The sequence below is a fragment of the Comamonadaceae bacterium M7527 genome, from assembly GCA_021044545.1.
Classification (GTDB): Bacteria; Pseudomonadota; Gammaproteobacteria; order Burkholderiales; family Burkholderiaceae_C; genus RS62.
Genome location: CP087990.1, coordinates 920528 through 978198 on the forward strand (window position 1 = coordinate 920528; position 57671 = coordinate 978198).

General features: G+C 56.3%; 57 protein-coding genes and 3 pseudogenes (2 of these 60 running past the window's edge). 28 read left to right on the top strand and 32 right to left on the bottom strand.

What is annotated here, in order from left to right; translation table 11 throughout:
• Positions 1–201, top strand: the 3' portion of a protein-coding gene (locus LN050_04365) for an Mth938-like domain-containing protein (protein UFS57059.1). The gene continues 177 nt to the left of window position 1, outside the view; the window shows 201 of its 378 coding nt (coding positions 178–378); its start codon lies beyond the left edge, outside the window; the stop codon is at positions 199–201.
• 32 nt (positions 202–233) lie between these two features.
• Entirely contained in the window at positions 234–695 is a 462-nt protein-coding gene (gene msrB / locus LN050_04370; protein UFS57060.1) for a peptide-methionine (R)-S-oxide reductase MsrB, read from the top strand.
• A gap of 16 nt (positions 696–711) precedes the next feature.
• Here msrB and LN050_04375 read toward each other — a convergent pair whose 3' ends face one another.
• Positions 712–1023, bottom strand: coding sequence for an N-acetyltransferase (locus LN050_04375; GenBank protein UFS57061.1), 312 nt, complete (start codon positions 1021–1023; stop codon positions 712–714).
• 221 nt (positions 1024–1244) lie between these two features.
• Between LN050_04375 and LN050_04380 the strand changes: the two genes are divergently transcribed.
• From LN050_04380 to LN050_04390, 3 genes are all read left to right on the top strand, one after another.
• Complete coding sequence (locus tag LN050_04380; GenBank protein UFS57062.1) at positions 1245–1730, top strand: peroxiredoxin; 486 nt, start codon at positions 1245–1247, stop codon at positions 1728–1730.
• A gap of 189 nt (positions 1731–1919) precedes the next feature.
• Complete coding sequence (locus LN050_04385) at positions 1920–3623, top strand: PhoH family protein (protein UFS57063.1); 1704 nt, start codon at positions 1920–1922, stop codon at positions 3621–3623.
• A 17-nt stretch (positions 3624–3640) separates the two neighbouring features.
• Complete coding sequence (locus LN050_04390; protein ID UFS57064.1) at positions 3641–3988, top strand: hypothetical protein; 348 nt, start codon at positions 3641–3643, stop codon at positions 3986–3988.
• A 15-nt stretch (positions 3989–4003) separates the two neighbouring features.
• Here the strand turns inward: LN050_04390 and dnaB are convergent, their stop codons facing one another.
• From dnaB to LN050_04425, 7 genes are all read right to left on the bottom strand, one after another.
• Positions 4004–5425, bottom strand: coding sequence for a replicative DNA helicase (gene dnaB / locus LN050_04395; protein ID UFS57065.1), 1422 nt, complete (start codon positions 5423–5425; stop codon positions 4004–4006).
• A gap of 289 nt (positions 5426–5714) precedes the next feature.
• Positions 5715–6167, bottom strand: coding sequence for a 50S ribosomal protein L9 (rplI, locus tag LN050_04400; GenBank protein UFS57066.1), 453 nt, complete (start codon positions 6165–6167; stop codon positions 5715–5717).
• Between the two features lie 12 nt (positions 6168–6179).
• Positions 6180–6458 (bottom strand): 30S ribosomal protein S18, encoded by a 279-nt coding sequence (gene rpsR, locus LN050_04405; protein ID UFS57067.1) that lies wholly within the window; start codon positions 6456–6458, stop codon positions 6180–6182.
• Positions 6459–6475: 17 nt separating this feature from the next.
• The gene (gene priB / locus LN050_04410; GenBank protein ID UFS57068.1) at positions 6476–6778 is read right to left on the bottom strand and encodes a primosomal replication protein N; all 303 of its coding nucleotides are present in this window, start codon (positions 6776–6778) and stop codon (positions 6476–6478) included.
• 23 nt (positions 6779–6801) lie between these two features.
• Complete coding sequence (gene rpsF, locus LN050_04415) at positions 6802–7167, bottom strand: 30S ribosomal protein S6 (GenBank protein ID UFS57069.1); 366 nt, start codon at positions 7165–7167, stop codon at positions 6802–6804.
• A 216-nt stretch (positions 7168–7383) separates the two neighbouring features.
• The gene (locus LN050_04420; protein UFS57317.1) at positions 7384–9438 is read right to left on the bottom strand and encodes a cation acetate symporter; all 2055 of its coding nucleotides are present in this window, start codon (positions 9436–9438) and stop codon (positions 7384–7386) included.
• A gap of 37 nt (positions 9439–9475) precedes the next feature.
• Positions 9476–9757: a DUF4212 domain-containing protein gene (locus LN050_04425; protein UFS57318.1), complete on the bottom strand. Its 282-nt coding sequence runs from the start codon at positions 9755–9757 to the stop codon at positions 9476–9478.
• Positions 9758–9944: 187 nt separating this feature from the next.
• On the opposite strand from LN050_04425, the gene LN050_04430 reads away from it, so the two are divergent.
• Complete coding sequence (locus LN050_04430) at positions 9945–11384, top strand: DUF294 nucleotidyltransferase-like domain-containing protein (GenBank protein UFS57070.1); 1440 nt, start codon at positions 9945–9947, stop codon at positions 11382–11384.
• A gap of 20 nt (positions 11385–11404) precedes the next feature.
• Here LN050_04430 and LN050_04435 read toward each other — a convergent pair whose 3' ends face one another.
• Entirely contained in the window at positions 11405–13615 is a 2211-nt protein-coding gene (locus tag LN050_04435; protein ID UFS57071.1) for a DNA polymerase III subunit epsilon, read from the bottom strand.
• Between the two features lie 30 nt (positions 13616–13645).
• A pseudogene (gene ppsA / locus LN050_04440) lies at positions 13646–16052 on the bottom strand (phosphoenolpyruvate synthase).
• Positions 16053–16213: 161 nt separating this feature from the next.
• Between ppsA and LN050_04445 the strand changes: the two are divergent.
• Positions 16214–17035, top strand: a complete 822-nt coding sequence (locus LN050_04445) for a kinase/pyrophosphorylase (protein UFS57072.1) — start codon at positions 16214–16216, stop codon at positions 17033–17035.
• Positions 17036–17055: 20 nt separating this feature from the next.
• Here the strand turns inward: LN050_04445 and LN050_04450 are convergent, their stop codons facing one another.
• The 4 genes from LN050_04450 to LN050_04465 all read right to left on the bottom strand — a co-directional run bounded on the left by LN050_04450 (position 17056) and on the right by LN050_04465 (position 20392).
• Complete coding sequence (locus LN050_04450) at positions 17056–17424, bottom strand: hypothetical protein (GenBank protein UFS57073.1); 369 nt, start codon at positions 17422–17424, stop codon at positions 17056–17058.
• Positions 17425–17638: 214 nt separating this feature from the next.
• Positions 17639–19441 carry a cation acetate symporter gene (locus tag LN050_04455; protein ID UFS57074.1) on the bottom strand — a complete coding sequence of 601 codons (1803 nt, stop codon included), beginning with the start codon at positions 19439–19441 and terminating at the stop codon, positions 17639–17641.
• Positions 19442–19452: 11 nt separating this feature from the next.
• Positions 19453–19704, bottom strand: coding sequence for a DUF4212 domain-containing protein (locus tag LN050_04460; protein UFS57075.1), 252 nt, complete (start codon positions 19702–19704; stop codon positions 19453–19455).
• A 280-nt stretch (positions 19705–19984) separates the two neighbouring features.
• Entirely contained in the window at positions 19985–20392 is a 408-nt protein-coding gene (locus tag LN050_04465; protein UFS57076.1) for a heme-binding protein, read from the bottom strand.
• 244 nt (positions 20393–20636) lie between these two features.
• Here LN050_04465 and LN050_04470 point away from each other — a divergent pair, with 244 nt between their 5' ends.
• Positions 20637–21326 carry a Bax inhibitor-1 family protein gene (locus tag LN050_04470; protein ID UFS57077.1) on the top strand — a complete coding sequence of 230 codons (690 nt, stop codon included), beginning with the start codon at positions 20637–20639 and terminating at the stop codon, positions 21324–21326.
• Between the two features lie 106 nt (positions 21327–21432).
• On the opposite strand, the gene LN050_04475 is transcribed toward LN050_04470, so the two are convergent.
• A complete protein-coding gene (locus tag LN050_04475) occupies positions 21433–22719 on the bottom strand; it encodes a YihY family inner membrane protein (GenBank protein ID UFS57078.1) in 1287 nt (428 codons plus the stop codon).
• A 62-nt stretch (positions 22720–22781) separates the two neighbouring features.
• Here LN050_04475 and LN050_04480 point away from each other — a divergent pair, with 62 nt between their 5' ends.
• The 6 genes from LN050_04480 (at position 22782) to xth (ending at position 27833) form a co-directional block, all read left to right on the top strand.
• Positions 22782–23198 (top strand): DUF2069 domain-containing protein, encoded by a 417-nt coding sequence (locus LN050_04480; protein UFS57079.1) that lies wholly within the window; start codon positions 22782–22784, stop codon positions 23196–23198.
• A 5-nt stretch (positions 23199–23203) separates the two neighbouring features.
• On the top strand, positions 23204–24631 hold the full coding sequence (locus tag LN050_04485; GenBank protein UFS57080.1) for an FAD-binding oxidoreductase: 1428 nt from the start codon (positions 23204–23206) through the stop codon (positions 24629–24631).
• A 135-nt stretch (positions 24632–24766) separates the two neighbouring features.
• Positions 24767–25603: a thymidylate synthase gene (locus tag LN050_04490; protein UFS57081.1), complete on the top strand. Its 837-nt coding sequence runs from the start codon at positions 24767–24769 to the stop codon at positions 25601–25603.
• Between the two features lie 9 nt (positions 25604–25612).
• Positions 25613–26530 carry a DMT family transporter gene (locus LN050_04495; protein UFS57082.1) on the top strand — a complete coding sequence of 306 codons (918 nt, stop codon included), beginning with the start codon at positions 25613–25615 and terminating at the stop codon, positions 26528–26530.
• 5 nt (positions 26531–26535) lie between these two features.
• Entirely contained in the window at positions 26536–27054 is a 519-nt protein-coding gene (locus LN050_04500) for a dihydrofolate reductase (GenBank protein ID UFS57083.1), read from the top strand.
• The gene (xth, locus tag LN050_04505; protein UFS57084.1) at positions 27051–27833 is read left to right on the top strand and encodes an exodeoxyribonuclease III; all 783 of its coding nucleotides are present in this window, start codon (positions 27051–27053) and stop codon (positions 27831–27833) included. The genes LN050_04500 and xth overlap by 4 nt, the downstream gene beginning before the upstream one ends.
• Before the next feature lie 25 nt (positions 27834–27858).
• On the opposite strand, the gene LN050_04510 is transcribed toward xth, so the two are convergent.
• Positions 27859–28713, bottom strand: coding sequence for a helix-turn-helix domain-containing protein (locus tag LN050_04510; protein UFS57085.1), 855 nt, complete (start codon positions 28711–28713; stop codon positions 27859–27861).
• Positions 28714–28848: 135 nt separating this feature from the next.
• On the opposite strand from LN050_04510, the gene LN050_04515 reads away from it, so the two are divergent.
• Positions 28849–29052, top strand: coding sequence for a DUF2061 domain-containing protein (locus tag LN050_04515; GenBank protein UFS57086.1), 204 nt, complete (start codon positions 28849–28851; stop codon positions 29050–29052).
• A 46-nt stretch (positions 29053–29098) separates the two neighbouring features.
• Positions 29099–29932, top strand: coding sequence for a M48 family metallopeptidase (locus LN050_04520; protein ID UFS57087.1), 834 nt, complete (start codon positions 29099–29101; stop codon positions 29930–29932).
• 12 nt (positions 29933–29944) lie between these two features.
• On the opposite strand, the gene ntrC is transcribed toward LN050_04520, so the two are convergent.
• The 7 genes and pseudogenes from ntrC to orn form a co-directional block, all read right to left on the bottom strand.
• Complete coding sequence (gene ntrC / locus LN050_04525) at positions 29945–31438, bottom strand: nitrogen regulation protein NR(I) (GenBank protein ID UFS57088.1); 1494 nt, start codon at positions 31436–31438, stop codon at positions 29945–29947.
• Positions 31439–31466: 28 nt separating this feature from the next.
• Positions 31467–32569 (bottom strand): annotated as a pseudogene (locus LN050_04530) (ATP-binding protein).
• 99 nt (positions 32570–32668) lie between these two features.
• The gene (gene glnA / locus LN050_04535; GenBank protein UFS57089.1) at positions 32669–34084 is read right to left on the bottom strand and encodes a type I glutamate--ammonia ligase; all 1416 of its coding nucleotides are present in this window, start codon (positions 34082–34084) and stop codon (positions 32669–32671) included.
• Between the two features lie 262 nt (positions 34085–34346).
• Positions 34347–35180 carry a competence/damage-inducible protein A gene (locus LN050_04540; protein ID UFS57090.1) on the bottom strand — a complete coding sequence of 278 codons (834 nt, stop codon included), beginning with the start codon at positions 35178–35180 and terminating at the stop codon, positions 34347–34349.
• 12 nt (positions 35181–35192) lie between these two features.
• Positions 35193–36110 carry an EI24 domain-containing protein gene (locus LN050_04545; GenBank protein ID UFS57091.1) on the bottom strand — a complete coding sequence of 306 codons (918 nt, stop codon included), beginning with the start codon at positions 36108–36110 and terminating at the stop codon, positions 35193–35195.
• A 110-nt stretch (positions 36111–36220) separates the two neighbouring features.
• Complete coding sequence (locus tag LN050_04550) at positions 36221–38230, bottom strand: DEAD/DEAH box helicase (protein ID UFS57092.1); 2010 nt, start codon at positions 38228–38230, stop codon at positions 36221–36223.
• Positions 38231–38637: 407 nt separating this feature from the next.
• The gene (orn, locus tag LN050_04555; protein ID UFS57093.1) at positions 38638–39279 is read right to left on the bottom strand and encodes an oligoribonuclease; all 642 of its coding nucleotides are present in this window, start codon (positions 39277–39279) and stop codon (positions 38638–38640) included.
• A 128-nt stretch (positions 39280–39407) separates the two neighbouring features.
• Between orn and LN050_04560 the strand changes: the two genes are divergently transcribed.
• The 3 genes and pseudogenes from LN050_04560 (at position 39408) to rsgA (ending at position 41918) form a co-directional block, all read left to right on the top strand.
• Positions 39408–40652, top strand: coding sequence for a M48 family metallopeptidase (locus LN050_04560; protein UFS57319.1), 1245 nt, complete (start codon positions 39408–39410; stop codon positions 40650–40652).
• The gene (locus LN050_04565; GenBank protein UFS57094.1) at positions 40649–40966 is read left to right on the top strand and encodes a 4a-hydroxytetrahydrobiopterin dehydratase; all 318 of its coding nucleotides are present in this window, start codon (positions 40649–40651) and stop codon (positions 40964–40966) included. Before LN050_04560 ends, LN050_04565 begins: the two co-directional genes overlap by 4 nt.
• A 2-nt stretch (positions 40967–40968) precedes the next feature.
• Positions 40969–41918: pseudogene (rsgA, locus tag LN050_04570) on the top strand (ribosome small subunit-dependent GTPase A).
• 20 nt (positions 41919–41938) lie between these two features.
• Here rsgA and LN050_04575 read toward each other — a convergent pair.
• The 6 genes from LN050_04575 to rpsP form a co-directional block, all read right to left on the bottom strand.
• Entirely contained in the window at positions 41939–42994 is a 1056-nt protein-coding gene (locus tag LN050_04575) for a cobalamin biosynthesis protein CbiB (GenBank protein ID UFS57095.1), read from the bottom strand.
• Between the two features lie 39 nt (positions 42995–43033).
• Positions 43034–43729: a CoA pyrophosphatase gene (locus tag LN050_04580; GenBank protein UFS57096.1), complete on the bottom strand. Its 696-nt coding sequence runs from the start codon at positions 43727–43729 to the stop codon at positions 43034–43036.
• A gap of 195 nt (positions 43730–43924) precedes the next feature.
• On the bottom strand, positions 43925–44293 hold the full coding sequence (rplS, locus tag LN050_04585; protein ID UFS57097.1) for a 50S ribosomal protein L19: 369 nt from the start codon (positions 44291–44293) through the stop codon (positions 43925–43927).
• A 114-nt stretch (positions 44294–44407) separates the two neighbouring features.
• Positions 44408–45193, bottom strand: a complete 786-nt coding sequence (gene trmD, locus LN050_04590) for a tRNA (guanosine(37)-N1)-methyltransferase TrmD (GenBank protein ID UFS57098.1) — start codon at positions 45191–45193, stop codon at positions 44408–44410.
• A 30-nt stretch (positions 45194–45223) separates the two neighbouring features.
• Positions 45224–45823, bottom strand: a complete 600-nt coding sequence (gene rimM, locus LN050_04595) for a ribosome maturation factor RimM (GenBank protein UFS57099.1) — start codon at positions 45821–45823, stop codon at positions 45224–45226.
• Between the two features lie 101 nt (positions 45824–45924).
• Positions 45925–46185, bottom strand: a complete 261-nt coding sequence (gene rpsP, locus LN050_04600) for a 30S ribosomal protein S16 (protein UFS57100.1) — start codon at positions 46183–46185, stop codon at positions 45925–45927.
• Positions 46186–46431: 246 nt separating this feature from the next.
• Here rpsP and LN050_04605 point away from each other — a divergent pair, with 246 nt between their 5' ends.
• Positions 46432–46962, top strand: a complete 531-nt coding sequence (locus LN050_04605) for an N-acetyltransferase family protein (protein UFS57101.1) — start codon at positions 46432–46434, stop codon at positions 46960–46962.
• Between the two features lie 27 nt (positions 46963–46989).
• Positions 46990–47499: a TM2 domain-containing protein gene (locus tag LN050_04610; GenBank protein ID UFS57102.1), complete on the top strand. Its 510-nt coding sequence runs from the start codon at positions 46990–46992 to the stop codon at positions 47497–47499.
• Here the strand turns inward: LN050_04610 and LN050_04615 are convergent.
• Genes LN050_04615 through LN050_04625 form a run of 3 tightly spaced genes read right to left on the bottom strand, consistent with a single transcriptional unit; the run spans position 47488 to position 50013 of the window.
• Entirely contained in the window at positions 47488–48441 is a 954-nt protein-coding gene (locus tag LN050_04615; protein ID UFS57103.1) for an AEC family transporter, read from the bottom strand. The genes LN050_04610 and LN050_04615 overlap by 12 nt on opposite strands.
• An 18-nt stretch (positions 48442–48459) precedes the next feature.
• Positions 48460–49032: a peptide-methionine (S)-S-oxide reductase MsrA gene (gene msrA / locus LN050_04620; GenBank protein UFS57104.1), complete on the bottom strand. Its 573-nt coding sequence runs from the start codon at positions 49030–49032 to the stop codon at positions 48460–48462.
• 57 nt (positions 49033–49089) lie between these two features.
• Positions 49090–50013, bottom strand: a complete 924-nt coding sequence (locus LN050_04625) for a LysR family transcriptional regulator (GenBank protein ID UFS57105.1) — start codon at positions 50011–50013, stop codon at positions 49090–49092.
• A 99-nt stretch (positions 50014–50112) separates the two neighbouring features.
• Here LN050_04625 and LN050_04630 point away from each other — a divergent pair, with 99 nt between their 5' ends.
• The 7 genes from LN050_04630 to LN050_04660 all read left to right on the top strand — a co-directional run.
• A complete protein-coding gene (locus LN050_04630) occupies positions 50113–51300 on the top strand; it encodes an acyl-CoA dehydrogenase (GenBank protein UFS57106.1) in 1188 nt (395 codons plus the stop codon).
• A gap of 140 nt (positions 51301–51440) precedes the next feature.
• Positions 51441–52148: a TetR/AcrR family transcriptional regulator gene (locus LN050_04635; GenBank protein ID UFS57107.1), complete on the top strand. Its 708-nt coding sequence runs from the start codon at positions 51441–51443 to the stop codon at positions 52146–52148.
• A gap of 30 nt (positions 52149–52178) precedes the next feature.
• Positions 52179–53306, top strand: a complete 1128-nt coding sequence (locus tag LN050_04640; protein ID UFS57108.1) for an efflux RND transporter periplasmic adaptor subunit — start codon at positions 52179–52181, stop codon at positions 53304–53306.
• Between the two features lie 12 nt (positions 53307–53318).
• A complete protein-coding gene (locus LN050_04645; GenBank protein UFS57109.1) occupies positions 53319–56498 on the top strand; it encodes an efflux RND transporter permease subunit in 3180 nt (1059 codons plus the stop codon).
• A 50-nt stretch (positions 56499–56548) separates the two neighbouring features.
• Entirely contained in the window at positions 56549–57241 is a 693-nt protein-coding gene (locus LN050_04650; protein ID UFS57110.1) for a protein-L-isoaspartate O-methyltransferase, read from the top strand.
• 31 nt (positions 57242–57272) lie between these two features.
• Positions 57273–57614 carry a sulfurtransferase gene (locus LN050_04655; GenBank protein ID UFS57111.1) on the top strand — a complete coding sequence of 114 codons (342 nt, stop codon included), beginning with the start codon at positions 57273–57275 and terminating at the stop codon, positions 57612–57614.
• A 37-nt stretch (positions 57615–57651) separates the two neighbouring features.
• On the top strand, positions 57652–57671 hold the start of the coding sequence (locus LN050_04660) for a TolC family outer membrane protein (protein ID UFS57112.1). The gene runs 1318 nt beyond the window's last position; 20 of the gene's 1338 nt are visible here — the first part of the coding sequence; the start codon lies at positions 57652–57654; the stop codon falls past the right edge of the window.

Genomic DNA, 57671 nt, shown 5'->3' on the forward strand with positions numbered 1-57671 from the left:
TGCGCGCTAAGGCCAGAGTTGGTGATTTTTGGCAGCGGTGCCAAGCAACAGTTTGTGCACCCCAGGCTTTACCAGTCACTCATTGCGGCGGGCATTGGTGTAGAGACCATGGACACCTTGGCAGCTTGCCGCACCTACAACGTGCTGGCCAGCGAAGACCGCCATGTGGTGGCAGCCCTCATCATCTCGCCTGCCGCCTAGCAGCTTCCAGCAACATAAAACAGAAAGCCCTCATGCGCCAAGACGATCACCCACTTTTGGACTGGCCACGCATTGTGGACTTGGCCAACAACGGCAACTTGCCAGCGCCCAAGCGCGTGAGCAAGACGCCCGCTGAGTGGGCGCAGCAGCTCAGCCCAGAGCAATACCATGTAACCCGTGAGCATGGTACGGAACGCCCTTTTAGCAGCGCCATGTGCAGCGCGTTTGAGCCCGGACGCTATGCCTGCGTGTGCTGTAACACGCTGTTGTTTGACGGCTCACAGAAGTTTGAGTCTGGTACAGGCTGGCCGTCATTCACCCAGCCGGTTGTACCTGAGGCCGTTGCCTACAAGGCAGACCATTCGCACGGCTTGACCCGTATTGAGGCGCTTTGCAACGTGTGCGATGCGCACCTGGGTCATGTGTTTCCAGATGGTCCGGCACCCTCTGGCCTGCGTTACTGTATGAACGCGGTGTCTCTAACCAAGCTCTGAGGGCTTGGGCCCTGGCCTACAAAGCCACCAAATGCCCCCAGCGCGGGGCGTTGCGCAGCAGATAAGTCTTGGTGTAAGCGCATACAGGCTCAACCAACACCCCCATGGCGGCCACCTCAGTCAAGACAGCCTCCATCAACACAGCGCCTTGCCCCTGACCGCGCAGATGCTGCGGCACAAGGGTGTGCATCAAACGCATCACCCTGGGGCCGCCTGATGCATTTGCTCGCCACTGATACTGCAACACGCCTGTCAAACCCTGGGCCAAGCCAACACTAAAGGTTTGTTGGCTGTCGTCATGCAAGGCTAATACTTCAGGGTTACTCATGGCTTATTGCTTGATTTAATTAACTTTTGCGCAAGCCAACGGTCAGACCTAGGGCTTGTACCAGGGTGGGTTGGCGGCGCATGTTAAAATTCTGGATTGATCCAAGTTCAGACGCGACAAATGTCCATCCAGGTGGGCGTCGCTCACCATAGCTTGAGGCGTTAAAGCCCAGGCCCCTGAACTTCCAGTAAAAACGAAAACCTTCAGGTTAGGATCCGCAGATGGCCGTTGTTGTCAACAAACCCCTTCCCGAATTTGAAGCAGTCGCTACCAGCGACATCAGTCTGTCCAACCAGTCTCTGATTGGTGAAACGGTTGTACTGTACTTTTACCCCAAAGACAATACACCCGGTTGTACCACTGAAGCGATGCAGTTTCGCGATAAATACAAAGACTTTGTAAAAGCCGGTGCCACTATTTATGGCGTGTCGCGCGACAACATGAAGTCACACGACGACTTCAAGGAAAAGCTGGAGCTGCCGTTTGACCTCATCGCCGACACCGAAGAAAAAATGTGTCACATGTTTGGTGTTGTCAAAAACAAGATCATGTACGGCAAGAAAGTAAAAGGCATTGAGCGCAGCACCTTTCTGATTGGCGCTGATGGCCTGGTCAAACAAGAGTGGCGCGGTCTCAAAGTCCCCGGCCACGTGGACGAGGTACTGAAAGCCGTGAAAGCCCTCAAAAAGGCCACTGCTGCCGCCTAAACACTCACCGGCAGGCCAAAGGCGTAGACACTGGGCCCCAAACCAGTGCTGGGCTGGTGTCTTACAGCTTGTGTATAGTGGGGCCATGCAAGCACTGCTGGCGACCACACACACAAAGACTTTATCAAAAAGCCGTTCCGGTTCCGGGACGGCTTTTTCTTTTTACGCAACGCTTTAACCATCTGTACCATGCCACTACCACCCGCCCCCAGCAAAAAAGCCGCCCGCCTCAACACAGATTACGTTGACAACGCGCCCAAGGCCAGCAAGCCCAAAACACCGGCAAAACCAGCGGCCAGGGTGAACCCGGCACCGGTGCAGGCCACTGCGCGCGCAGAGCCAGTCACACCAGGCACAACGCAAGCGCCTGCACGTCAACAAACGGCCAGCGCCAAGCCTGCCCTGACAGCAGCGCCGGCGTCTGCCCTCAACCAGGGGCAAGGCCACAGCAAGCCCAGCGCCCAAGCTTCACAAGCCAAAGCCAAGCGCAACACCAGCCACAAACACAACAAGCGCCTGTTCGTGCTGGACACCAATGTGTTGATGCACGACCCGATTTGCATGTTCCGGTTTGAAGAGCACGACATCTTCCTGCCCATGGTGGTACTGGAAGAGCTGGACAACAACAAAAAGGGCATGAGCGAAGTCGCGCGTAACGCGCGCCAAACCAGCCGCACACTGGACGCGCTGGCCGGTGACAAGGCAGACATGATGCAAGGCTTGCCGCTAAACAGTACCGGCCACAAAAACGCCACAGGCAAGTTGTTCTTTCAAACCGCTCCACTAAACGCCCAGCTGCCCACCAGCTTGCCGCAAGGCAAGGCCGACAACCAAATTTTGGGTGTAGTGCAAGCCCTTAGCGACAAAGAAAAAAATCGGGAAGTGGTGTTGGTATCCAAAGACATCAACATGCGGGTCAAGGCTCGTGCACTGGGGCTGGCGGCCGAAGACTACGAAAACGACAAAACACTAGACGATGGCGAATTGCTTTACCCAGGCATGCTGGCCTTGCCTGCTGATTTTTGGTCCAGGCAAAGCAAAAAGGTGGAGAGCTGGCAAGAGGGCTCCAACACCTTTTACCGCATTGGCGGCGCCATTGTTCAACAGTTTTTTATCAACCAGTTTGTGTACTTTGAAGCGCCAGGCGAGCCTTCGCTGTACGCTCGCGTTGTAGAGTTGCGTGACAACACGGCCGTGCTGCGTACCTTGCGTGACTTTGCCCACCAAAAGAATGCCGCTTGGGGTGTGACCAGCCGTAACCGGGAGCAAAACTTTGCACTCAACCTGCTGATGGACCCCGAGGTGGATTTTATCACCCTCACCGGCACTGCTGGCACCGGCAAAACCCTGTTGGCGCTGGCCAGTGGCCTGACACAGGTGCTGGATGAACGCCGCTACACCGAGATCATCATGACGCGGGCCACCGTGTCTGTTGGTGAAGACATTGGTTTTTTGCCCGGCACCGAAGAAGAAAAAATGGGTCCCTGGATGGGCGCGCTGGACGACAACCTGGAGTTTTTAGCTAAAGGTGATGGCACAGGCGCTGGCGAATGGGGGCGAGCCGCTACCAACGAATTGATTCGCTCGCGCATCAAGGTAAAGAGCCTGAATTTCATGCGCGGTCGCACCTTCTTGAACAAATACGTCATCATTGACGAGGCGCAAAACCTCACGCCCAAGCAAATGAAAACGCTGATCACAAGGGCTGGCCCAGGCACAAAAATCATTTGCATGGGCAACCTGGCGCAAATCGACACACCTTATCTGAGCGAGGGCTCATCTGGCCTAACCTACGTGGTAGACCGCTTCAAAGGCTGGACCAACGGGGGGCACATTACGTTGGCGCGCGGCGAGCGTTCACGCTTGGCAGACTTTGCCAGCGACGTGTTGTAAACCACAGGGGCAAACATATGGCAATTGGCTGGCTAAGCGCACTTAAATTAGTTCCCTGGAGTGATGTGATTGAAGCCACACCTGGCGTGGTGAATGCTGCGCGCAAGCTGCTGAGCAAGCGCCAACAAGACACACAGCAACATGCAAGCCAAGGTCCTGTAGAAGTCACGCCAGAGCTGGTGCACAACTTGCGCGTGGAGCTAGAGCTCACCGCCGAGCTGCTCAAAGACCTGGCCGAACAGCACGCACGCGTGGTCAAAGAGGTCCAAGCCCTGCGCCGGCGCCAGACTCGCTTGGGTTGGGTACTGGGCTTGTTTGTCGTGGGCGTAGCCACGCTGATGCTGCGCTACTTTTTATTGGCCTAAGGCTTGGCTGGCAGGCTAGAAATCATCGCCACCAGAGGCCAGGCTTTCAAAGCGCGTGAGGTGGTTCATAAAGGCCAGACGCACGGTGCCTGTGGGGCCGTTTCGCTGCTTGCCAATAATGATTTCAGCCACACCTGGGTCTTTGCTGGTTTCTTTGTTGTAGTAATCGTCACGGTAAATAAACATGATGATGTCGGCGTCCTGCTCAATGGCGCCTGACTCTCGCAAGTCACTCATCATGGGGCGTTTGTCCGTGCGTTGCTCAACACTTCGGTTGAGCTGAGACAGCGCAATCACCGGGCATTGCAGCTCTTTGGCCAGCATTTTCAAGCCGCGCGAAATCTCGCCCAGCTCTGTGGCGCGGTTTTCACCATCAGACTTGCTGCCGCTCATCAACTGCAAGTAGTCCACCACGATCAAGCCCAACTTGCCACAAGTACGAGCCAAACGACGTGCGTTGGCGCGCAACTCGCTGGGTGTCAAGCCCGGCGTTTCATCAATATGCAATGACACGGTGCGCAGCTGCTCAATGGCCTCTGTCAGGCGTGGCCACTCGTCGTCGTTGAGCTTGCCAGTGCGCAAGCGACCCTGGTGAATGCGCCCAATAGAGCCCACCACACGCACAGCCAACTGCGCAGCGCCCATTTCCATAGAGAACACAGCCACCGGCAGTTGCTCATGCAGGGCCACGTGCTCGGCAATATTGATGGCAAAAGCCGTTTTACCCATCGATGGGCGCGCGGCGAGCACCACCAAGTCACCAGCTTGCAAACCAGAGGTCATGCGGTCCAAGTCGATGAAACCTGTAGGCACACCCGTGATGTCATTGGGGTTGTCCGCCATTTCTTGCACGCGGTCCAGCAAGTCCACCACCAGCTTATCCATGGCTTGAAAACCCTGCTTCATGCGCGAACCTTCTTCGCCAATCTGGAAGATTTTTTGCTCGGCTTGGTCCAGCACTTGCGCGACGGTTTTGCCCTGAGGGCTAAACGCGTTGGTGGCTATTTCATCACTGGCAGTCACCAGTTTGCGCAAAATACCGCGTTCGCGCACGATTTCAGCGTATCGACGAATGTTGGCCGCGCTAGGCACGTATTGCGCCAAGTTGTTGAGATAGGCCAAACCGCCCGACTCAACGGCTTTACCCATGCCTTGCAAGTGCTCAAACACCGTGATCACGTCTGCAGGCTTGCTGGCGTTGGTGAGGTCGTGTATCGCTTGAAAAATCAGTCTGTGCTCAAACCGGTAAAAGTCATCTGGTGTGAGCAGGTCAGCCACCCTGTCCCAGGCCGAGTTATCCAGCAGCAAGCCGCCAATAACACTGGACTCCGCTTCCAGCGAGTGCGGCGGCACACGAAGTTGAGCCACCTGTTGGTCATGCGCACCAAAGTCTGCGGTGCTGAGGTAGTCGGTATCTGGGGCTGAGAAATCGTTCACGTGGGGTCACACTTATTGGGGTGAGGTTGCTGAGCAACCAGACCCCCATATTAAAGCCTAGACCCAGTTAGGCTGTGGATAAGTCTGTGCACAGGTGCTGTACAAACAGTTGATTGCATGTGGAAATACGTGGACAAGTAGACATACCGTTCACCTACTTGGAAATCATCCCATTGGCGAACAAACCCTTATCGGATATGCCTGCTTTTCCAGCGATGCCCATACGCAAGCCCATAAAAAAACCGCCAGGGTTGCCCATGGCGGCTTTTTAGGTAGCTTGAGAAAAGATTTAAGCGGCGTCGCCGTCAACCTTTACTGCAACTTCCAACTGAACGTCTGTGTGCAAAGCCACTTCAACGCTGTACTCGCCAACAGCCTTCAACGGACCATTTGGCATACGCACTTGCGCTTTAGCAACCTCAAAGCCCATTTTGGTGAGGGCTTCAGCGATATCGTGGTTGGTAATTGAACCAAACAAACGGCCATCAACACCAGCCTTTTGGCTAACTGTGACAACAACACCGCTCATTTTCTCACCCACAGCTTGTGCAGCAGCCAGCTTTTCAGCAGCGGCTTTTTCAAGCTCGGCACGGCGAGTTTCAAACTCAGCGATAGCAGTTTGTGTGGCACGACGTGCCTTGCCTGATGGAATCAGGAAGTTGCGTGCGTAACCGTCTTTCACTTTAACCACGTCGCCCAAAGAGCCCAGGTTCACGATTTTTTCTAGAAGAATAATTTGCATGACTAGAACTCCTTAAACGCGGTGCTGGTCTGTGTAAGGCATCAAAGCCAGGAAGCGCGCGCGCTTGATGGCTGTGGTGACCTGGCGCTGGTAGATAGCGCGCGTGCCTGTCAAACGGGCAGGAATGATCTTGCCGTTCTCAGAGATGAAGTCACGCAATGTGTCTGTATCTTTGTAGTCAACTTCTTCGACACCGGCTACGGTGAAGCGGCAGAAACGCTTGCGCTTGAACAACAGCGACTGTGTGTTGCGCTTGCGCTTGTTATCAAATTTTTTACGGGGTGCAGCCATGATGGGCCTTCCTTAATTTAAGAAATCAGAGACTGGGGTAACAGCTCTTGAATATGAAATACCACGCCTTTGCCATTTCGAGATGTCGCCATAAAACCCTTAAAACCGTATTCGGTATTCAAGTCTTGTGCGGCCAACGTTTGCGCCACTGCCCCAAATGCCACTGCTTTCATACGCAACTGAACGACTCGTTCAATGCCAGCTTCTTTGGCTTTGGATTCGTGTTCTAGCCACAAATCCAAAACCGCTAAATTGGCTGGTGTGTATCGCAGTGTGTTTAAGGCTTGCAAACGTGCGCTGAGCACAAACTGGTTGGTCAACGCGTCACCTCAACATGCGGCCATTAAGCGGCGGTCTCCTGGTGTTGGGCTTTGCGAGCTTCTTCGCGCTCTACAGACTTCATCATGGAAGAAGGTGCGGTTTCCGCTTTCTTCTTCACCACAGTCATGTGACGCAACACAGCATCGTTGAACTTGAAAGCGTATTCCAGTTCTGCCAAAACAGCCTGTTCAACTTCGATGTTCAAGCACACGTAGTGGGCTTTGCTCAACTTGTTGATCTGGTATGCCAACTGACGACGGCCCCAGTCTTCTTCACGGTGGATCTTGCCACCGCCGGCCGTAATTTGGCCCTTGTAACGCTCCAGCATGGCTGGAACTTGTTCGCTCTGGTCCGGATGAACCAACATCACGATTTCATAATGACGCATCTCTACTCCTTACGGATATATCCTTAACGGATGAACAACCACCCCTGAGCGTCAACACAGAGTGTGGCAAGGTTAGCCCGCAATTATAGCCCGGTTTGACCACAATTGCGTATGGGCTCTCATGAGGTGGACGAAGGCACGCAAACGGCTCACCCTGCCGGCTGACAACACCCAAGCCCAGCTGGTACTCGCGAGGCGAACCCACTGCAATCCAGTTCAATCACTAGACGCATGGCGCAATGCCTGTACCTGACGCTGCACGGCCAAAGACGGTGCAGGCGTTAGCAAACTGGCCACCACCATGACCGCAAAGCCAACTGGCACGCCGAATACGCCGGCCGAGATGGGTTGTATGTCCCACCACAAATGAGGCTCGCCTGTCAGCCCCAACACGCCGCGAAGCCAAGGCTGAGTCGTTGCCATATAGAACACGGTCACCCCCATGCCACTGAGCATGCCCAACACGGCCCCCGTGGTGTTAGCGCGTTTCCAAAATATGCCTAACGTCAGTGCCGGGAAAAAGGCAGACGCAGCCAATGAGAACGCAGCCGACACCAAAAACAAAATATCGGCTGGCTTTTGGGCCGCAACATAGGCTGCGGCCAAGGCAACCACCAACAGCAGCATTTTGGAAATCGTTACCCTTCTGGCAGTCGAGGCCTTGGGATCAATGAGCTTGTAGTAGAGGTCATGGCTGAGCGCATTGGCCACTGTTAACAGCAAACCGTCGGCCGTGGACAGGGCAGCGGCCAGGCCACCCGCGGCGATTAAGCCGGATACGACATAAGGCAAACCTGCAATTTCTGGGGTGGCCAACACGATGATGTCGCCGCCAATGCTGAGCTCGTTGAGCTGCACCACACCATCCTTGTTGACGTCTGTCAAGGACAGCAGTGATGGGTCGACTTTGCTCCAAGCCGACACCCACGCCGGCAACTGGTCAAAAGACGAACCTACAAGACCATTAAAGATTTCGTACTTCACCATCACGGCCAAAGCTGGCGCCGCCAGGTACAGCAGCACGATGAACAGCAATGACCACGTCACCGACTGACGCGCCGCGCGCACTGTGGGCGTGGTGGTGTAGTAGCGCACCAGAACATGCGGTAAGGCAGCAGTGCCAAACACCAGGCAAAACACCAGGGCAATAAAGTTGAGTCGGGACGAGTCAAATAAAGCCTTGTCTTCCTCGCTACCGTCGGGGTCTCCCAGGAAAGGCTGCGCATGCGGCTGCATACCGTTTAGCGGCTGAGACTTGATTTGTGCAACGCGCAACTGCTCACGCCACACGGCAGACGCACCATCAACCGTACGCGGCAGCTTGGCCAGAAAGCGCTCTGCAGCCGCACGCTCATGCAGCGGGGCGTCCGCCTTTTTTAACGCTGCCACCGCGGCTTCGGCAGCTTTGCGCTGGTCTCTAAGCGCACTGGCGGGCGACTGTAATTGAGCCGTTAAGGTCGTCACTTGTTGTGCAAATATCGCCTGCACTTCAAGCTCTGCGGGGTCTGCCATCAACACACGCTCACGCTCGCCCACCTGAGCCAGCTGGTAGCCGTAGGCCACTTGCGGCACCGGGTTGCTGGTTTGCTTGACAGACAGCCACACCACTGGCACCAAAAACGCAATGATTAAAACAATGTACTGCGCGACTTGGGTCCAGGTCACGGCACGCATGCCGCCTAAAAAGGAACACACCAAAATGCCGCCAAGGCCCAAAAACACACCCAACTCAAAGGCGACGCCTGTCAGGCGTGACGTGATGAGGCCTACGCCGTAAATTTGAGCCACCACATAGGTAAAGGACACCAAAATAACGGCAAACACACCAATCAGGCGAGGCACGCGATCGCCGTAACGAGCGCCTAAAAAGTCTGGAATGGTGAACTGCGCGAACTTGCGCAAATAAGGTGCCAGCAGCAAGGCCACCAACACGTAGCCGCCCGTCCAGCCCAGTACAAAGGCCAAACCAGTGTAGCCACTGATGTACAAGGTGCCCGCCATGCCAATAAAACTGGCGGCTGACATCCAATCTGACCCTGTGGCCATGCCGTTGTAAACCGCTGGTACGCTGCGCCCAGCGACGTAGTACTCGGTGGCGTCCGTGGTGCGGCACACCAAGCCAATGCCAGCGTATACACCAATGGTGGCAAACAAAAACACAAAGCCTATCCAGCTTCTGGGCATGCCCATTTGCTCAAGCACGCCCAACAAGACCACCAAAGCAACAAATGCCAAGGTGTACAGCGCGTACAGCTTGTTGAGGCGGCCCATCCAGCCAGGGCTGCCCAGCGTGTGGCTGGCGCGCAGCTTATTCAAGCACCCCTCCGTCAGGCTTTGTCTCTGCCAAGCCATACAGCACGTCAAGCTTGTGCGATACCCACGCATACATACCGATGATGAACACATACACCAGCAATATGCCTTGGGCAGCCATCCAATAGCTAAACGGCCAGCCTAATACAACCACATTCAGCTCACGCGCAAAGTAAGTGCTGCCAAAGGTCACGACCGCCCAGCCTATGAGCAGCCAAAAGGTCAACCGCTTCACTTTGCGCCAGTGCGCACGCTTGCGCGCCAGCAAAGCGGCCATATCCAGGTCGCTGAGGCTTGCATGGGTACTGGTGACAAACGGTAGCTGGTTATCGGACTCGGCCATAGGGCAAACAGTGGGACTGGGGTTGCGCAAAAACTGTGTAAAGTGACAGACACACCCAGTGTAGCGGGCAATACCAGCCCCATCGCCAGAAAAAATATCGCTTTGCGCAAGAGCCTGCCCCATGACATCAGCCGACATCAGCAACCAATCCAAACCGCTGTCCAGCCTCATCAAGCGCAGCGCCCTCACAGTGTCGCCAACCGCCAGCATCAAAGAGGCGGCGCAGTTGATGCGTGAACAAGGGGTATCTTGCCTGTTACTGGCGGATAACGGGCAGCTGCGCGGCATAGTCACAGACCGAGACATACGCAACAAAGCCGTCGCGCAAGGGCTGGACAGCAACACAAGCGTTGAGCACATCGCCACACTTAAGCCCATCACCATTGACGCGCAAGCCACCCTGTTTGAAGGCTTGCTGTTGCTCACCCAGCACAACATACACCACTTGCCGCTGATGCATGGCAGCGCCATCAAGGGCGTGATTACGGCCACGTCACTGATGCAAACTCACCATGCCTCACCCGTAGCTGTGGCCAATGATATTCGCAACCAAACCGATGTGGCAGGGTTGGTGAAAGCCACAGCCAACACCCAAGACTTGCAGCAAAGTTTAGCCTTGGCCGACGCTTCGGCCTACAGCATTGGCCACATCATGACCGCCATTACAGACGCTGTGACCAACCGCTTGCTAGAACTGGCCCACCAACGATTAGGGCCTGCGCCTGTGCCCTACGCATGGGTGGCAGCGGGCTCTCAGGGGCGCTGCGAGCAAACGGCCAAAACAGACCAGGACAACTGCCTCATCTTGGACAACCGTTTTGACGAGGCCGCGCACGGCGACTACTTTGCAGCCCTTGCCGCCTTCGTATGTGACGGACTGAATGCTTGCGGCTATGTGTACTGCCCAGGCGACATGATGGCCACCAACCCGCAGTGGCGCGTCACGCTTTCTCAATGGCAACGCTACTTCACACGCTGGATAGACCAGCCAGACCCGCGCTCTCTGATGCTGACGTGCGTGTTTTTTGACTTGCGCTGCGTGGGGGGCACGGCAAGCTTGCTGGACACGCTGCGCGAGGGTTTTTTGAGCCAAGCCAAGGCCAACGGTATTTTTCAGGCTTTCATGGTGGGCAATGCCTTGGGCCATAAGCCTGCGCTGAATTGGCTGGGCAACCTCAACTGGCGCGCCGCAAAGAAACACCCACAATCCATCAACCTCAAACACAACGCTATCGTGCCCATCGTTGACTTGGCACGCGTATACGCGCTGGCCCAAGGTGCCACAGGCGTGAACACCATGGACAGACTAAGCCAGGCCGACCACAGCACCGCCGTTAGCCAGGCCAGCGCGCATGACTTGCGCGACACACTGGCGTACCTGTCCAAGCTGCGCATTCAACACCAAGCCACACAAACCCGCGCTGGCCAGGCGCCCGACAACTATTTGCGAGCCAACGAGCTGTCGAACTTTGAGAAAAGCCGCCTTAAACACGCGTTTCAAACCATAGTCAATTTGCAAGAAGCGCTTGGCCGACGCTCGGGTGCACAGCGCTTGGCCTGAGAAAGCAACCGAGACGCCGGCTAATACTTGAGTCGTGCGTAGTAAGTCTGTTGTGAGGCACTGAGGGCCTGGCCCAATGTTGTAATGCCCTGCTCTTGCAACATGGGCAGCATGTTGAGCCACACGCGTGCGGTGACCAGGGCATCGGCCAGGGCATTGTGTCGCTGCGATACATCTACGCCCAAACGAGCGGCCAAGGCCTCCAAGCCGTGTGTTGCCTGATCTGGGTATAACACCGCCGCCAGCAACAAGGTGTCCAACACAGGCTGGTCAAACTGCAGACCAATCGCGTCTTGCTTGAGCTCCAACAAACGCATATCAAACGCTGCGTTATGCGCCACCAACACAGAATTGCCAGCAAAGGCGTGAAACTTGGGCAAAACTTCAACAGCCCTGGGTTGGCCAGCCACCATGTCGTCTGTAATACCGTGGATAGGAATAGACGCAGCCGGTATACGGCGTTGGGGGTCAACCAGCTGGTCCAGGTATTCAGTCTCGCGCAACTTGCCATTAACAATGCGTACGGCCGCAATTTGAATGATCTCGTCACCCAAAGATGGGTTTAGGCCCGTAGCCTCGGTGTCAAACACGGTGAACGTCAGACTGGACAGGCTTTGGTTGTGGCGCTCTTGCTGCTGAGCGCTAGATTGAAACAGGTCAAAGTCGAAAAACTCCGGGCGTTGGGGGGCTGCCGTACGCAGGCCAGCCGCGCAGCTGGGCGTGCTGGCGGTTGATGTCGCAGGCGCCGCTGCATTAACGGCCACCACCGGCAGCTCCCACCTGAAAAACGCCTCGTGTTTGGCCCTGGCGCGATCAAATGACATGCGTGCGCCGTGGCGCGAGATCACATCGCGCACAGACATAGCCACATGCCCACCATTCACGATCATGGGGTCTAGCTCCCAACTCATGGCCGTCTCGGTGCTCATCACTTGGCCAGTCCACGCCAAGTCTAATTGGGCACGGTTGCCAGCAGGTAACAATCTCAAGATGAGGTAGCGCAACTCAAAGGCATCGACCAAACAGGCACTTTGGTGCGCCAACGCTTGCACCAGGGAGTAGCTGTCCAGCTTGAGCCACAAATCGTCGGGTGCGGCCTCCACAATCATGCGCACACTCACCCAGGACTCAATTTGCTGGGCTGCTGCATTCAAAAAATCATTGGCAGCCATGTCTTGCAAAGGCCAGCGTGTCACCCACTGCTGTGATGCGGTCTCTGCCGCGGCAGCCAGACGGCGACCCAAGGTGCTGACGTCGTCTTGAATGCGCGCACGCCACCTCACACGCTGGGCCTCTGTCAAGTCGCTTTGTTGCAAGGTGGCAATCGCGGTTTGCAGGCTGGCCAGGCTGGCGCGCGAAAAGTCTGTCAGCTCATACAACCAGGCATCGCGCTGCGCCTGCACATGGTGCTCTTGGGTGACGTCTTGCAACATCAACACATAGCCATCGATTTGCTCTGCATGTTCAGCAGCTGGGCCGTGCACGGCGCGCATCACAGCGGCCACCTGCACGCGCAACATGTGCCCGCCACCAGATACAGCGACAAACTCTGTTGCTGGCCTGGCACCGCCACGTTGCTGCTGGCTGGCCATGGTGCGCAACGCATGGTCTACCAAATTGGCATCAAACAACTCACGCAGCGAGCGGCCTATACCCAGCGGCACGCCACTTTGCGTGCTGTTGCGCAACTGCAGGCTCGCTTGCTCGTTGTACAACAGCACGGTGCCCTGCGCGTTACAGACCAACACGCTTTGCTTGAGCTCGGCCATCAAAGCGGCCAGCTGATCACGCTCGGTGGCAATGCTGGCGCTGGCATTGGCCACTTGATCATGCATCTGGTGGCGCAGGTCATCGCGCTCCTGCAGCAGCGCGTTGGCCGCTCTGGCCAGGCTTTGCTGCGCGCGCGCGCCCTCTACCGGCAACTGCACCAGACGCTCGGCGCGCACGGCCATGGTCATTTGCTCAACAAGCCTGGACATGGCCAGCACATAGCGCTCGCGCAGCGCACGGGTTAGCAGCAACACCGCTGCCAAACCCGCCAGCGCCAACAGCGCCAACAATGGCCAAAACACAGCCACGATGTGCGCAGTCTCGCCTGCCACAGAGTGGGCCAGCTCAGCGGGCAAGGCCCAGTACACCAGCAAGCCACCCAGCGCCAGCCAACCCAGCACCAAGGTGGCCGCTGCAGCCGCAGCCATCAACACGCCCGCATCAAAGCCTTTATTCGACATGGCTGCGTTGCGTGGTGGCCAAGACCTTGCTTAGCTGGCGGCCAGGCGTTTCCAAGTGGCAACCACCGTGTCGGGGTTAAGCGAAATGGAGTTGATGCCTTGCTCTTTCAACCACAATGCAAAGTCTGGTGTGATCGCTAGGGCCTTGGCCACAAATACCCACATACTTGCCTTGCTTCAAGCACGCCTCAATGGCCCGGCTGAGCATCGCTTTGACAGCAGGGTCACGCTCATCAAAGTCAGCGGCCAACAGCTCAAGACCGGAGTCACGATCAAGACCTAGCGTGAGCTGCGTGAGGTCATTGGAGCCAATGGAGAAGCCGTCAAAGTACTCTAAAAACTCATCGGCCAATATGGCGTTGCTGGGTACTTCGCACATCATGATGACCTTGAGCCCGTTGTCACCGCGGCGCAAGCCTTGCTCTGCCAGCAAATCGGTCACGGCTTTGGCTTGTCCCAAGGTGCGCACAAACGGCACCATGACTTGCACGTTGGTCAAGCCCATGTCGTTGCGCACGCGCTTGATGGCATCACACTCCATGGCAAAAGCGGCGCGGAAATCTTCACTGATGTAACGCGCAGCACCCCTAAAGCCCAGCATGGGGTTTTCTTCGTCGGGCTCGTAGCGTGAGCCGCCAATGAGTTTGCGGTATTCGTTGGATTTGAAATCAGACAAGCGCACAATCACTGGCTTGGGCCAGTAGGCTGCGGCAATGGTGGCCACACCTTCTGAAACCTTGTCCACATAAAACGCAGTGGGAGAACTGTGGCCTCGGGCGACAGACTCGACGGCTTTTTTTAAGTCGGCATCAATGTTGGGGTAATCCAAAATAGCTTTGGGGTGTACGCCGATATTGTTGTTGATAATGAACTCCAAGCGGGCCAGGCCCACACCGGCGTTGGGCAACTGACAAAAGTCAAAAGCCAGCTGTGGATTGCCCACGTTCATCATGATTTTGACGTCAACCTCAGGCATCTCGCCGCGCTGCACCTCGGTTACTTCGGTGTCAAGCAAACCTTCGTAAATGTTGCCGGTGTCACCCTCCGCGCAGCTCACCGTGACCAAAGCGCCTTCTGTGAGCTTGGCCGTGGCATCGCCACAACCCACCACAGCTGGAATACCCAACTCGCGCGCAATGATGGCAGCGTGGCAGGTACGCCCACCCCGGTTGGTCACGATGGCACTGGCGCGCTTCATGACCGGCTCCCAGTTGGGGTCTGTCATGTCAGTCACCAACACATCACCGGGTTGCACTTTGTCCATGTCGGCAATGTCATCCACCAGACGCACGGGACCAGTACCAATTTTTTGGCCAATGGCGCGACCTGCAACCAGCACAGTGCTCTTGCCTTTGAGCTTGTAGCGCATTTCAGCCTTGCCTTTGGCTTGGCTTTTCACCGTCTCTGGGCGGGCTTGCAAGATGTACAGCTGGCCGTCCGTGCCGTCTTTACCCCACTCTATATCCATGGGGCGACCGTAGTGTTGCTCGATAATGACCGCGTACTTGGCCAACTGCTCTACGTCGGCATCGCTCAGGCTGTAGCGGTTGCGCAGCTCAACAGGCACATCAATGGTTTGCACCAGTTTGCCGTGCTTGGCCTTGTCTTGGTCAGAGGCAAACACCATTTGGAGCTTTGAGCCCAGGTTGCGGCGGATCAGCGCCTTGTTGCCAGCGGCCAGCATGGGCTTGTGCACGTAAAACTCGTCGGGGTTGACCGCGCCTTGCACAACCGTCTCACCCAAACCGTAGCTGGACGTGATAAACACCACGTCCTCAAAGCCAGACTCGGTATCTATGGTGAACATCACACCGGCTGCGCCCGTGTCTGAGCGCACCATGCGCTGCACGCCAGCACTCAAAGCCACGTCGGCGTGGGCAAAGCCCTTGTGCACGCGGTAGCTAATGGCCCTATCGTTGTACAAAGAGGCAAACACCTCTTTCATCTTATGCAGCACATCGTCAATGCCCACAACGTTCAAGAACGTCTCTTGCTGGCCTGCAAACGAGGCATCTGGCAAATCTTCGGCCGTGGCAGATGAGCGCACCGCAAAACTGGCTGCAGGGTTGTCACCCGCCAAGGTTTGAAAGGCAGCGCGAATATCCGCATCCAGTTGGGGTGGAAATGGCTGGGCCTCAACCATGGCGCGAATATCAGCGCCAGCCTTGGCCAGCTCTCGCACATCCTCAACGTCTAGCGCGTCCAAACGCGCGTTGATTTTTTCAGTCAGGCCGTCAAAGGCCAAGAACTGGCGAAACGCGTGGGCAGTGGTGGCAAAGCCCGTGGGTACTCTAACGCCGTTGGGAAGTTGAGAGATCATCTCGCCCAGGCTGGCATTTTTACCGCCAACGATTTCGACGTCGCTGTTACGCAGTTGCTCAAAAGGCACGACCAAAGCGGTCGCGTCAAAACGATCTGAAGGGTTAACGTCAGACATACACAGGACTCCACAAAGTTAAAAATGCGGTGCTCGCTGTGGGGTGCACACAAGGTGGTCGTTGTTGTTCTTATGACCAAGGGCACCTGGTTACAGCGCGATTACATGTATTGTAGAGGGGTATTCCCACGCGAAACTGTCAAACCCAATCAAACCAGCATATGCCCAACCGCACTGTATTTTTTGTATCTGATGGCACTGGCATCACCGCCGAGACGTTTGCCAAGGCCATTCTGGCTCAATTTGAAATATCGCCGCGCCATGTCCGCCTGCCCTTTATGGACAGCGTGGACAAAGCCCATCAGGCCGTGCGCCAAATCAACCATGCCGCCGAGATTGAAGGCAAACGCCCCATTGTGTTCTCCACGCTGGTCAATATGGAGGTATTGGCCGTCATTAAGGAAAACTGCCAAGGCATGCTGCTGGACATGTTTGGCACCTTCGTAGCCCCGCTGGAAGAAGAGCTGAACCTCACCTCCAACCACAGGGTAGGCCGGTTTTCCGATGTCACCAGGTCTCAGGAGTACCACGACCGCATAGAGGCCATCAACTTCTCGCTGGCACACGACGATGGCCAAAGCAACAGAGACTTGGCCAGCTCAGACGTGATTTTGGTGGGGGTTAGCCGCAGTGGCAAAACCCCAACGTCTTTGTACCTGGCCATGCAGTACGGCATCAAGGCGTCCAACTACCCGCTGATACCCGAAGACTTTGACCGGCATGAGCTGCCACCTGCGCTGGCACCCTTTAAAGCAAAAATATTTGGGCTCACCATTCAGCCAGAGCGCTTGAGCGAAATACGCAACGAACGCCGCCCCAACTCCAAGTACGCCAGCCTGGACAACTGCCGTGCCGAGATACACGAAGCTGAAGCCATGATGCGCCGTGAAGGCATACGATGGCTGTCAACCACGACCAAGTCGATTGAAGAAATTGCAACGACGATATTGCAAGATGTGCAGGGAAACGGGCGTAGCTACTAGCCCGCTAGCGGGAGCCTGATTTAGTCATCCTGCGTCGATTGCCTGACCTGCTGGGCTGCTGACTTGGCGTCGCGCTTGGCTTGTTTGGCCGCAGCTTTATCAGCTTGCGTTTTGTCCCAATGGGCATGGCGGCTTAACGCATAGTTAAAAAACAGCTTGCACCAAATGGTGATGCCTGCAATGGCCGTCCACTCATCTTTGGCCAAACTGGCACCCACCACACCAATAATCACGCTGAGCACCACTGTGGCGGCCACCAGGTTGGCCACCATGTCAAACGGCGCAAACTTGGCAGGGTTGGGGGGAGACTCGCCATTTTTTAAGGCGACGCCTGAGAAGTCACGCTTAACTGCGATGCGCCAGACTTGGCGAAACCATACAAAAGCCATGGGGAACAGGGCCAAAAACAAAACCCAAGTTAAAACCAAGTCAACGTAACCGTGCATATATAGCGCTCACTCTATTCAAATACCACCAAACACTTGTTTGGCACTCAATGACCAACTGTAAAAGAAAAAAGCCCTGCAGCATTACAGCCGCAGGGCTTTTCACTTCTGGCTGACCACACCGGGCAAGCCCGGTATGGCCAACCTCAAGCGTGGCTTAGTGACCAGTTGCGGCACCCGCACCCTTAGGGATACGGATAGATTCAACCAGGTCTTGCACGTCCTGTGGTGTTGGTGCAGTGACCTTGCACACGATGAAGGCAACAATAAAGTTGACAATCGCGCCCAAGGTACCGATGGCGTTTGGCTCAATGCCAAACCAACCATTGTTACCACCAACCAGCTCTACAAACTCGGTGCCCTTGATGAACAAGATACCTTTGTGTGCAAACACATAGAACAAGGTGACAGTCAAACCAGCCACCATACCGGCCATTGCGCCTTCGCTGTTCATCTTCTTGGAGAAGATGCCCATGACGATGGCTGGGAACAATGAACTGGCAGCAATACCAAAGGCCAAAGCCACGGTACCTGCTGCAAAGCCTGGTGGGTTTAAGCCCAGGTAGCCTGCAACAAACACGGCAACCGCCATGGAGATCTTACCGGCCAGCAACTCGTTCTTCTCGCTGATGTCTGGGTTGAATACACCCTTGATCAAGTCGTGAGACACGGCTGAAGAAATCGCCATCAGCAAACCGGCAGCAGTGGACAGCGCAGCGGCCAGGCCACCAGCGGCTACCAAAGCAATCACCCAGTTAGGCAACAACGCAATCTCAGGGTTGGCCAACACGATAATGTCGGCGTTCACTGACAGCTCGTTACCCTTCCAGCCAGCAGCTTCAGCTTTCGCCAAAACAGCTTCGTTCTTGGTGCCATCGTTGTAGTACTGGATGCGGCCATCGCCGTTCTTGTCGTCAAACTTCAACAAGCCAGTCACTTCCCAACGCTTCATCCAGGCTGGACGCTCGCTGGCCATGATGCTGTTTTCTTCAGCAAACAAGTCGCCGCCAGACTTCACAGCGGTGTTCACTGTAGCGTGCAGGTTCAACTTGGCCATTGCGCCCACTGCAGGTGCGGTGGTGTACAAAATGGCAATGAAGAACAAGGCCCAACCAGCAGATGCACGTGCCTCGGACACTTTGGCAACCGTGAAGAAGCGAACAATCACGTGTGGCAAGCCAGCTGTACCGATCATCAGTGATACGGTGTAGAAGAACATGTTCAACATGCTGCCGCGGCTAGTGGTCGTGTACTCGGCAAAACCAAGCTCAGTCACCACCTGGTCCAACTTGGCCAACAGCGATACGTCGCCACCAGCAAAGTCACCACCCAAACCCAGTTGGGGCAGTGGGTTACCAGTCAGGTTCAACGAGATGAACACGGCTGGCACGGTGTAGGCCAAAATCAACACGATGTACTGAGCCACCTGTGTGTAGGTAATGCCTTTCATACCGCCGAAAACAGCGTAGGCAAACACAATGGCCATACCAATGTAAATACCCATTTCTTTGGTAACACCCAAGAAACGTGAGAAGGCCACGCCCACACCAGTCATTTGACCAATGATGTAAGTGATAGACGCCACCAACAAACACAACACGGCAATAGAGCGTGCAGCCTTTGAGTAGTAACGGTCACCAATGAATTCAGGCACTGTGAACTTACCGAACTTGCGCAGGTAAGGTGCCAACAACATCGCCAGCAACACGTAGCCGCCCGTCCAACCCATCAAGAATACGGCGCCGCCGTAGCCCATGTTAGCAATCAAGCCGGCCATGGAAATGAATGAAGCAGCAGACATCCAGTCAGCAGCAGTGGCCATACCGTTCATGACGGGGTGAACACCGCCGCCTGCAACGTAAAACTCGCTGGTGCTACCGGCGCGGGCCCAAAACGCAATACCGAGGTACAGCGCAAAGGTAAAACCTACGACAACGTAGGTAATGGTTTGAAGTTCCATGCTGTTGCTCCTTAGTCTTCGCTTACGCCAAATTCACGATCAATTTGGCCCATCTTCTTCGTGTAGTACACGATGAGGATCAAAAAGACGTAAATGGAGCCCTGTTGTGCAAACCAAAAGCCCAGTGGGTAACCACCCAGGCTAAAAGAGTTCAATGCGGGAGCGAACAAAATACCTGCGCCATACGAGACCAAGAACCAGACTACAAGAATCCTGGTCAGCAGGCTGAGCGTTGCCGCCCAGTAGCCTTTGCTGTCATTCATAGGTCATCTCCTAATATAGAAATGTTTTTTCAAATCACAGCAAACGTCGGTCTGCTGCACTTTGTCTGGAAACACGCAGGCATGCACTTTGCAGCCCACGTTTTATCCATCGACAGTGCAATGTGTTCGCCGTGGCTTACGGCTAACTTATGAAATGTCAGCAAACGCACCAAAACTAGGGTTTATCCTGACTATTTAGACGAAAAAAAACCGCCAATCGTGGCGGTTCCTAGTACGAGAGTTGTAAGCAAGGAGACCGCTTCTTACAACCTGCGCAATATTAAAGACCCAGAGCTGCAATACCGGCTTTGGCAATTTGCGCGTCTTCGTTTGACTTCACACCGCTAACACCTACCGCTCCGATACACTGGCCGTCTTTCATGACAGGCACGCCGCCTTCCAACAGGCCGTCAATCGCTGGCGCACTTAAAAAGGACACGCGTCCGTTGTTGATCATCTGCTCGTACACGCCAGACTCACGGCAGCCCATAGCGGCTGTATGCGCTTTTGAGGTCGCAATGTGCGCTGACACTGGCGCCACATTGTCCAAGCGGCTAAAACCAAGCATGTTGCCGCCGTCGTCAACCACGGCAATGGCAACCGCCCAGCCGTTTTTGACGGCTTCTGCCTCTGCTGCGGCCAATACGGCCTTGACGTCTGACAATTCGAGTACGGCTTTGTTTTTCATGAACTTTCCTTTGGTTGAAGGGTCTCACCCTGATTGAATTTGTTTGCTGTGACAAAGAGTGTTGCAGCAATCCTTCAAGCATACCGCCGTAATGGCCGTCAACGCCGCTGAATTGCCTGCATTTCAGTCACATTAACCTCACAGCTTGTAGCGACAATGGGGTTGCCCTGGCAATGAAGTAATCATTGAGTACACTGGTACCACAGCTTTGGAATGCCAAAGCGCAACACAGGAGAAAACCCTCATGAACCGTCAAGTTGAATCCCTTGGCCGCTTTGGCGCCAGCGTGTCCAACGCCCAGCGCAACAAGGTGTTACGCAACACTTACTGGCTGCTAGCCATCAGCCTGCTGCCAACAGTAGCCGGCGCCTGGATTGGCGTGGCCACTGGCATTACCGCTGCCATGGGCAGCATGATGAGCCTGGTGCTGTTTTTAGGCGGTGCGTTTGCCTTCATCTACGCCATCGAGAAAACCAAGAACTCATCCGCCGGTGTGCCGGTACTGTTGGGCTTTACGTTCTTCATGGGCTTGATGATGTCCCGCCTGATCGCCATGGTCCTGGGCTTTAGCAATGGCGCCGACTTGGTCATGATGGCCTTTGGCGGCACAGCAGCCGTGTTTTTTGCCATGGCCAGCTTGGCCACTGTCGTCAAACGTGACCTCAGCGGCCTCAACCAGTGGCTCACCATTGGCGTTATCTTGCTGATCGTCGGCATGGTCATCAATATGTTTGTCGCCAGCTCCACCGGCATGGTGGTGTTGTCCATGCTGGCGGTTGCCATTTTCAGCGCCTTCTTGCTGGTTGACATCAAGCGCATCATCGATGGCGGTGAAACCAACTACATCACCGCCACCCTCAGCATCTACCTGAGCCTGGTCAACATTTTCCAGAACTTGCTGATGTTGCTGGGCATCTTCGGCGGCGACGACTAAACGTCTTCCCGTCGGCTGACAGCTGATAACAAAGGCCACTGCGCAATAGCCCAGTGGCTTTTTTTGTGGGCACTACACGCTGGCGACGATTTATTGAGTGCTGTCGTTAGGCCTGGTGCAGCACATCACCGGTAGGCAGGGCTTGTTGCACGGTAGCGTGGTGCCAGCCGCTGGCTTGCCACATGGCTTTGCTCTCGCTGGATGCGGGTAACAACAGGGCTTGTACCAACGGCGCTAGCGGCATGCACTCCAGCTTGGCCAGCAGCACGTAACGGGCTTGCTCTTCGTCCAGCTTACCCACCCAATCGAGCTCTAACAGTGCGGCCATGGGCGCTTCCAGGTGTAGCGCATCTATGCGCAACACGGTGGCCAGTTCGTCAGCGCTCATGCCGCGAGGCAAGTCGTTGATGCTGGTGGTGGGGTCCTGGGCCAGACCAATTCTCGCGCGTTGCAGCGCACTGAGTATTTCTAATGCCAGCTGGTAGTCCCAGCCGGGTTGGTCGCTGCGCCTGGCCACGCCGCGCAACAAACTGGGCAAATAGGCAGCCACTACCGCCCCCAGCAGCACCACCGCCCAAGCCAAATAAATCCAGATGAGCAAAATAGGCAAGGTGGCAAACGCGCCGTATACCGCTGAGTAGGTGGGCACTTCGCCCAAATACCACCCCAGGCCTTTTTTCACCACCTCAATGGCGCCAGCCACCAACAAGCCACTGATGAAGGCGTGGCTCCAGCGCACTGTCGCGTTGGGCACATAGTGGTACAGCGCGGCAACGCCAGCGACCATCACAAAGTACTCCAACACATCAAGAACCCATATCCAACTGGCGGCAGGCCCTGCAATAAAGCCTTTGCTGGCAGAGAACAAATAGGTGGCCAAGCTGGCGCTAACCGCCAAGGTGAGCGGCCCCAGCGTTAACACCGCCCAATAGGTCAGCACGCGGTGAGATATAGGGCGCAAGGTGCGCACGCGCCAAATGTCATTGAGCTTGCGGTCAATGGTCAGAATCAGCGCTAAGGCAGTAATGAGCAACACCACAGCACCTACCCAACCAAGCTCCCCTGCCTTGCTGGAAAACTGGTGCAAATACTGCAATACCGTGCGCGCAATTTGGTCAGGCACCAGGCTTTGTACCAGCCACTTTTCCACCACCCCCTCAAAGCGTGCAAATACGGGAAACGCACTGAAAATCGCCAAGCCCACCGTAAACAAAGGCACCAGGGCCATCACCGTCGTAAACGTGAGGCTACTGGCCGTTTGGCCCAGGCGATCTTCGCGAAAACGCTCGCGCAAGGTGATGGCTGTATTGCGCCAAGGGAAGCGGCGCAAGTCGCTCAACACGTCTTGCCAAAAGGATTGCCAAACTTGAGTTGCAGACTGCCATTGCTTCATACCGGTATCATGCCACCAACGCGTGTCACACCGCACGCAAAGCAACCCCAGCGAGACCCACTTTGAGCACAAACAACGCGCCCACACGTACCCCCTCTTCACGCATTGCACTCACGCGCTGGGTGGCCGTGGGCAGCTTGCTAGGTCTTATCGTGGTGGGTTTGGCCTGGGAGTTGTGGCTGGCACCGCTGCGTGACGGTGGCTCTTGGTGGGCCATCAAAGTGTTGCCGCTTTGTCTGCCGCTAGCGGGCTTGCTCAAAAACCGCATGTACACCTACCGCTGGATGAGCTTGCTCATTTGGCTTTACTTCACCGAAGGCGTGGTGCGTGCCTGGTCTGACCAGGGCTTGTCGGCAGGCTTGGCACTGGTACAAACCTGCTTGTGTGTGAGCCTGTTTGCAGCCGCCGCCTTGCATGTGCGCTGGCGCTTTGCCGCCGTGCGCGCAGCGCAGCTCAGTCACGACACAGCAGAGCAGTAACAACCATGAGCCAAACTGCCGTGCTCGACGAGCTGCGACAAGCAGTTGGGCAGGCCCACGTACTGACCGACGGCGACCTATCTGGGTATGTAAACGACTGGCGCAAACGTGCCAAAGGCAAAGCACTGGCCGTGGTGCGCCCAGCCAATACCGAACAGGTGGCTGCTGTGATGCGGGTGTGCTCGGCGTACCGCGTGGCGGTAGTGCCACAAGGCGGCAATACCGGCTTGGTGGTGGGCTCGGTGCCTGATGACACAGGTACACAAGTGCTGTTAAGCCTTGGCCGCATCAACCAAGTGCGCGCTGTTGATGTGGCCAACGCCACGCTCACGGTTGAGGCTGGCTGCATATTGCAAAGCGTGCAGCAAGCTGCTGCAGATGCAGGCATGTACTTTCCACTGAGCTTGGCGTCACAAGGAAGCTGCACCATAGGTGGTAACTTGGCCACCAATGCAGGCGGCACGCAAGTGCTGCGCTTTGGCAACACGCGCGACTTGTGCTTGGGACTTGAGGCCGTCACCGCCAGCGGCGACATTTGGCATGGCCTTGGTGGTTTGCGCAAAGACAACACAGGCTACGACCTTAAAAACCTGCTCATTGGCAGCGAAGGCACATTGGCCGTGATCACCGCCGCCACGCTCAAGCTGTACCCACAACCCGCCAGCAAGTGCGTGGCCTGGGTGGCGCAGCCCAAACTGGACTCGGCGGTTGACTTGCTAGGCTTGGCACGCGCCCATTTGAGTGATGGCCTCACCGGCTTTGAAGTCATGGGGCAGTTTGCACTTGAACTGGTGGCCAGGCACTTCCCAGACCAAGCCATACCTCTATTGGGTAGCGCGTCGTATTACACGCTGATTGAGTTGTCCAGCACCGCCACGTTTGACGACGCGGCCGAGCAACTACAAAACGTATTGGCCTTGGCCCTTGAGCGAGGTCTGGCCAGTGACGCCGTGGTGGCGCAAAGCATTACGCAGGCACAACAACTGTGGTTCATCCGTGAGCATATTCCGTTGGCACAAAGTGCCGAAGGCCTCAATATCAAACACGATATCTCGGTGCCCATCTCCAACATCGCCGTGTTTGTAGCGCACACCCTAGACCTGTTGCAACAACACATCCCCGGCGTGCGACTGGTGAATTTTGGCCACTTGGGCGACGGCAACCTGCACTACAACGTACAAGCCCCTGTTGGTGCAGACGGTCAAGCGTTCCTGCAGCAGTTTGAGCCCACAGTCAACAAACTGGTATTTGACGCGGTCAAACAGTTTGGTGGCTCTATTTCTGCCGAGCACGGCATAGGCAAACTGAAAGCCCACACCCTGCCCCACTACAAAGACCCCACCGCTCTAGCCATGATGCAAGCCATCAAACAAAGCCTAGACCCCCACGGGCTACTAAACCCCGGCGCCATACTCCAACAACTAAACAATTAGGGTCAGATCCCAATTAATGACGGCATTGCACGACGACTGGCCAGATTAATTGGGATCTGACCCTCATTGCTGGGCGTGGTGCTTGTTGCGATGTTGGTATCCTTCAGGGTTGTCGACATACATACAAAGCCCACCATGAGCCAAGCCGTTATCAAAACCCAATACGAAGATTTCATGCGCCATGTGTTTACGCATGGCGTTGAGAAGACTGACCGCACGGGCACCGGCACGCGCAGTGTGTTTGGTCATCAAATGCGTTTTGACTTGAACGAGGGCTTTCCGCTGGTCACCACCAAAAAAGTACACCTCAAGTCCATTATTTACGAGCTGTTGTGGTTTCTTCGTGGCGACGCCAATGCCAAGTGGCTGCAAGAGCGTGGTGTGACCATTTGGAACGAATGGGCAGCGCCCAACGGTGACCTGGGGCCTGTGTATGGCGCGCAGTGGCGCTCCTGGCCCACGCCTGATGGCGGACACATTGACCAAATTGCCGAGGTGGTAGACAGCATAAAAAACAACCCCGACTCACGCCGGATGATTGTGAGCGCGTGGAACGTGTCTGAACTGTCCAAAATGGCGTTAATGCCTTGCCATGCGTTTTTTCAGTTTTATGTGGCACCTGCGGTAGACGGCCAAAAAGCCAAACTCAGTTGCCAGCTATACCAGCGCAGCGCTGATATCTTTTTGGGTGTGCCCTTCAACATTGCCAGCTACGCCTTGCTCACCCACATGGTGGCCCAGCAATGTGACCTGGACGTGGGCGACTTTATTTGGACCGGTGGCGACTGCCACATTTACAGCAACCACCACGCACAAGTGCAGCTACAGCTAAGCCGTGCCGACAAGGCCTACGCCTACCCCAAACTGCATATCAAGCGTTGCCCCAACAGCATTTTTGACTACGAATTTGAAGACTTTGCAGTCCTTGACTACCAGCACCACGACGCCATCAAAGCACCCGTAGCGGTATAAGCGCCCAGCATGCTCACACACAAACAAACATGGGCGCTGCTGGCCCTCACACTGATGTGGGGTGTGAACTGGCCCATGATGAAGCTCTCGCTGCAAGAGATCACACCGCTGTACTTTCGAGCCATCACCATGACGCTGGGCGCGACATGGCTTTTTGTGTACTTCAAAGCCAAGGGCTTTCGCATGTGGCCGCAAGACGCGCAGCAGTGGCGCACCATTGTGTGGCTGGGTCTGCCCAATATTCTGGGCTGGCATACGTTATCCATCATGGGTGTGCAAGAGCTGGCCTCTGGGCGTGCTGCCATTTTGGGCTTTGCCATGCCCATTTACACAGTCCTGTTGGGCGCCTGCCTGTTTGGCCAACCACTGAACAAGCGTGTGTCTGTTGCGGTGCTGTGTGTAGCCCTCACCATTGGCTTGCTGTTGTGGCACGAATTGCAGCAAATATCAGGAAGTCCGTCGGGCGTGCTGTGGATGGAAGCTGCCGCACTGTGCTGGGCTTTGGGCACCTTGCTGGTACGCCGTGCCACCTTCACATTGGCGCCAGAGGTACTGACCGTTTGGATGCTGCTGCTGGCCAGCGTCTGCATTTGGGCACTGGCCATCGCCATAGAACCTGTACCCTCGCCCAGCCAGTTTTCTGCACCCATGTGGGCCAGCCTGGTTTATGGTTTTGTTTTTAACTACGGCTATGCACAAATTATCTGGTTTGGCATGGCGCGTAATTTACCGCCTGCCATCAGCGCCATGAGCGTTATGGCTGTGCCTGTAGTGGGCACACTCAGCGCCACAATAATTGTGGGCGAGTGGCCGCACTGGCAAGACTACGCCGCCCTGATGTTTGGCATGGCCGCCATCGCAGCCGTACTGCTGCCCAGCCGTCACAGCAGTGGCCCCAGCAACGCGAATAGCACCAGCAACACCTAAATGACATGCGCATCAACCTTATTTTTGCCCAAGCCAACAACGGCGTCATAGGCGCCAACAACCAGCTGCCCTGGCATTTGCCGCAAGACTTGGCGCACTTCAAGGCTCACACCACGGGTTACCCCGTCATCATGGGCCGCAAAACCTGGGACTCATTGCCGCCCAAGTTTCGTCCCTTGCCAGGTCGCCTGAACGTGGTGGTCAGCCGTCAAACCGACTTGGCCATTGAAGGTGCGCTGGTGTGCGCCAGCGTTGAAGCTGCCGTGCACGCGTGCGCCGCGCAAACGCCCGCAACTGCTGAAGTGTGGGTCATAGGTGGTGCGCAAATATACGCACAAGCCATGCCGCTGGCCATCCGTGCTGTGGTGACCTACTTGCACAAAGATGTGGCGGGCGACGCCTATGCGCCCAGTTTTGACGCAACCTGGACTGAAACTTCGCGTGAGACGCACACCATTGCCGAGGGTAGTAACGCTGGCTTGAGCTTTAGTTTTGTGACATTAGAAAGACAGGCCACCCCATGAAATTCGCCACCTGGAACGTCAACTCTCTCAACATTCGCCTACCCCAAGTGATTGACTGGCTAGAGGCCAACCCCGTGGACGTTCTGGCGCTGCAAGAGTTAAAGCTGGCGCAAGACAAATTTCCGGTAGAGGCCTTGAACGAAGCTGGCTGGCAAGCCAGTTGGTTGGGGCAAAAAACCTACAACGGCGTGGCGTTGATCAGCAGACAGATACCCAGCAACGTGGTGCACAACAATCCGCACTTCGCTGATGAGCAGTCGCGCCTGATAGCGGGCACGTTCAGAAGCGAGTCTGACAAAAAGGTGCGCGTGATTGGTGGCTACTTCCCCAATGGGCAAGCGCCTGACAGTGACAAATTTGTCTACAAAATGGCTTGGCTAGATGGCTTGCGCAAGTGGCTGCAGCTGGAAATGGGCGTTTATGAGCGCTTGGTGATAATGGGTGACTACAACATCACGTTTGACGCCGCTGATGTATGGGACCCAGCCAGCCTGGAAGGCAGCATTCACTGCACAGCGCAGGAACGCGAGCAGCTGCAAGCGCTGATTGATTTGGGCTTGCACGATGGACTGCGTTTGTTTGAGCAGCCTGAAAAAAGCTTTACCTGGTGGGACTATCGAGACTTTGGGTTCAAGCGCAACAGGGGCATGCGGATTGACCACATTTTGGTAACAAACACAGTAAAAGCTGCAGCCACTGCGGCGTTTATTGACAAGACGCCACGCCACAATGAGCGCCCAAGCGACCATACGCCCGTGGTGCTAGACGCTGCGCTGTAAACCGGCCTAAACACCGCGCGGGCTGTCACACTGGCACGCCCCGCGCCAGCTGGCGCAACCACAGCGCCACTTCGTGGCTTAACACGCTGGCGTCACGCACCAATTGGTCAAAGTGACGCGTTAAGGCCTCTACGTGCTCACGTGTGTTGAACACAAAGTAGGAGCTGCCAACATAAATCACCGCACGGCGCTGACCAAACACCACAATGGGGGCGCTGTAGTATTTGGCGGCATCAAACAAGTGCAGCCTGGTGCTGGGGTACAGCTCTTCACACAAGTCGGCCATGCGCACCAGTTGGTCTTTCACCTGGCCCGCGCTTAACCCAGCCCACAGGCCGGAACGGTTGGCCAAGTCTTGCAGGGTTTGCATGGGCATGACCAACTCGTAGTCCATGCCCACGGTGCGGTTTAAACGCAAACGCTCGTCTTGGTGCGCGCGTGCTTGCTGCGGCGTTTTGCCCGCATACGACGCAAACTCCAGCTCAAGCACGGCTTCAGTCTTCATAAATTCGGGCAACGACGTGGGTGCGCCGCGAATTTTGGCGCCCACAGACTCGCGCAGCCAACGCTCAATGTGGTCGTCTGCGTTGCCTGGCGAGGTGTGAGCCACCTCTAGCGACTCTTTCAAAATTTCACCCGGCGATTGCGTGGAGTTGGTCAAACCAAGCAGCCAGTCTGTGCTCACGCCCAGTGTGTTGGCCAAGTCCGCCACCACGTGACCAGAGGGCAAACGCACGTGGTGCTCATTGAGCAAGGCTGAAATGGTTGAGCGATCAACCCCGGCCAGCTCAGCCAGTGTGGTGCGGTTGAACTGGCGCTTGAGCATAGACGCGCTCAAGCGCTCACGAAACAGGGTGCAACGGGCAGATTTGGTCAGCATGAGTGCATTATCCCATTACGTGATAACTATCAACAAATATGAGTAAATAGTACATATTCCACGTTGAATCACGCCGGCAAGACCATAAAAATAGCCCTCGTGAATCCAAGAACACATCAACGAGGGAGTAACACCATGGAACAAAAGAAACGCACTTGGACCAAGGCATTCACTTGGCAGCTCATCGGCTTTGTTGTGATGACTGTTATCAACTACGTGTACATGGGCAGTTTCCAAAGTGGCCTGGGGCTGTCTACGCTGCTGACCAGCGTAGGCTTGGTCACCTACTACCTGCATGAGCGGGCGTGGTCACACCTGTCCTGGGGCGTGACAAAATAAAGGCTTCCGCAACAACGGCGCTGTTGCCGTTTTAGAGACGCCCTTCATGTTGTCACACAAACCACGTTCGCCTTTTGTTCGCTACGTCAAGTTCACGCTGATTGCAGCCATCGTTGCTGTCAGCGCCTGCTCGTCAACCACAGGCGGCGGTTTGGTAGGCGCAGACAGACGCCAACTGATGCTGATTTCCGAGCCTGAAGTGAATGCCATGGCGCAACAGGCCTATGCAGAAGTGATAACAGATGCCCGCAAAAAAGGCACGCTGAACACCAACAAAACCCAGCTCAGGCGTGTACAAGCCATCACCAAACGGCTGATTCCTCAAACCACCATATTTCGCCCAGACGCTGGCCAGTGGAACTGGGAGGTCAACGTCATCAGCTCTAAAGAACTAAACGCCTGGTGCATGCACGGCGGCAAAATTGCGGTGTACACCGGTATCATTGAGCAGCTCAAACTCACAGACGATGAACTGGCTGCCATTTTGGGCCATGAGATGGCGCATGCGCTGCGTGAGCACTCACGCGAACAGCTGTCGCAGTCCGTAGCCACCGACTTCACACTCAACGTAGGCGCAGCGCTGCTGGGCTTGGGCGCAGGCACGGCCAACCTGGCGCAAGTTGGTGCAGACCTTATCCTGAAGTTGCCCAACAGCCGCGCCCACGAAACAGAAGCCGACCGCATTGGTGTTGAACTGGCCGCGCGCGCCGGCTACGACCCTCGTGCTGCACTGAGCCTGTGGCGAAAAATGGGCGCTGCCTCCGGCGGCGGCGGCGGTGCAGCGTGGCTGTCTACCCACCCATCAAACGAGCAACGCACGCAAGACTTGGGCGTTTACAGTGAGCGCGTCATGGGCTTGTACACAAAAGCTGAAAAATAACGCACGCGGCTGTTAGTCCGCATCCAATCCCAGTTCCTGGATTTTTCGGGTAATGGTGTTGCGGCCTATACCCAAACGGTTGGCGGCTTCCACGCGTTTGCCGCCTGTGTGCAACAACGCTGCTTCTATCAAGGCGGCCTCTAGCTTATTGGTCAGTTGCTCCCACACATTATGCTGACCACTGCTCAGCAAACTCAAGGCCTCCTGGCGTACTTGGTCAGGCCAATGCAAGCCCACCGATTGTGTGCGCTCAGGGGCTTGCGCTGCAGGCGCAACCGCCAACTCATCTGTAGCCGTAGGCAAGGTCTGCGCAGAAACCGAAGTGGCCGCGGGCAACGCCTGAGCGGCCAAGACCTCTGGCGGCAAATCTTTTACATCCACCACTTGGGCTGGTGCCATGACGGTGAGCCAATGACACAAGTTCTCCAACTGGCGCACGTTGCCCGGAAAAGTAAACCTGGACAGCACAGCCATGGCAGCGGCGGATATGCGCTTGGCCTCAACACCCAGCTGCTTGGCACTATGCAGCATAAAGTGCTGTACCAACACCGGTACATCATCCAAACGCTCGCGCAGCGCTGGCAGGCGCAAGCGAATGACGTTCAAGCGGTGGTACAAGTCTTCTCTAAACCCGCCAGCAGCCACGCGCTGCTCAAGGTCTTGGTGAGTGGCGGCAACCACGCGCACTTGCGTTTTGATGGCCGTGTGCCCACCTACGCGGTAAAAGTGGCCATCGCTCAGCACGCGCAACAAGCGGGTTTGCAGATCAAATGGCATGTCGCCAATCTCGTCTAAAAACAAGGTGCCGCCCTCGGCTTGCTCAAAGCGCCCGCGGCGCATGGCTTGCGCACCTGTAAATGCGCCGCGCTCATGACCAAACAACTCAGACTCCAGCAAGTCTTTGGGGATAGCCGCCGTGTTAATGGCCACAAAAGGCCCTTGCGACATAGGTGAATGCTTGTGCAGGGCTTTGGCTACCAGCTCTTTGCCGCTGCCAGACTCACCTGTAATGAGTACCGTCACATTGCTTTGGCTTAAGCGGCCAATGGCGCGAAACAGCTCTTGCATGGCCGGCGCCTGGCCAAGCATTTCGGTGCTGGGCGCTTGTGGCTGCGCTGCGACCGTATCTTTTTCTGATTCTTGCAAGGCGCGCCTGGCCAACTCTACAGCTTTGGTGACATCAAAGGGCTTGGCCAGATACTCAAAGGCACCACCTTGAAACGCGGACACGGCGCTGTCCAGGTCTGAGTAGGCCGTCATGATGATGATGGGCAAATCGGGTTGACGCGCTTTAACTTTGGCCAACAAGTCCAGACCGTCGCCGCCTGGCATGCGTATGTCACTGATGAGCACACTGGGCGCATCCATACCTGTGACATGGCTCAATGCGGCCAACACGTCGTTGGCGTTGGTAAAGCTGCGCGTTAGCAAACCGTCACGCTGCAATGCACGCTCTAAAACAAAGCGAATCGATTGGTCATCGTCAACAAGCCAGATGGGTTTCATGTGGGGTACTCGTCTGGTTAGTTCAAAGTTATTGCAACGGTATAGACAACTTAAAGTCTGTGCCTATGGCGGAGCTGTCGCATTCAATCAAGCCGTTGTGCTGCTGCACAAAGGTTTGCGCCAGCGTTAGCCCCAGCCCTGTGCCGCCGTCACGCCCAGACACAAGGGGATAAAACAAGCGGTCCTTGATGGCCTGTGCAACGCCGGGGCCGTTGTCAATGACATGCAATTCCAGCGCCAATTTGTAACGTACCTTGGCCAACGTGACCTGGCGGGCAATACGTGTTTTAAACGTAATGCGCGCATCGCCCGCATCACGCCGCTGACTCAGGGCCTGAGCTGCGTTTTGCGCGATGTTGAGCACCGCTTGTATCAACTGCTCGCGGTCACCCCTGAACTCGGGCAGCGACGTGTCGTAGTCACGCACCACTTGCAGACCCTGCGGGTATTCGGCCAACACCACGGCGCGCACACGCTCGCAAACTTCGTGAATGTTCACGTCACCCTCTACATGGCGGCTGCGGTGTGGGGCCAACAGGCGATCCACCAGTATTTGCAGCCTGTCGGCCTCGTGAATAATGACTTGGGTGTACTCGCGCAAGTCTTTGCGCTCCAAGTCCATTTGCAGCAACTGCGCTGCGCCGCGTATGCCACCTAACGGGTTTTTTATCTCGTGGGCCAAGCCGCGTATCAGCTCTTTATTGGCCAAGGCTTGGTCAACCAAGCGCTCTTCGCGCTCCAGGCGAAGCTGCTGCTCCAGGGGCAACAGCTCTAGCACGGCCTCGCCTGCCACGCCTGTTGGCGAGAGCACACATGCACAGGCACGGTCAAACCTTGCGTGCTGGTAGCACCACCCAGCAACACATGCGCCTCAAAGCGCATGGCTGCGCAGTCATCACCATTGGCGCCTTTAAGCGCCTCGCTGATGGCGTTTGCGTCTACAAAGTAATTGGCAATTTGGCTACCCAACAACACTTTATTGGATACCCCCAGCAGGTCTTCAAACGCGGCGTTGACCTCCAGGATCATGCCGTCTTGACGCACCACAGCAACAGACGTGGCCAGCATATCCAGACCAGCGTAGCGCGACGCTTGAGGCGTGTTGGTGAGCGGCTTGTGCTTTGATGGCATACAAATAAGACTTGCAATGGGTACAAAAAAGGGCAGCCTAAGCCGCCCTTTTTTATGCAGGCGCCGCTGGGTCAAACACCCAAGTGCGCTGCACCATGGTTACAGGCTGTAGTACATGTCGAACTCAACGGGGTGAGTTGCAGTACGGAAGCGCGTAACCTCGCCCATCTTGAGCTCAATGTAGGCGTCCAACATGCTGTCAGAGAACACGCCACCTTTGGTCAGGAACGCGCGGTCTTTGTCCAGGTGCTCCAAGGCCTGATCCAGGCTGTGACACACGGTGGGTACCAACTTGTCCTCTTCGGGTGGCAAATGGTACAAGTCTTTTGTGGCGGCCTCGCCCGGGTGGATCTTGTTTTCCACGCCGTCCAGACCCGCCATCAACAATGCCGAGAAGCCCAAGTAGGGGTTCATCAATGGATCTGGGAAGCGCGCCTCAACACGGCGACCCTTGGGGTTGGCCACGTAAGGAATACGGATAGACGCGGAGCGGTTCTTCGCTGAGTAAGCCAGCTTCACTGGCGCCTCAAAGCCAGGCACCAAACGCTTGTAGCTGTTGGTGCCGGGGTTGGTGATAGCGTTGAGCGCACGGGCGTGCTTGATGATGCCGCCTATGTAGTACAGCGCAAAGTCTGACAAACCAGCGTAGCCGTCACCAGCAAACAGGTTCTTGCCGTCTTTCCACACAGATTGGTGCACATGCATGCCAGAGCCGTTGTCGCCAACGACTGGCTTGGGCATAAACGTAGCGGTTTTGCCGTACGCATTGGCAACGTTCCAAATCACGTACTTCATGCTTTGCGTCCAGTCGGCACGCTCTACCAATGTGGAAAACTTGGTACCGATTTCGGCTTGGCCCGCGCCTGCCACTTCGTGGTGGAACACCTCAACCGGGATGCCCAATGACTCCAGGATCAACGACATTTCAGCGCGCAAGTCATGCATGCTGTCAACAGGTGGCACTGGGAAGTAACCGCCCTTGACCGTGGGGCGGTGACCGCGGTTACCGCCTTCCAGCTGCTTGCCTGTGTTCCATGAGGCTTCGTATTCGTCAATCTGGTAGCCGCAGCCACCCATGTCGTTGTTCCAACGCACGCCGTCAAAAATGAAGAACTCAGGCTCTGGTCCAAAGTAGGCGGTATCGCCCAGGCCTGATGCTTTGAGGTAGGCCTCAGCACGCTTGGCAATAGAGCGCGGGTCACGGTCGTAAGCTTTGCCATCGCTAGGCTCGATCACGTCGCAGCTCATGAACAGCGTGGTCTCTTCAAAGAAGGGGTCGATGTTGGCAGTGGCTGCGTCAGGAATGAGCAACATGTCAGAGGCTTCAATACCCTTCCAACCAGCTACGGACGAGCCGTCAAAAGCGTGGCCAGACGTAAACTTGTCTTCGTCAAAGTGAGACACGGGCACTGTTACGTGCTGCTCTTTACCGCGGGTATCTGTAAAGCGGAAATCAACAAATTTCACTTCGTTGTCGCTCACCATTTGCATCACGTCTGCAACGGTCTTGGCCATCAAAATCTCCTGAAGGTTTAAAAACGGGTACACACCCGAACTAGGTATTGTGCTTTGGAAATAGCAGGTTCTGTGCCACCGTGGTGCAGAATTCGCAAAACATTCAATGCTTGCCGGCCAGCCCCACAAGGCCTGGGTTTCAAGGGCAGGTGCCGACTCAGCGTATCGGCAACACCGCCAGCCAGCAATAAGGATTTGCACCATACAAGTGCAAAACTGCATTCAATCAAACGTAAGCACCATGATAGTGCAAAATTGCCAATCAACGCACCAATTCAGGGCCTATCTCAACCGACATGGCTGACAAGGCGTGTTGCATGGCGGCAAACGCCTCTTGCACCGCATGCGGCTGGCCCTTGACACCCAACTCGACATGGCGGCCGTGCTCGGGGTGGTCAACACTGGGCAAGCTAAACACCTTTATGCCAGCGTGGTCACGCTCAAGCTGCAACATCAACGGCGTGAGCGATGCCTCAATGGCACCATAAATAACCAGGGAACGCTCTTGCCAGGCACCTACAGCAAAGTACTGCTGATAGTGCGTATCCAGCACCCATGCCACCATGGGCCACGCCATGACCGGGAAGCCGGGCGCAAAGTACATGGCACCAAATTCACCTTGGGTGCGCACGCTAAAACCAGGAATGCGGTTGTAGCTATTGGGAATAATGTTCGCGCCCTCAGGAAACATGCCCATGTTCAATCGGTGTATGTTGTCAGGATGCCCAGGCTCGAACACCTCGCCTTTTTCGGCTGCAGTCTCCGCCATGCGCAGCGTGATGAGTTCTTTGGCCTGTGGATGCAGCACCAGCTCGCGGCCTAGCGCTTGCGCGGCACATTGGCGGGTGCGGTCATCCGGTGTCGCACCGATACCGCCAAACGAAAACACCACGTCGCCACTGGCTGCCATGGCCGCAATGGCTGCGGTAATGCGGGCCTGGTCGTCACCCACATAGTTGGCATAGGCCAAGCTCAGGCCGCGCTCACCCAACAGCTCTATCACTTTTGCCAAGTGCTTGTCGGTGCGCTTGCCTGACAGAATTTCGTCTCCTATGATCAGTGCGGCAAAGTTGGGTTTGGTAGAGGTCGCGTTCATGGGCTTAACGGGTTAGCTGTTTAACTGGTTGGCACGCGGCCCACTTAATTCCATGACGTCCTGCGCATCCACCACGTCATCAAACGGTGCTGGCCCGCCATCCGCTTGGGTATACGGGCTGGCGCTACCCTGCCCGCTTTCGCGACGCAAGGCCTCCAGCGCAGACAGCACGTAATGCGCAAACCACAGCGACGATAACGCAAACACCAGGGTGTAAACCCAAATGGCCAACGGCACAAGCAATGGCGCCAAGGCAATAAACATGGCGCCTGATGCCCACAGCAAACTGGGCGCGGCGCCCATGTAACCACTGATGACACCTATGGCCAACAGCGGCAGACGGTGGCGCTCAAAAATGAGCTCGCGCTCTGCTTTGGTGGCGTGTTCGGCCAGTGCATCAAAGGTAAACACACGGTAAGTTAACCAGCCCCAAATGAGCGGCGGCACCACCAAAACAAGTGGTGGAATAAACCACAAGGGAATGGATACCAGCAAGGCCAGGACTGCCAACAAGGTAGAGCCCAAAGACCACAACACGCTGGCGATAAGTGAGCCTCCGTGAAAACGCTGCAAGTGCACAAAACGGCGCTTGGCCACCAAGCTCACCATGGCTGGCGTCATGAACAACGCCACCAGCAACAACGACAACACCACAATAATGGGTGTCGCCATAAACAGCACCGCCATAGGCGCAATAACAGAGCGCAAGCTGGCCCAACCCACGCTGTCCAGCCAATTGAGGGCGCTTTGGGTGAGCTCAGTGGATTGCAACCACGCGGCAACGCCGGCTACTGAACTTTCCCAGTAGACATAACCCAGGCCAAACGCTGTCACCACCATCAGGGCCAGCGGCACAAACGACAAGCCTATCACCCGAGGAAAAAGGCAATACGACAAGGCACGCCAGAAAGAATTGAACATCAGTTGCATGGCGTAAGAATACAACGAATGTATGGCGCTTAATCTTTATGTTGCCCATCAAAAAACCCACAACCTGTGACAGTTGTGGGTTGTTGGCAAGGCTTGGTGCTTAACGCCAGTTAACGGCGTGCACGGGCTGGCGCAGTAGGACGGCGCTCTCCCCCGTGACTGGCGTGTCCACGGCCTTCAGGGCGTGGGCTGCGCTCGAAGCGGCCTTCGCCACCGCGGCTGTCGCCACGGCGAGCTTCGGCATGACGCGGCGCACCACGGTGCTCACCACGCGGCTCAAAGCGAGCGTCTGGGCGTGCGTCAGAACGCGACTCTGCACGCGCATCAAAACGGGGATCAAAGCGATTGTCACCACGGGTATCAGGGCGCTCACCACGCGGGGCGAAATCGCCACGCGGTGCAAAGTCACCACGAGGTGCGCCGCGGAACTCACCACCTGCGGGCCTAAAGCCATCACTGCTGCCGCGTGGACCACGTGGGCCACCAAAGTTGCCACCACCTGCGCGGCGGTCATCGCCACGACGGTCGTCTCGGCCACCGCCAAAACCACCACGGTTGGCACCAAAGCCCGGCATGCCGCCGTCGCGTGAGCGACCACGGCCACCAAAATTGCCGCCACCGCCACCACCGCCGTGGGCGCGACGCTCGCCGCTGCCAAAACTGGGGCGACGGCTAGGCTCCATACCCTCAACGGTATGCTCTTTAAAGCGCTGGCGTGTGAATGACTCAATCGCGTAGATGCGACGCTGGTCGCGGAACTCGGCCAAGGTAACGGCCAAGCCTTCGCGGCCTGCACGGCCGGTACGACCAATGCGGTGGGTGTAGTCTTCGGCTTTCATGGGCAAGCCAAAGTTAAACACGTGGGTGATAGTGGGCACGTCAATACCGCGTGCCGCAACGTCTGTCGCGACCAAAATTTGCACCTGACCACTGCGCAAAGCCTGCAAGCGGCGGTTGCGTACAGACTGGCTCAAAGCGCCGTGCAAGGCCACTGCTGAGAAGCTGTCTTGTTGCAAGTCTTCAGCCAATGAATCGCACTCAACCTGTGTGCTGGCAAACACAATCGCCTGCTTGATGGAGGTGTCGCGCAAAAAATGGTCCAACAACTGGCGCTTGTGGTGTGAGTGGTCGGCCCAGTACAAACGCTGCTCGATGTTGTCATGGCTTTGCTCTGGCGAGGCCAACTCAATGCGCTCCGTTTTGCGCATCACACGCATGGCCAACTGCTGCACACGCGGTGCAAACGTAGCGCTGAACATCATGGTTTGGTCACGCTTGGACGTGAGGTCATGCACTTCAGCCAAGTCTTCGGCAAAACCCAGGTCCAACATGCGGTCGGCTTCATCAACCACCAGGTACTGCACCTTGTCCAAGCGAATTTGGCCTGAGCGCTGCAAGTCCAGCAAGCGACCGGGTGTGGCCACCACAATATTGGCATTGCGCAAGCCGGCCAACTGGTGAATGTAAGACGTGCCGCCTACAACACTGGCAACGCGCAAACCGCGGCAATGTGCCACGAGGTCAATCGCGTCTGTTGCAACCTGCTGGGCCAACTCGCGAGTTGGGCACAAAATCAGTGCGCCAGGCGTGGCTGGGTCAAAGCTGCGTGGTTTTTTGCTTTCTTTGACGGCCTTCATTCTTTCGGCATCATTGCCAAACGCACCGTCAACGCCACCAGTACCGTTGACAAGCAACTCCGCACTGGCTTCGCCGCCAGCAGCTAAAGCGGCGGCCTTGGCTTCTTTTTCAGACTCTATGCGAGCTGTTTCGATAGCACGCTCGGCTTGTTGCTGACCCAAAATGGTGTGCAACACAGGCAACAAAAACGCTGCTGTTTTACCGCTACCCGTTTGGCTAGACACCAGCAAGTCGGTGAACTCACCGGCTTCGCGGTTGAGTGAGCGCGGAATAGCGGCCAACTGCACGGCTGTTGGCACTGTGTAGCCCAAGTCTGCAACGGCTTGCACCAACTCTGTGGCCAGACCCAGGTCTGTAAATGCCTGGGCGTTGGCGATATCAACCAAGTCACGCTTGGGCGCTTTGGGTGTGAAATCGCGGGGGGCGCGTGAAAAGCGCGGCTTGCCGCCCGAACGGGGTGGACGGTTAGAAAATTTATCCATAGCTGACTTCCTGCGCGTTGTATAGATGCGCATAACGAACGATAGTCGTCACACACAAACGCGAGGCTCTCACGGCCTAAGTGTGCAACCAAAATGGTCCTAGTTGGTAAAACACCAACACCCAAACCAAAAAGGTCGACACAGCTGCATGGTTAGCAGGCGTACTGAACAAGCGGCCGAACAACAAATAGATGTCTGCATTGAGTAGCAAAACGCTGGTGTGCGGTTTGCCTGCAAACATCAGCCGGCCAAGGCGTGAGGCTGATGAGCAATTCCCGCCACTAGCTACTACTGGGTACAACTTGTGCACGCCCACTCTGCGGGAAAACCCTATTATTGCACAAGCTTGTCAATTACCACAAGCGAAATATGGTGAGCCTTTCAAAAGCCCAACAGCCACAAGCTATTTAATGTGACTCAGTGGGATCAATGGCAGCAGTGGGCTCAGCCTGCATGCGCAAAAAATGCGTGCGGTAGTGCACCAGCTCGTCAATAGACTCGTGCACATCTGCCAAGGCAGTGTGGGCTTGCTGCTTCTTAAAGCTCTTGTAGACCTCTGGACGCCAGCGGCGTGACAGCTCTTTGAGTGTGCTCACGTCCAAGCAACGGTAGTGAAAGTAGGCCTCAAACTTGGGCATGTACTTCACTAAAAACCGCCTGTCCTGGCTGATGGTGTTGCCGCACATGGGGCTTGCCTGCTTGGGCACGTATTTCTTCATGAAAGCCAGCAAAGCCTCGGCGGCGGCGTCTTCGGTGACGGTACTGGCTTTGACCTTGTCTATCAGGCCACTTTTGCCGTGCGTGCCTTTGTTCCAGGCGTCCATGGCGTCTAGCAAAGCATCGTCCTGGTGAATCACAAAAACGGGGCTTTCCACACGCACCGACAAATCAGCGTTGGTGATCACCACGGCAATTTCCAGTAGCCGCTCTTTTTCAGGGTCAAGCCCGCTCATTTCACAATCCAGCCAGACCAGGTTTTGGTCGCTTTTGACAAGTGTGTTGCTGTGCGTTGCGGCAGCGGCGGCAGTAGATGGGGGCAATGTGCTCATGCCTTTATTGTCACTCAAGCAAAACTGCCACAATGACGTCTGTGTAAATCAACGCGCCTAGCCCTGCAAAAGGCGGCGCCATCTGCGGAGCGCTTGCTGCTTTGACCAACTACTCTTTTTTATTGTCCATGGGCTTTGCCGGCGTCTTGTTGCTGCGCACGGCCATACAGCTGTGGCTAAACGCACGCCAAGCACACCATGTGCACACGCACAGCACCGCAGTGCCCAGCGCATTTGAAGCCACTGTCAGCCTGGCAGACCACCAAAAGGCCGCCGCCTACACCTTGGCCAAATTGCGCCTGGGCAATTGGCAAATCGTTTTTAGCGCAGCCGTGTTGCTGGCCTGGACGCTACTGGGTGGCTTGAGCTGGCTCAACGCGTGGCTGCTACAAGCCATGGGCGCTGGCATGGCGCAGCAACTGGTATTGCTGGTCAGCGTAATGCTCATTGGCGGCCTTATCGACTTACCACTGAGCTGGTGGGTGACATTCAAACTTGAGGCCCGTTTTGGCTTTAACAACTCAACCCTGAGGCTATGGCTTGGCGACCTGGTTAAAGGTGCCGTTATGGGCCTGGCCCTGATGCTGCCACTGGCCTGGGCAGCCCTGGCCTTGATGCAAGCCACTGGTGCCATGTGGTGGCTTTGGGTGTGGTTGTTGTGGGTTGGCTTTAACACCTTCATCATGGTGGTTTACCCCAAATGGATTGCGCCACGATTTAACAAGTTTGAGCCCCTCACGCGTGAAGATGTAAAGGCTGAAGCCACCAAACTCATTGAACGCTGCGGCTTTGAAACAGAGGGTTTGTTTGTCATGGACGGCAGCAAGCGCAGCGCACACGCCAACGCCTACTTCACGGGCTTGGGCAAATCCAAGCGCGTGGTCTTTTTTGACACGCTTCTGGACAAGCTCAGCGTAGAAGAAGTCAAAGCGGTACTGGCGCACGAGTTGGGCCACTTTCACCACAAGCACATTCGCCAACGCTTGCTCATGGTATTTGCCATGAGTGCTGTGGCGCTGGCAGTGTTGTCCTGGCTGGGCACGCAGGTCTGGTTTTTTACTGGCCTGGGTGTGTTGCCCAATCTTGAGGGGGCCAACCATGCCCTGGCCTTGTTGCTGTTTATGTTCGCCGCGCCGGTAGTGGGCTTTTTTGTAAGCCCCATCATGGCGCACGGCTCGCGCGCCAACGAGTTTGAGGCTGACCGCTACGCCACCACGCACGCCAGCGCAAACGCCTTGGCCAGTGCACTGACAAAGCTGTACACAGACAATGCCAACACGCTCACGCCCGACCCGCTTTACGCGCGCTTTTACGCGTCGCATCCACCAGCCATTGAACGATTGGCCCACATTCAACAGCAAGCCACAGCATGAGCCGCCCCAACCTACTGACAGCCAGCGCCGTAGTGGCGCACCTGACCAAGCTAAACGGTGAAGTAGCCCTAGGCTGGCGCATAGAAGACGACCGCTTGTGCAAGCGATTTACATTTGCCTCGCACCTTGAAACCATGGCTTTTGCTAATGCGGTGGCGTTTGTGGCACACCAGCTCGATCACCACCCCAGCTTGCACATCACGTTTGGTGCGTGCGTGGTGCAGTGGTCTACGCATGAGCCCAGTGGTATCACGCAGCTTGACTTTGATGCAGCAGCACGTACTGACGCCTTGTTCGCAAAGGGCAACGCCTAACCATGGCCAAACACACCGCCAGTAAAAGCCAGCGTGCAGCAGCCGCCAGTCAACAATTTGAGCAAGGTTTGGTCACTGCCACATTTGGCAGGCACGTCAGCGTACTGTGCGACGACGGCGAAGTGCGTTTGTGCCATCCACGCGGCAAAAAAACCAAGCCGTTGTAGGTGACCGCGTGCGCTGGTCGCTGTCTACAGACCAAGGCACCATAGAAGCCGTAGTGCCACGGCGCAACCTGTTTTTCAGACAGGACGACATGCGCACCAAGTCGTTTGCCGCCAACATAGACCAAATTGTGGTGTTTTTAGGCGCAGAGCCTGAATACTCAGACATGCAGCTTAGCCGCGCACTGATTGCCGCACAAGCCCAAGGCATAGACGCCCTGATCGTGCTGAACAAGTACGACTTGCGCGACTTGTTTGCCAAGTCGTGGCAGCGCTTGCAGCCCTATCGCGACATGGGCGTGCAGATGCTGGCACTGTCGCTAAACCGTGAACAGGGCTTTGGCGTAGACGAGTTGCAGGCGCAGTTGCGCAACAAAGTAAGCCTGGTGTTGGGGCCAAGTGGCGCGGGTAAAAGCACACTGATCAATACGCTGGTGCCGCAAGCAGCCGTGCTGACGCAGGAGATTTCGCGCGCACTCAACAGTGGCAAACACACCACCACCAGCACCACCTGGTACTGGCTAGACGAGGCCCACAGTGGCGCCTTGATTGACTCACCTGGGTTTCAGGAGTTTGGCTTGCACCACATCAAGGCCGCCGAGCTGGCCAAGTGGATGCCGGACTTGGCCAAGCACATGGGCGGCTGCAAATTTCACAACTGCACGCACATGCATGAGCCTGGTTGCCCCGTGCAGCAAGCGGTAGACAGTGGCGATATTTGTGAGAACCGCTACCGCATTTACCAAGAACTGTTTGACTTGCTGGACAACTTGCTAAGCTACCGCTGAAGTGCACAGCATTACTGGGTCTAGTTGATCCAGGCCACAAGCGTTAAACCGGCCAACACGCCCATGGCCAACACAACAACACGCCACACCAGGCCCGCTAAAGCGGCCACATGCCACGGTTTGGCGCATGCGACCGGACCTTCTTGCAGGCCAGCCTCGGCGCTGAACGCGTCATCCAGCATGGCTGCACTCATCACAGACAAATCAGCACTTGTAGCCTGCGCACTGTCTTGATCGTCATCGTGACGCTGCTGAAGTGGGCCATTTTGCAGCGTCACGTTCAACGCACCTGCACCAGCGGCCAGCAACAAGCTGTCGTTACTGGTGTCGGCGTTGTCATAGGCGTCGCGCCAAGCGCCCACCACACCCTCAAAGTTACCCGCTGCAGCAAAACCCAATGCACTGGCGCGTACTGGCAGCCAGTCCAGGTAGTGCCATGCCATGCCTGCCACCAGGCTGCACTGCGTTGCCACCTCCAGTTGGTCTTCGCTGAGTTCGGCATCAGACTCAAGTGCCAGCACTGGCACACGCCAAAGGCGTGCAACGTATTCGGTCATGCGGTACAGCACCGCGCCTGCAGGGCCCAAGCCCAATACGCCCAGCACCACAAAAGCCACCAACACGCCCAGTACGTGGCGTTGCGCGGCCAACAGCGCCAATGACAGCACGCGTGCAACCCAGTCTGGGCGCTGTGCCTGTGCGTCGTCTACCTGACGCCACTGCGCCAAAGCCGCGCGCGCTTCGTCTTCACGGCCTTCCTGCAAGGCGTCGCGGATACGGGAAAAGTGGTGGCTAAACTGACGAAAGCCCATGGTGAGGTACAACACACCCACCAGCCACAGCCAAGCCAATGGCAGCCATAGCGCCAACAAAAGCTGATATACCAGCACGCTTAGCGCTACCGGCAACAACACAGCAGCCGACCACCACAACCACACATGCCAGGTTTGTGTGGCAAAGACTTTGCCACGCGCAAAAAAGGCCCAACGCTTGGCAGCAAGGTGTACCGCATTGTCCTCGGTCAAAGGCACCAGTTGTTCAATAAAGAAAGCGGCAAGTAGGGCAACAAATAGCATGTTGCAATCATAGCGGCTGACGTGTTTTACAACTCAAACTCAGCTCATAGGAGCGCGCAAAAATTGGTACAGGTTACGCAACATACCCGCTGTGGCGCCCCATATAAAGTGCTGTTGCCCAGCAGCATCGGTGTAAGGCATAGACCACCACTGACGCTTGATGCCGTCACGCGTGGCTGCGTGGCGACGGTGATTGGCTGGGTTGGCCAAAAAAGACAGCGGCACCTCAAACACCTGGTCGACCTCACCCGCCTCCGGCACATAACGCGTTTCAGCTGGCAGCAACGCCACCACTGGCGTGATATGAAAGCCAGTACCCGTGGTGTAGTCGCTTAGTCGCCCCAAGACGGACACACCAGCTGGCGGAACACCAATTTCTTCATGGGCCTCACGAAGCGCAGCAGCCTCAGCGCTGGCGTCTGTGGCGTCAATTTTTCCGCCAGCAAATGCCACTTGACCCGCGTGGGTTGGCAAATGCGCTGAACGGTGGGTCAACACCACATGCAACTCATCTCGCTGCACCAAAGCCACCAGCACTGCGGCTTTTCGCAAGCGCTCTACCGGCCCCCAGCTGGGCTCTTGCACCACATCAGGCATCCAATCCACCTGTGCGCTAAAACGGCTGCGAATGGATGCCGCCGTTAAGAATGCAGCATCTACCGCCAGCTCGTGGGCCGGCGCGGGCTGGGCTGGTACCAAGCGGGGGTTAAAAGTTGATGGCGGTTGTTGGCTCATGGTTTTAAGGCGTTGCACAAGCTTAACCAGCAATGCAACATGCACCAGTCATATAAGCAACAGGTCTTGCACATCCAGACAACCCCAACAAGCAGGCAACAAAAAACCGCTTGAGGCGTAACGCCAAAAGCGGTTGTTTGGGTGGGACGACTGCAACAACTTAGCCAGTTGTCAAACGCCCCATGCGCATTGCAATCAGGCCTTGTTTTTTGACACAAGCTTTTCTTTAATACGCGCTGACTTGCCGCTGCGATCACGCAGGTAGTACAACTTGGCACGACGCACATCACCACGGCGCTTCACTTCAATAGCGGCAATACGTGGGCTGTACAGCGGGAACGTACGCTCAACGCCTTCGCCGTTAGAAATTTTGCGAACGATGAAGTTGCTGTTGAGGCCACGGTTGCGGCGGGCAATCACCACACCTTCGTAAGCCTGCACACGCTTGCGTGTACCTTCAACGACGTTCACGCTCACAATCACGGTATCGCCAGGCGCGAAAGCTGGAATTGTTTTGTTCAAACGAGCAATTTCTTCTTGCTCTAATTCTTGGATCAAGTTCATAAGGTCCTCTTAGTCGATCATATGTGCGCTACACAAGGCCTTGTGACGCTGAAGCTTGCCTATCAAGTCAGTCGCTCATCAAAGCGGCCACATAGAGGATCGGTTAGCCCGCCATTATAGCCCGTTTACAAAGCGCTTGTCAGCCTTGCTGAGCAGACCTGCCGCATCGACTACGGCCAACACATCAGGACGTTTGCTAGCCGTGGCTTGCAGGCTTGCCTCGCGCCTGTATTGGGCAATGGCTTGGTGGTTGCCTTGCAGCAATACCTCGGGCGGTCTAAGCCCTTGCCACTCTTCTGGACGCGTGTAGTGGTCGCAATCCAGCAAGCCATCAATGCTGGGGTTGAAGCTGTCTTGCAAGTGGCTTTGCTCATCGGACAACACCCCGGGCTGCAGCCTGGCAATGGCATCCAGCAAGGGGATGGCGGCCAACTCACCGCCAGACAACACAAAGTCACCCAAACTCAATTGGTGAGTGACGTAGCGGTCAACAAAGCGCTGGTCTACGCCCTCATAGCGGCCGCACACCCACACCGCATCGGCTGCGGGCTGCGCCCAACTGGCCACCAAGTCATGCCTGATCCGTTGGCCCTGAGGAGAAAACAACACCACCGGTAAATCTTGGACTGGACTGTCACCCGCTTGCGGGTCTAAAGCGGCCAGGCCTCTGTCCGCGCGAATGGCTTGCAATGCGGCAAACAAAGGCTCAGCCAGCATGACCATGCCAGGGCCACCGCCAAATGGCCTGTCGTCTACGCGTCGGTAGTTGCCGCTGGCAAAATCGCGCAGCTGCCACAAGCGCACATCCACCTGCCCCGATTCAAACGCGCGCCTGTTGATGCCGTGCGCCGTAGTGGGCGCAAACAGCTCAGGAAACAGGGTAATGATGTCTAAGCGCATGGTTTTATGTGCTGCTGAGTTGGCTACAACCTAATCGTAGTCGGCCAGCCAGTCCACTGTGATGCGCTGATCTGACAAGCTCACCGCGTCTATGTACTGCGCCACAAACGGGATAAGCCGCTGCAGCTTGGGGTCATCGGTAGGCGTTTGTGTGATGCACAGCACGGCTTGCGGGCCTGTAGACAACATCTCTTGTACACGCCCCAACACCTCACCCTGGCGGTTCACCACCTCGCAACCAATGAGGTCAACCCAGTAAAACTCGTCGTCTGAGGCCACCTTGGGAAACTCAGCGCGACTCACCCAAACCTCAGCACCCCTTAGTGCATGCACTTGGTCTCTGTCGTCTATACCCTCAAAGTGCACCACCAATGCATCCGAGTGCGGCTTGCATTGGTCTACCGCAATGCGCACACAGCCTTCAAAAGCCTCAAAGCCCTTTGCGTAGCGCCCAGTCGGGGCTTGCAAGTACCAGGTTTTAGCGCCCAGCAACACGTCGGCATCAGCGCTGTAGGGCAACAACTTGCTCCAGCCCTTGACACCCCAAGCGCCTTGCAAGCGTCCCAGCGCCACGCCGTCATCAGGAACAGCGGCACGCATCATTGCAGTAGGGGCAGTGTTGGGGGTCATACAGTGGCGGGCAATCAGGTGTTGTGGTGATTAAAAGGCAAACGAAAAAAAAGCGCACACACCCTTGGGTGCGTACGCCCTTTTACGCTTGCGCGTAGCTGTTAAGCGGCCGCTTTGGCAGCTTTCGCGCCTTGCTTGATCAAGCGGCTCACAGTGTCTGAAGGCTGTGCGCCTACTGACAACCAGTGGGTCAAGCGGTCTTGCACAATACGCAATGGCTCTTCAGCACCGCGCGCCATCGGGTTGTAAAAACCAATGCGCTCAAGGTAACGGCCATCGCGGCGGTTGCGCTTGTCAGCAGCAACAATGTTGTAAAAAGGGCGTGCTTTGGAGCCGCCGCGGGAAAGTCGGATAACGACCATGATTAATCCTTTGGGTGGGGCATGCGGTTTGTTTGCATGTTCCGTAAATTTTCAAGCGGTTGAGAACACGACTGGCCACCCGGCCAGCGAAACGCCACGAAACCCAAGATTATAAGCTAGTTTTTGCGCAATCTACAAGCCGCCCAACCAGCGCCATGGCACAGCCAACGCCGAGGGCATACAAGTTCATACACAATGACGTCTTTCAATCTGCGCCCCAGTTTTTGACCTCCCCCGCTTTAGACCATGCAACCCACTACCGTCAGACCCAGCCAAGACAGCGACCTGGACGCCATTACGGCTATTTACGCCCACCATGTGCTGCACGGCACCGGCACTTTTGAGACGGACCCACCCACGCTGGCCGACATGACGCAACGACGAGCTGACGTATTGGGCAAAGGCTTGCCCTATTTGGTCGCTGAGCAAAACGGCGTGGTGCTGGGCTTTGCGTATGGCAACTGGTTTAAACAGCGCCCGGCCTACCGCTTTAGCGCTGAAGATTCGGTTTACATCGCGCCCGGCCATCAAGGCAAAGGCATTGGCAAATCCCTGATGGTGGAGTTGCTCGCACGAATGCAAGCCAGCGGCATACGCCACGTCATGGCCGTTATTGGTGACTCAGACAACGCCGGCTCCATAGGCTTGCACAAGTCCATGGGCTTTGTGGAGGCTGGACGCATGCACTCTTGCGGCTGGAAATTTGACCGCTGGTTAGACATCGTGCTGATGGAACGCACCCTGGGCGACGGCAGCAGCACAGCGCCAACAGCCTAATTTCAGGCACACCAAAACCAAGAACTCATGACTCAAACGACTCTCACTCAAGGCTCCCGCGTCAAATCAAAAACCACAGCCGCATGGCTGGCCTTTTTGTTTGGCGTGTTTGGCGCGCATCGCTTTTATTTATTTGGCTGGCGCGACGCCTGGGCCTGGCTCACACCCATACCCACTGTCGCCGGCTGGATAGGCCTGATGCGCTTTAACAACATCGGGCAAGACGACACCGCTGCGTGGGTGCTGCTACCTGTGCTTGGCATGGCCGTGGCTGTGGCGTGTGCTCAGTGCATTTTTTACGCACTAATGAACCCAGAGCGCTGGCAGCGCGTGTACAACGCCAAGGTACAGCCCGCACTTGGCGAAGACCACGCCAGCGGCCTTACCAACTGGCTGAGCATGATTGCACTGGTAATGGCCTTGATGTGTGGTTCTGTGAGCTTTATGTCCAGCCTGGTGATGAGCTTTCAAGCCTACTTTGAAAGCCAGGTGCAAGCCGCCAGAGCCATCAGCCAGGGCACTGACTTAGGCAACTAGCCAGGCCAGAGCGCCCATCACCATAGGCAAGGTCAGCATGCACACGACCGTGCCCAAGGTCACGCCAGTCGCCACCAGGTCTTGGCTTTGGCCGTAGCGCTGCGAGAAAATAAATACATTGGCGCCCGCTGGCAAGGCAGCGCACATCACCAACACGGCCACAGCCATTGGCGCCAACCCATAGGCCCAGGCGCTCAGCCCCACTGCAAGCGGCAACAACAACAGCTTGATAGCCAACATGGGGATGGCTTGCACCATTTGGCTTTTGCCACCCTGGTAAAACGTGGTCGCGCCCAGCATGACTAGCGCCACCGGACCAAACGCTGAGGCCAGCAAACGCATGGGCTGGTCTATCACCTGGGGCAACACCAACTCTGTTTGCGCAAATAACAAGCCACAAAAAATAGGAATAGGTACAGGGTGCACCACCGATTGGCGCACCGCTTTCAACACCCCACGCCACAAGCTGGCGTTTTGCGCCGAGTTGGCTGTTTGCAAACTCAGCTCAGCGGCAATGGTGCCTACGGTGAGTAAGACCATGGCGTGCACAGCCACTACGGTTAGCAAAGTCACCAAACCATTAGGCCCAAAGGCCAGACTCACCAACGGAATGCCAATCATCACCGTGTTGGAAAACACGGCGCCCAAGGCCCATGTGGCACTGGCTACGCTGGCACCACGCCACCACAACACCACGGCAAATACCAATAAGGCGGCAGTGAAGTAAGCAGCTATGGGCGCGAGGTCTAGTTGCTCAAGGTGGGCATTGGCCATGGTGCGAAACAACAGGGCCGGCATAAACAAATAAAACACCACTTTGGACAAGTCAGCAATGGACGCCAGCTTCATCCAGGCCATACGCGCTGAGAACCAACCCAGACCAATCAGCACAAACACCGGTGCCAAGGCCAGCAGCAACTGGGTTGAGTCAAGTACGTTCATTGTTTGAGGCCTGTTGCCTTAGGCCACAAATTGTTGGTGAGTCTTTAAAAACTTCTCTACTTTTGGGGCCACTACAAAGGCGCAGTAGCCAGCGTTGGGGTTGTTGACAAAGTAGTTTTGGTGGTAAGCCTCACCGGGGGTGTAGCCATCAATCATCGCCAGCTCGGTGGTGATGCGCCCTGCCAGCGCAGGTTGCGTCAATTGCATGTCATCCATCACGGCTTGGGCCTGCGCCAATTGCTCCACTTGCGTGGCGTAAATACCGCTGCGGTATTGCGTGCCCACGTCGTTGCCCTGACGGTTTAGCGTGGTGGCGTCGTGCACGTCAAAGAAAATGTGCAGCAACTGCTCGACACTGATGATGCTGGGGTCAAACGTGACCAGCACCACCTCGGCATGACCTGTTGTGCCGGTACACACTTGCTCGTAGCTGGGGCTGATAACGTGGCCGTTGCAGTAGCCAGACTCCAGACCCACCACGCCGCGAACGCGCTGAAAAACCCCTTCAATGCACCAAAAGCAGCCGCCACCCAGTGCAAGTTGCGTGAGGCCTTGACTGGCTTTGTTAAGCGTGATGTGCTTGGTATGCATAGTGGGCTCCGGTGCTGGTGTTGGGTTGCAAGGTGGGACATTATTGCCAACTTGGCGTCAGCGTGTGTCGCCGTCCACACGCGGCCACGTTTGCAAAAAGGCATTCAAGGCCTGGTGTGCGCGGTGACTGCGCCACACGCAGTGGGTGTGGTTAACAGGCAAGCTGTCCAGCAGCGGCGCAAACACAACACCCGGCACTGCCGCGCCAGCCAGGGCTTGCGGCACGATGGCCACGCCCTGGCCTTGCGCCACCAGACTCACCACACTCAGCCAGTGCCTCAACTCATGTCGCACAGTCGGTTCCCAACCTGCTTGCGCACAGCTGTGCGTCAGCGCATCGAAGTAGTCTGGTGAAACGGCTCGTGCCACGCACACCAAAGCACTGTGCCCAAGCGTGGTTAAGGAAACGGCTTTGGCTTGCAGCAGCTGCCCGCTTTTTGGCTTCAGCGGCTTGGCCATGGGGTGATTGGTGGGCATGCACAGCACAAAGGGCTGGCTGGCGATCACGCGGCTGTCCAGGCCAGGCGGCACATGGGTGGTGTGCACAAAACCCACGTCTATCCGATCTTGTCGCAAAGCGTCCAGTTGCTCGGCAGAGCTGGCCTCCAGCAAACTTAGCTTGAGCTGTGCATGGTCGCGCTGAAACGCCTGCAAGCGCTGCGGCAGCTGCATATGCAACATGCTGCCCACAAAGCCCACACGCAAACTGCCAGCCAAGCCCTGGGCCACATCGCGTGCATCACGCGCAGCTTGTTCGGCTTGGGCCAACAACGCCTGCGCCTTGCTCAAAAATGCCACGCCTGCTGCGGTCAGGCGCACGCTGCGGCTGTCCCTGTCTAACAGCCTTGCACCAACAGAGGCCTCGAGTTGCTGCATGTTCAGGCTCAGCGGCGGCTGCGAAATGGCCAAGCGCTTGGCAGCTCGACCAAAGTGCAGCTCTTCTGCAAGCACCACAAAGTAGCGCAGGTGTCTGAATTCCATGATTTAAATTAAATATCAATAAATACCTTTTCTATATTAGACATATATTGATCTAGGCGCAACAATATCCAGCATCGCACCTTTAAAGACAACAACACCATGAAACCTCAATTCAACTGGCAAGACCCTTTGCATTTGGCCGACAGCCTCACAGACGACGAGCGCGCCATTGCCGATGCGGCGCACACGTTTTGCCAGGACAAACTGCAAACCCGCGTGCTCATGGCCGCACGCAACGAGCACTTTGACCGCGACATCATGAGTGAGTTTGGTGAAATGGGCTTGTTGGGCTGCACCATTGAAGGCTACGGCTGCGCCGGACTGAACTATGTGAGCTATGGCCTGGTGGCACGCGAAGTAGAGCGCGTAGACAGCGGCTACCGCTCAGCCATGAGCGTTCAAAGCTCGTTGGTTATGCACCCCATTCACGCCTACGGCAGCGAAGAACAACGCCAAAAATACTTGCCCAAACTAGCCACTGGCGAATGGGTAGGCTGCTTTGGCCTGACAGAGCCCAACCACGGCTCAGACCCCGCCAACATGGACACCAAAGCCACACCGGTTGACGGCGGCTACGTGCTCAAAGGCGCGAAGATGTGGATTACCAACTCACCCATTGCCGACGTATTTGTGGTGTGGGCCAAGTTGCAAGGCGTGGCACAAGACCAGTCTGCCATTCGCGGCTTTATTCTTGAAAAAGGCATGAAGGGCTTAAGCGCCCCCAAGATAGAAGGCAAGATGAGCTTGCGCGCCAGCATCACCGGTGAAATCGTCATGGACGACGTATTCGTGCCGGCCGAACAACTGCTGCCCAATGTCCAAGGCCTCAAAGGCCCCTTTGGTTGCTTGAACAAAGCCCGCTACGGCATTGCCTGGGGCGCTTTGGGAGCGGCCGAAGACTGCTGGACACGTGCACGCCAGTACACACTAGACCGCCAACAATTTGGTCGCCCACTGGCACAAAACCAGTTGATTCAAAAAAAGCTGGCCGACATGCAAACCGAGATCACATTGGGCTTGCAAGCCTGTTTGCGCGTAGGCCGTCTCATGGACGAAAACCGCGCAGCCCCAGAGATGATCAGCCTGATCAAACGCAACAGCTGTGGCAAGGCCCTGGATATTGCCCGCATGGCACGCGACATGCACGGCGGCAACGGCATACACGACGAATACCACGTGATTCGCCACATGATCAACCTGGAAACCGTCAACACCTACGAAGGTACGCACGACGTGCACGCCCTCATTTTGGGCAGGGCGCAAACGGGGTTGCAGGCGTTTTTTTAAAGCCCAGCCTGCTCAGTTGCATGGGCGCTTAGCAAGCTTCAAGGCGCAGGAGCTTGCACCAGCTTTACCCAAACATTACAAAACTGCCACACAGACGGCCAGCGAGTTGATGTATATTATTGACCAATCGGTCATTAATTATGTCTCAACCCGCATCCAAGCCTACCAAGCCCAACAAGACACCTAGCACAGACTGCCCCATGCTCGCCACTGTGCGCCATGCCATGGGCCGCAGTCGGCGCAAAGAAGCCAGGCCAGCTGAAATTGTCGAAGCCGCACTGGCCGAATTTGTTGACAAAGGCTTTGCGGGCGCGAGTGTACAAACCATAGCCAAGCGCGCAGGCGTCTCCAAAGCCACCGTGTTTGTGTACTTTGAAACAAAGCAAGATTTATTTAAAGCAGTGGTGCGCACCAACTTGTCTGCGCCGCTTGACACCTGGCGCAACCTGACGCGCAACCACACGGGTAGCACGCGAGAGCTGGTGGTGATGTCGCTGCACCAGTGGTGGACAGATGTGGGCTCTACACCGGCGGCAGGCATCAGCAGGTTGCTGATGCAAGAGGCAGCCAATCTGCCTGAGCTGGCCGAGTTTTACCAGGCCGAAGTGGTAGAGCCAGGCATCGCACACATGCACTACATCTTGCAGCAAGGCGTTGACAGAGGCGAGTTTCGCGCCACTGATCTCAACCTCACGTGCATGAATATCTTTTCTCCGCTGTTGTTTTTGGCCATGTGGCAACAAGCCATGGGCGACAAGCACCCCATTTGTGGCCCAGCGATAGAGCCACGCGCCTTTATAGACAACCACGCCAGCCTCCTGCTAGACGGTATTGCCAACCCCGCCTGACCACAACCATTCACACACGTTCGAAACACCATGCGCACACTCTTTTCGTTTAAATGGATAGCCTTGGCCTTGATAGTGGCCGGCTTAATCTTTGGCATTGCGCGTGCATTGGTCGCACGCAGCAACCAACAAGAGCAGGCCCAAGTGGCCGCTGCCAAACTGCAAGAGCCCACTGTTTACAGCCTGGCGCCCGCAGATGTGGTGCGCGCGCGCGCCGGCACACTCAACACCAGCGTTGCCATCAACGGCACTGTGCAAGCGGTTCAAGCCGCTACGCTAAAGTCCAACGTGGTGGGTGCGGTTGAAAAAGTATGGGTACGTGAGGGCCAGTTGGTGCAAGCTGGCCAAGCCCTGGTGCAGCTGGACACACAAGACGCACGCGATCGGGCCGCACAAGCTGCCCAGCAAACCAAAGCCGCGCTTGCGCAGCTGAGCTTGGCGCAACGCCAACGCGACAACAACAAAGCCTTGGTAGACAAAGGCTTTATCTCCGCCACCGCCTTGGCCACCTCAGACACCAACTATGACGCCGCGCAGGCCAACCTGGAGGCCGCACGTGCCGCACAAGCCATAGCGCAACGCGCTTTGGGCGACTCAACCATCAGCGCTCCTTTTGCAGGCCAAGTCACGCAACGCCATGTCAAAGTGGGTGAACGCGTCGCCGTTAACGCCCCAGTGGTTGACCTGGTTGACACCTCGCAACTAGAGCTGGAAGTGGCGCTGCCCATTGCCCAAGCCAGTAGCGTTAGCGCAGGCCAAACTGCAACATTGCAACTGGAGAGCACACCACAAAAGGTGAGCGCCACCGTTGTGCGCATCAATGCAGCGGTGCAAGCCAGCACGCGCAGTGTGGCGGTTTACTTGCGCTTGCCCACCAACAGCGCGCGCGTGGGCGAGTTTGCAACCGGCCTACTGACCACTGGCGCCGTTCAGGGCGTATTGGTGCCGCTAGATGCGGTGCGCAACGACCAACCTACGCCCTACGTACAAGTGGTGCACGACGGCGTGGTGCAACACATAAACGTGCGCTTGCAGGCCACTGGCCAGTTCAATGGCCAGGCATTTGCCGCCGTTAGCGGCATAGCTGCGCAAGAGGTGGTGCTGACAGCAGGTGCCGGCTTGATTGCCGCACAGACTGCGGTTTCTTTGGCTGAATAAGCGGTACGCATCATGTGGTTTACCCAAGTTTCCCTGCGCAACCCCGTATTTGCCACCATGGTCATGTTGGCCTTTGTGGTGCTGGGCGTATTTGGCTACCAACGCCTGCAAATTGACCAATTTCCAAACGTGGATTTTCCGGTGGTGGTGGTATCAACCTCCTACCCTGGTGCCTCGCCAGAAATTGTGGAGACCGATGTCAGCCGCAAGATTGAGGAATCACTCAACACCCTGTCTGGCCTCAATGCCATCACCTCACGCAGTTATCAAGGCTCGTCTGTGGTCATCGCCGAGTTTCAACTCAACGTCGACAGCCGCAAAGCAGCCGAGGACGTACGCGAAAAAATTGCGCAAGTAAAACCCACCTTGCGCGACGAAGTACAAGAACCACGCGTGCTGCGCTTTGACCCATCCAGCCGACCTATTTTCTCGCTCGCCGTCATCAGTGACCCAGCCAACCCACAAGCCCTGGATACCGCACAAACCACCGCTTGGGCAGACCAGGTGCTGCGCAAAAAACTGGAAAACGTGCGCGGTGTGGGCTCTGTGTCACTGGTGGGCAACACGGACAGGGCCATTCAAATTGAACTCAACACCCAAGCCATGCGCGCTTTGGGTGTAGGCGCAGACCAAGTCATTGCAGCCATTCAAAACGACAACCAAGACCTGCCCGTGGGTGTGCTGGCATCACAAGCGCTTGAAACGGTTGTGCAAATCAAAGGGCGTATCAAGCGCCCAGCAGACTTTGCCAACATCATTGTGGCCAGGCGAGCCGGTACCGTTATTCGCCTGGGCCAGCTCGCCACCATTACCGATGGTTTGCAAGCGGTAGAAAGCCTAGCCTTGTACAACGGCCAACGCACTGTGCTGCTGGAAGTACAAAAAGCACAAGACGAAAACACCATACAAATCACCGATGCACTCAAAGCCCAAATTGAGCTGGTGCGCGCCGAGCTGCCACCAGGCCTGAGCCTGGAGCCGATTGGCGATAGCTCAAGGCCTATCAAGGTGTCGGTAGACAACGTCAAGCAAACGCTGATTGAAGGCGCGTTTTTAACAATTGCCATCGTGTTTTTGTTTTTGAACTCATGGCGCTCTACCGTCATCACCGGCCTGACGCTGCCTATTGCGCTGATAGGTACGTTTTTGTTTATGTACCTGTTTGGCTTCACCATCAACATGATCACGCTCATGGCTTTGTCGCTGAGTGTGGGCTTGCTGATTGACGACGCCATTGTGGTGCGAGAGAACATTGTCAGACACGTACAAATGGGCAAAGACCCCTACACCGCAGCCATGGACGGTACGCAGGAAATCGGCCTGGCCGTGCTGGCCACCACGCTGTCTATCGTGGCAGTGTTTGCGCCTATTGGTTTTATGGACGGCATTATTGGCAAGTTCTTCCACCAGTTTGGCATCACCATAGTCGCGGCCGTGCTCATCTCCATGTTTGTGAGCTTTACGCTGGATCCAATGCTCTCCAGCATCTGGCACGACCCCGCCATCGACGACCATGGCAAACCATTTAAGCCAGATACGATGTACAACAAAACGATTGGCCGCGTCACCCACGCCTTTGACATGTGGCAAGACACATTGGTAGAGGGCTACCAGCAAATACTGGGATGGTCGCTACGACACAAGCTGGCCACACTGGGCGTTGCGCTGGCCACCTTTGTAGGCAGCATCGCCATGATGCCGTTGCTGGGCACAGAGTTTGTACCCAAGGCTGACTTCTCGGAAACCCGTCTGAACTTCTACACCCCTGTAGGTTCGTCACTTGAGGCAACCGAGGCCAAAGTGCGCCAGGTCGAAGCGGTGGTGCGCAGCTTCCCCGAAGTGAGCTACACCCTAAGCACCATCAACTCGGGCAGCACGCAGGGCAAGATGTACGCCAGCATGTATGTACGCTTGGTTGACCGCAAAGACCGTACGCTGGGGGTAGACGCCATGTCGGCCACACTGCGCGAGCGCCTGCGCAGCATCAGCGGCATCACAGTCACCCACGTGGGCTTGCTGGACTCTGTTGGCGGCAACAAGCAAATCGAGTTCTCACTGATGGGGCCAGACCTACGCGAACTTGAGCGCTTAAGCCAGCAAGTGCTGGCGCGCATTGAGGGCACCCCTGGTCTGGTGGACCTGGACTCCAGCATCAAACCCAACAAACCCACTATCGACGTGCGCGTCAAACGCGACGCAGCCAGTGACTTGGGCTTGTCAGTAGGACCTGTGGCGCACAGCTTGCGCACACTGATTGCCGGGCAAACAGTCGGCACATGGCGTGCACCTGACGATGAAAACTACGACGTGATCGTGCGCTTGCCAGCTGACCAGCGCACCCACATTGAAGACCTCAAACAACTGCCCTTTGTGGTGGGTACCAACACCGACGGCACACCGCGTATTGTGAGTTTGGACCAGGTGGCTGACGTGCAAGAGGCCACTGGCGCCAACCAGATCAACCGGCGCAACCTCACGCGCGAAGTGTCCATCAATGCCAACGCCTACGCACGCTCAGCCGGCGAAATTTCAGCTGATGTGCGCAAAACCCTCGATGCCATGCAACTGCCACCAGGCTACAGCTACGAATTTGGGGGCTCTACCAAAAACATGGCAGAGTCGTTTGGCTACGCCATATCGGCACTGATGCTGGCCATTGTGTTCATTTACATGATTCTGGCCAGCCAATTCAAGAGCTTCTTGCAGCCACTGGCCCTGATGAGCGCCCTGCCGCTAACGCTTATTGGCGTGGTGCTCACGCTGTTGATGTTCCAGTCCAGCATGTCCATGTTTTCAGTGATTGGCATTGTGATGCTCATGGGCTTGGTCACCAAAAACGCCATTTTGCTGGTGGACTTTGCCATCAGAGCCCGCGCAGGCACGCCTGACATGCCCGCCATGGGCCGCACAGACGCACTGCTAATGGCTGCCAAAGTACGGTTGCGCCCTATTTTGATGACCACACTGGCCATGATTTTTGGCATGGTGCCTTTGGCCTTTGCCCTGTCTGAAGGCGCTGAGCAACGCGCGCCCATGGGCCAGGCCGTTATTGGCGGCGTGATCACCGCCTCACTGCTCACCTTGGTGGTGGTGCCTGTGGTCTATTGCTACATGGACGACCTTGGCGAGTGGTTTAAACGCAAGCTGATGGGTCGCGCCGCAACCACCGATGACAACGTCCGCGCTCAGTAGAATAGAGCAACCCTGTTATCACCAGCAACATAGCCCTCGGAGTGTTATCCATGTCAGCCGTTATCGATATTGAACAAGCCCGCTTCAACATGATTGAGCAGCAAATTCGCCCTTGGAACGTGTTGGACAAAGATGTACTCGCTATCCTGGGCCGCGTGCTGCGTGAACAATTTGTACCAAGCGCGCACAAGGCCCTGGCGTTTAGCGACTTGGAAGTTCCACTCGCACAGCCCAGCCAAGCTGGCTTGTGCATGCTTGCGCCTCGCGTTGAGGCCCGTTTATTGCAAGACCTCCATATCTTGCCCACAGACACCGTACTTGAAATTGGTACAGGCTCTGGCTACATGGCCGCCTTGCTGGCTTACAACGCCAAGCGCGTTATCACCGTTGAAAACAACCAGTCTATGGCGGCCAATGCCCGCGACAACCTAGAGCAAGCCAACGTGCACAACGTCGAGCTGGTGCAAGGCGACGGCTCACAAGTGAGCACCTGGTCGGCCTTTGGTCCCTTTGACGTCATAGTGCTGAGCGGCTCTGTCGCAGCTGTGCCACAAGCTTTTTTACAGCACCTAAAGCCTGGTGGCCGCTTGGCTGCTATTTGCGGACAAGAGCCGGTGATGCAGGCCACACTGGTTGTGCGCGGTGAAGACGGTGCGCAGGCCACCTTTAGCCACACCACACCGTGGGAGACGGTAGCACCTCGGCTGCAAGGATTTGACGAGCCCTCTGGCTTTACCTTCTGAGTCGCCCACCAACACGTTTTAGTGCTCTTACATGATTCAAATTCAACCCAATCAACTCAACGACTGGCTGGCCCAGCTTGACACACAAGCCAAGCCTGTAGTGCTGGATGTGCGCGAGCCGCATGAGTTTGAACTTGCCAGCCCCAACGCCAATGAGGCATTTGAAATTATTCGCATGCCCATGCGTAGCGTGCCAGAAGCTGTACACGCACTAGACAAAGACCGCCCCATCGCCTGCTTATGCCACCACGGCTCACGCAGCATGCAAGTTGCCATGTTTCTGGAAAACATGGGCTATGCCGTTGTTGCCAACATCAGTGGCGGCATAGACGCGTGGTCTACAGAGTTAGACACTTCCGTTCCCCGGTACTAAACACACCACCGTCATTTTGTTGTTCAGGATGCTACCAATGCGCCAATCAATCGCTTC

Coding starts and splice junctions, on each gene's coding strand:
- rplI (UFS57066.1), bottom strand. CDS start 6,167: ATGCAAATTATTCTTCTAGAAAAAATCGTGAACCTGGGCTCTTTGGGC.
- LN050_04560 (UFS57319.1), top strand. CDS start 39,408: ATGGGCTTTGCCGGCGTCTTGTTGCTGCGCACGGCCATACAGCTGTGG.
- LN050_04500 (UFS57083.1), top strand. CDS start 26,536: ATGCGCATCAACCTTATTTTTGCCCAAGCCAACAACGGCGTCATAGGC.
- LN050_04485 (UFS57080.1), top strand. CDS start 23,204: ATGAGCCAAACTGCCGTGCTCGACGAGCTGCGACAAGCAGTTGGGCAG.
- rpsP (UFS57100.1), bottom strand. CDS start 46,185: ATGGTCGTTATCCGACTTTCCCGCGGCGGCTCCAAAGCACGCCCTTTT.
- LN050_04635 (UFS57107.1), top strand. CDS start 51,441: ATGTCTCAACCCGCATCCAAGCCTACCAAGCCCAACAAGACACCTAGC.
- LN050_04475 (UFS57078.1), bottom strand. CDS start 22,719: ATGAAGCAATGGCAGTCTGCAACTCAAGTTTGGCAATCCTTTTGGCAA.
- glnA (UFS57089.1), bottom strand. CDS start 34,084: ATGGCCAAGACCGTTGCAGACGTGATGCAAATGGTGAGCGACAACGAA.
- rplS (UFS57097.1), bottom strand. CDS start 44,293: ATGAACTTGATCCAAGAATTAGAGCAAGAAGAAATTGCTCGTTTGAAC.
- msrB (UFS57060.1), top strand. CDS start 234: ATGCGCCAAGACGATCACCCACTTTTGGACTGGCCACGCATTGTGGAC.
- LN050_04515 (UFS57086.1), top strand. CDS start 28,849: ATGGAACAAAAGAAACGCACTTGGACCAAGGCATTCACTTGGCAGCTC.
- LN050_04445 (UFS57072.1), top strand. CDS start 16,214: ATGCCCAACCGCACTGTATTTTTTGTATCTGATGGCACTGGCATCACC.
- LN050_04380 (UFS57062.1), top strand. CDS start 1,245: ATGGCCGTTGTTGTCAACAAACCCCTTCCCGAATTTGAAGCAGTCGCT.
- LN050_04490 (UFS57081.1), top strand. CDS start 24,767: ATGAGCCAAGCCGTTATCAAAACCCAATACGAAGATTTCATGCGCCAT.
- LN050_04610 (UFS57102.1), top strand. CDS start 46,990: ATGACTCAAACGACTCTCACTCAAGGCTCCCGCGTCAAATCAAAAACC.
- LN050_04420 (UFS57317.1), bottom strand. CDS start 9,438: ATGGGCCGCCTCAACAAGCTGTACGCGCTGTACACCTTGGCATTTGTT.
- LN050_04430 (UFS57070.1), top strand. CDS start 9,945: ATGACATCAGCCGACATCAGCAACCAATCCAAACCGCTGTCCAGCCTC.
- LN050_04375 (UFS57061.1), bottom strand. CDS start 1,023: ATGAGTAACCCTGAAGTATTAGCCTTGCATGACGACAGCCAACAAACC.
- LN050_04455 (UFS57074.1), bottom strand. CDS start 19,441: ATGGAACTTCAAACCATTACCTACGTTGTCGTAGGTTTTACCTTTGCG.
- LN050_04465 (UFS57076.1), bottom strand. CDS start 20,392: ATGAAAAACAAAGCCGTACTCGAATTGTCAGACGTCAAGGCCGTATTG.
- LN050_04565 (UFS57094.1), top strand. CDS start 40,649: ATGAGCCGCCCCAACCTACTGACAGCCAGCGCCGTAGTGGCGCACCTG.
- trmD (UFS57098.1), bottom strand. CDS start 45,193: ATGCGCTTAGACATCATTACCCTGTTTCCTGAGCTGTTTGCGCCCACT.
- rpsR (UFS57067.1), bottom strand. CDS start 6,458: ATGGCTGCACCCCGTAAAAAATTTGATAACAAGCGCAAGCGCAACACA.
- LN050_04645 (UFS57109.1), top strand. CDS start 53,319: ATGTGGTTTACCCAAGTTTCCCTGCGCAACCCCGTATTTGCCACCATG.
- rimM (UFS57099.1), bottom strand. CDS start 45,823: ATGACCCCCAACACTGCCCCTACTGCAATGATGCGTGCCGCTGTTCCT.
- xth (UFS57084.1), top strand. CDS start 27,051: ATGAAATTCGCCACCTGGAACGTCAACTCTCTCAACATTCGCCTACCC.
- LN050_04545 (UFS57091.1), bottom strand. CDS start 36,110: ATGCAACTGATGTTCAATTCTTTCTGGCGTGCCTTGTCGTATTGCCTT.
- LN050_04640 (UFS57108.1), top strand. CDS start 52,179: ATGCGCACACTCTTTTCGTTTAAATGGATAGCCTTGGCCTTGATAGTG.
- LN050_04650 (UFS57110.1), top strand. CDS start 56,549: ATGTCAGCCGTTATCGATATTGAACAAGCCCGCTTCAACATGATTGAG.
- LN050_04550 (UFS57092.1), bottom strand. CDS start 38,230: ATGGATAAATTTTCTAACCGTCCACCCCGTTCGGGCGGCAAGCCGCGC.
- LN050_04450 (UFS57073.1), bottom strand. CDS start 17,424: ATGGCTTTTGTATGGTTTCGCCAAGTCTGGCGCATCGCAGTTAAGCGT.
- LN050_04630 (UFS57106.1), top strand. CDS start 50,113: ATGAAACCTCAATTCAACTGGCAAGACCCTTTGCATTTGGCCGACAGC.
- LN050_04615 (UFS57103.1), bottom strand. CDS start 48,441: ATGAACGTACTTGACTCAACCCAGTTGCTGCTGGCCTTGGCACCGGTG.
- LN050_04425 (UFS57318.1), bottom strand. CDS start 9,757: ATGGCCGCTTTGCTGGCGCGCAAGCGTGCGCACTGGCGCAAAGTGAAG.
- LN050_04655 (UFS57111.1), top strand. CDS start 57,273: ATGATTCAAATTCAACCCAATCAACTCAACGACTGGCTGGCCCAGCTT.
- LN050_04540 (UFS57090.1), bottom strand. CDS start 35,180: ATGAACGCGACCTCTACCAAACCCAACTTTGCCGCACTGATCATAGGA.
- LN050_04510 (UFS57085.1), bottom strand. CDS start 28,713: ATGCTGACCAAATCTGCCCGTTGCACCCTGTTTCGTGAGCGCTTGAGC.
- LN050_04625 (UFS57105.1), bottom strand. CDS start 50,013: ATGGAATTCAGACACCTGCGCTACTTTGTGGTGCTTGCAGAAGAGCTG.
- LN050_04435 (UFS57071.1), bottom strand. CDS start 13,615: ATGTCGAATAAAGGCTTTGATGCGGGCGTGTTGATGGCTGCGGCTGCA.
- LN050_04520 (UFS57087.1), top strand. CDS start 29,099: ATGTTGTCACACAAACCACGTTCGCCTTTTGTTCGCTACGTCAAGTTC.
- LN050_04580 (UFS57096.1), bottom strand. CDS start 43,729: ATGAGCCAACAACCGCCATCAACTTTTAACCCCCGCTTGGTACCAGCC.
- LN050_04495 (UFS57082.1), top strand. CDS start 25,613: ATGCTCACACACAAACAAACATGGGCGCTGCTGGCCCTCACACTGATG.
- ntrC (UFS57088.1), bottom strand. CDS start 31,438: ATGAAACCCATCTGGCTTGTTGACGATGACCAATCGATTCGCTTTGTT.
- rpsF (UFS57069.1), bottom strand. CDS start 7,167: ATGCGTCATTATGAAATCGTGATGTTGGTTCATCCGGACCAGAGCGAA.
- LN050_04605 (UFS57101.1), top strand. CDS start 46,432: ATGCAACCCACTACCGTCAGACCCAGCCAAGACAGCGACCTGGACGCC.
- LN050_04460 (UFS57075.1), bottom strand. CDS start 19,704: ATGAATGACAGCAAAGGCTACTGGGCGGCAACGCTCAGCCTGCTGACC.
- LN050_04385 (UFS57063.1), top strand. CDS start 1,920: ATGCCACTACCACCCGCCCCCAGCAAAAAAGCCGCCCGCCTCAACACA.
- orn (UFS57093.1), bottom strand. CDS start 39,279: ATGAGCACATTGCCCCCATCTACTGCCGCCGCTGCCGCAACGCACAGC.
- msrA (UFS57104.1), bottom strand. CDS start 49,032: ATGCATACCAAGCACATCACGCTTAACAAAGCCAGTCAAGGCCTCACG.
- LN050_04575 (UFS57095.1), bottom strand. CDS start 42,994: ATGCTATTTGTTGCCCTACTTGCCGCTTTCTTTATTGAACAACTGGTG.
- LN050_04470 (UFS57077.1), top strand. CDS start 20,637: ATGAACCGTCAAGTTGAATCCCTTGGCCGCTTTGGCGCCAGCGTGTCC.
- LN050_04390 (UFS57064.1), top strand. CDS start 3,641: ATGGCAATTGGCTGGCTAAGCGCACTTAAATTAGTTCCCTGGAGTGAT.